This is a genomic window from Roseovarius lutimaris (assembly GCF_900115165.1).
In the GTDB taxonomy this organism is placed as follows: domain Bacteria; phylum Pseudomonadota; class Alphaproteobacteria; order Rhodobacterales; family Rhodobacteraceae; genus Roseovarius; species Roseovarius lutimaris.
This window is the reverse complement of sequence record NZ_FOVP01000006.1, coordinates 1-56137: the sequence shown is the minus strand read 5'-3', so window position 1 is coordinate 56137 and position 56137 is coordinate 1. Positions and strand designations below refer to the sequence as shown.

Genomic DNA, 56137 nt, shown 5'->3' with positions numbered 1-56137 from the left:
AATTTCTCCAGCAAGTCGGTAAACCGATCCGGCACCGGCTCTTGCGCCGTCTCGGAGTAGACACGGCGAAGGTTTTCGTCGATTTGCTGGGTCACTCTGGATGTCCTGCGTTGTTTTGTCATGGCGCTCGTGGTTTTGTTATATGACTGTACTAAGCGAAAATATCGCATCTATCAGGGAACCTAACACGCTTGCGCGGCGTTTGGTTCCATCATGTAGCGTTTTTTTTGAGGGAAACCATGACGGACAAGCAGGATCAAAGCGGGATTTCGGCGTCTATTGGCAATGAATTGCCTTATCTGCGGCGCTATGCACGGGCCCTTACGGGCAACCAGGACACCGGCGACAGATATGCCCTAGCAACCTTGGAGGCCATCCTTGCCGACCCAGACACAATGGACCCCAAGCTTTCGGTAAAACTGTCGCTTTTCAAGGCCTTTCACGCAATCTGGGCATCATCGGGCTCGCCTGTGGATCGGACCCCCAAGGATGGCTCGCCCGAGGCGCGCGCGCAATGGCGCCTTGCCGATCTGACCAGAAACAGCCGTGAGGCGCTGTTGCTGAACAGTATCGAACAGTTTCCGGCTGATCAGATCGGGCAAATCATGGGCATTCGCGCGACCGAAGCGGAGGATCTTCTGGCAATTGCCCGCACTGAAATGCAGCGCAACATCCAGGGCCGTATCATGGTGGTCGAGGATGAGGCGATTATCGCCATGGATATTTCTTCAATTGTCCAACACATGGGTCACGAGGTTACCGGAATCGCCAGAACCCGCGATGGCGCCGTCGATCTGGCCCACAGGCAACCACCGGATATGATCCTTGCAGATATTCAGCTGGCCGATAAATCATCGGGCATCGATGCGGTGAACCAAATCTTTTCCGAAATGGGTGAAATCCCTGTGGTCTTTATCACCGCATTCCCCGAGCGTTTGCTGACCGGCGAGCGGCCCGAGCCCGCATTCCTGATCACCAAACCTTATACCGAAGATCAGGTGCAATCCGCCGTCAGTCAGGCGATGTTCTTTGCCAGCACCGAAACACTGACAGGTTGATCACGCCATCCGCTACATGAGAAAAAGGGCTCCGCTCGATCAGAACGGAGCCCTTTTTACGGGCAGGGTCAATGGGTCACGACCCTTGTCCCGACTCAGGGCGCGCGCCCGTTGATCGCCCGCATGACAAGCGCCAATACGAACAGAACAATAAAGACAAAGAACAGAATTTGGGCAATCCCGGCCGAAGCCGAGGCAATTCCGCCAAATCCAAACACGCCCGCGATGATCGCGACGATGAAAAATACGACAGCCCAGTACAGCATGATTATGCTCCTTTTCTCCTGCGTTTGTGCTTGTCCAACGCCTTATCGGCTCAATGGTTCCCAAAACGTTTTTTGTTCGGAAATAGGCTTTTTAGAAAGACTGCGGAACATTTCAGGCAGGTGTGCGTTGCCTATGCGAACCATCACTCAAGGAGGACCGACATGGCACAATCGAAGTCAGCAGCAACACCCAGTGACGCAGAGACACGCGAACTGTCCGACCAGATTGCCGCGCTGAAGGCCGATCTTGCGCAGATTTCGCAAACACTGGTCGATATGGGCGAAACGCGGCGCGAGGCGGCGGTGAATTCTGCCACAAAGAAGGCCAGTGAACTGCGCGAGCAGGGCGAGCAACACTTGCAGCACGCTCAGGCCAAAGTCGAAGATCTGACCAGCCAGACGACCGATGCCGTGCGCAATCAGCCTGCCGCCGCCGTTGGCATCGCTGTCGGGATCGGCTTTCTGCTGGGCTTTCTCAGCGGGCGCAAATAAATGCTGACTGAGTTCGTTTCAGATGTGAAAGACAGCGCGCGCGCGACAGCGCGCGCTGCGGCTTGTTCGGCCCTGGGCACGACATTTGCGCTGACCGGTCTTGGTTTTCTGACCGCAGCGTTGTGGATGTTGCTTGCCAGCCATGAAAGCGCGCTTTTTGCGGCGACCGTGATCGGCGCGCTCTACTGTGCGTTCGGTTTCGGTTTTCTGGCCCTCGGGTCGCGAGGCACAGGTGACAAAAGGCATCGGTCCTCAGGGGCCAAAAGAGGTCTGTCGGACGCTGACGCGCCGCCATCCCGTGACCCGTTTCTTCAACTAGCCGAGGGCTTTGCCATCGGGCTTCAGGCCGGACGTTCGGCGCGGTCGGAAAAACCCTGATCTGCCCGTTTTTAACACTCCGAACAGTGTAGTGCCGGGCGCTGTCGCGCGTCAGGTAAACAACTGCGCAGCATCTGGTCGGTAAAGGGTCGGATCAACATGCCCCAGCCGGCGGACTGCGCGGCCTGATATCCATCTTCGCCCCGCGTCAGCACGATATGAGCCCCGCGCCGGTTTATCTCTGCGGCAAGGGTGCTCTGCCTCAATCCATCGACATCCAACTCAAGAAAGGCCACGTCCAGCCGTGTGACATCCCTCAACGCGCCTCTGACGTCATTGGGGCTGGTCTCGTGGATGATGTGACAGGGCCCTTCGGCTGTCAGCGTGCCAATCATATCGGCCGCCACCAGTGGGTTCTTTTCCAGCACCAGAAAAACCGGGCACACGATACCCCGGCGCGTTTCACTATTTGGTGTTTTCAAATCTGTTTCCATGATGTCATGCTCCAAAGCAAGGCAGAGCATGGAACAAATCGAGATGCCCGGCATTAAACTGTGACATGTCCAGGAGGGCAAATGATGCCGGTCAAATGTGAAATCTGCCCATTGCGCAAGAAACCGCTCTTTGCCGAGATGGATGATGACATTGTCCGCTTCATGCAAGAATTTAAAGTCGGCGAAATGAAGGTCAAGGCGGGCACCACGTTGATGATGGAAGGCTCGAACGCGCCGCAGCTTTATACCGCACTTGAAGGTATGGGCCTGAGATACAAGACCTTGATTGACGGTGACCGGCAGGTGATCAACTTTGTCCTGCCCGGTGATTTCATTGGCCTACAGGCCGGCGTCATGCGGGAAATGCAGCATTCGGTTGAGGCCAGCACAGACATGATTTTATGTGTTTTCGACCGCAAAACGCTATGGGATCTGTTTCAAAACCATCCCGAACGCGCCTTTGATCTTACATGGGTCGCCGCGGTGGAAGAGCATCTTTTGGGCGAAAGCCTTGCCATTCTGGGGCAGATGAGCGGAATAGAGCGGGTGGCGCGCGCATTTGTGCGGTTGCACGACAGGTGCGAGGCGCTGGATCTCAAACATGGAGCGGGCGTGCCATTGCCCTTTAAACAGCAGGATCTGGCAGATGCCCTGGGGCTGTCGCTTGTCCATACCAACAAGACGCTGAAAAAACTGCGCGACCAATCCATCGCCAAATGGGCCAATGGCAAGCTTGAGGTCATGTCGTACACGCGTCTGTGCGAGATCGCGCAGCTTGATCCGACGCGCGATCCGATCATTCGGCCATTGATATGACGGCCTCGTTCACCGCCCTGCGGCAGGGAACCAAACGCATCCTGCGGCGTTAGCACAGGATGTACCAGCCAAATCCTGCAATTGATCCGCCCTTGCGGTTTGCGATATTCCTGATCGCGACCATTTTGACATTCGGCGCCCTGAAACTGGGCGCGGATATTCTCTCACCACTTGTGCTTGCCCTGGTCACCGGCGTGATTCTGGCGCCGCTGACCGATTTTCTGCGGCGTCTTGGCATGCCGATCACCCTTGCGGCCCTTGCTATTCTCAGCTTTGGTTTGTTGCTCCTGATGGCGGTCGTCTTCCTTGCCGAACCCCTGATCTGGAAGGTGGTTGGCGAGTTGCCAAAGCTCAAATACGAAGTCCGCAATATCGTCGAGGAGTTCCGCACGATCATTCAGGGGATTGATGAGGTCAACAAAGGCGTCGAGGAGGTTCTTGGCACAGACGGCGCCGACAGCACGGCCAAGGCCGAGGGCGGTGATACCGCCGTCCCCTCGCTGACCGATGCGCTTTTCTTTGCGCCCGTCCTTGTTGCGCATTTCCTGATTTTTTCCGGATCTCTGTTTTTCTTCCTGCTGACCCGCAATGGCATATACAACTGGTTGTCGCATTTCATCGCCAGGGATAAACCGGACGTTATCCGCGAGCGGCTTCATACTGCCGAACATCTGGTGTCGCGGTATTTCGTGACCATCTCGATCATCAATGCCGGCTTGGGTCTGGTGCTGTCGATCGTGCTCATGCTGATCGGCCTGCCGTCGCCTTTCGTCTGGGGGGCGGTGGCGGCGGTGCTGAACTTCGTTCTCTATCTCGGGCCTCTGGCGGTGACGGTCGGCCTGTTTCTGGCGGGTCTCATTGCCTTTAGCGGGCCGATGGCGCTTTTGCCGCCAGTTGCCTTTCTGATGCTGAATGTGTTTGAGGCGCAATTTGTCACCCCCGGCTTGATTGGTCGCAATATCTCGGTCAATCCGTTGCTGATCTTCGTCTCGCTTCTGTTCTGGCTCTGGCTCTGGGGGCCGTTGGGCGGCATTATTGCAATTCCGGTTCTGGTAATCGCCATGGTGATGCTCGATCTGTTCGAACAAATTCCGGACACGACCGAACAGTGATCGCGCAGGGTCACGACAAACAAAAACCGCCCCTGCCAGATCGACAGGGGCGGCGCGCCCGAGGGACAAAACGGACGCTGAAGGATCGCCCCGGATATATAGGATGCCGGAAACCACGATCTTTCAGGATCACCCAACGAGGAACGCGTGATCCGTATAGACAACGCAAATACTGCGCGATGGTTCCCCCACGTCGGTTCCTAATTGCGAGGGGCGCTTTGCGTGCTCTGCCGTCACCTGTGACCTGGTACTCATCGCGCGGATTTTGGCCCGGCGATCAACCAGATGATGAACCCCAGAAGCGGCAACAGCAAGACAAGCAACACCCACAGCACCTTTTTACCAGTGCTGACTGAAGATCCGATAATCGAGACGATGGCCCAGATCGCGAGACCAAGAAGAATAAGGCCACCAAGGCCACTGATTTCCAACATGTGCTTTTCTTTTTCCTGTGTGCAATTGATACATTCCAATGTCTCAATGCCGCAAACAGGCAATTGGTTCCCTCGATTGGCCGCTTCGGGCCCGCATGCGGCACCCGACCGCAAAACCTTCTTTATCCGGTCGTCGGAACCAACCCGGCATCACGGCTGTTGAGATGTCAGGGCCGACTGGACCGGGCACCCCGGTTAGCGCAACGTAATCCGCGCCGAAATGGAGTATAACGCCGGATATGGTATGCATGTGCACCAGCGGCAAGGGATCAGGACATGCCAGGATGATCCGTGACAAAAGGACGGTGAGCGCAGAATGTCAAACGTCATGGATATATTGATATGGCTCGTCGCAGCGGCTGTTGTTGCGGCCACGGTCCTGCCTTTCACCAATAGTGTACGCTGGTGGGTGCGAATGTGGGAGTTTCCGCGCCTCCATATCGCCATCCTCGCCCTTGGCCTTGCAGGCGTGACGTTGGTTTGGGGCTCCTTCGCCTTCAAGATCCCGCTGGTGATATGCTTGCTGGCCTGCGGTCTCTTTCAACTTGCCAAGGTCTTTCCCTATACCAAATTCGCCACCAAAGAGATCACGCCGACGCAGAATGTACCCAAGGACCGCGAAATTACGCTTCTGGCGGCAAATGTCCTGATGGAAAATGACCGCCACGACGATCTGGCCGGGATCATAGATCGCGAAGACCCTGACGTGCTCTTGCTGATGGAAACAGATGCGGTTTGGCATGAGGCGCTGACCGATACCTTGGCGAAATACCCAACCGTTCTGGCACATCCGCTAGACAACTATTATGGCCTAATCTTCGCAACCCGCCTAACCGTCGTGTCAGCCGAGATTGTGTTTCTCGCCGATGACAACACGCCAGCGGTCTGCGCCGAATTGCGAGGCCCTGACGGGACCGGCTTCAACTATATCGGCCTGCATCCCAGACCGCCTGTTCCGGGAAACGATACCGAAACACGAGATAAACAGATCAAGCGAGCCGCCCTTGCGACAAAGGCCGCCGATTGGCCAACAATCGCCATCGGGGATTTCAACGATGTTGCGTGGTCCTGGACCAGCCAGAGGTTCAAGCATCACGGTAACTTTCTTGATCCGCGCGTCGGGCACGGCATGTTGTCGTCTTTTCACGCAAACTATTGGTTTCTGCGTGTTCCGATTGATCAGATGTATCTCACCCGAGGTATAGGTCTGGTGTCGTTCGAACGTCTGGAAAGCTTCGGGTCGGATCACTTCCCGATAAAATCAGTGATAACGCTCTGACGAAATCACGGCGTTAATGGCAATCCTCTTCCTGCGCCGTCGCCAGATCGGCCAGGATCGGGCAATCGGGGCGTTGATCGCCGGCGCAGGCGTCAACCAGATGCGCGAGCGTCGCCCGCATCTCGGTCAGTTCCGCGATTTTACGGTCGATCCGCTCAAGATGCTCTTCTGCAATCTGTTTTACCTCGGCACTGGCTCGGTCAGTGTCAGCGTAAAGCTTCAAAAGGCTCCGACAGTCCTCGATGGTAAAGCCGAGGGCGCGGGCCCGGCCCAAAAATGCGAGCCTGTGCACGTCGCTTTCCCGAAAGGTGCGGTATCCGTTGGCGCTGCGCAAGGGTTGCACAAGGCCAATCTCTTCGTAGTAGCGGATCGTCTTGGCAGGCAGGCCTGAACAGTTGGCCACATCTCCGATGTTCATAGTGTTCTCCTTTTTTATCCGACCGGCGACGCCGACAGGGTTGTCGCGGCTTGCACAGGTTTCGACTCGTCCATGGCAGGGCGAACACTGCGCAGTCGCAACGCATTGGTCAGCACAAAGACAGAGCTGAGCGCCATGGCGCCCGCCGCCAGCACAGGCGAGAGCATAAGGCCGACGGCCGGGTACAGGACACCTGCCGCAACAGGGATCAATGCAACGTTATAGCCAAAAGCCCAAAACAGGTTCTGACGAATGTTTCGCATGGTGCGGGTCGAAACCTCGAATGCATTCACGACGCCGCGCAAATCGCCCGACATCAGCACAACATCGGCGGATTCAATCGCCACATCGGTTCCGGTACCGATCGCGATACCCACGTCGGCATTTGCCAGAGCGGGCGCGTCATTGATGCCGTCACCGACAAAGGCGATCTGTCGCGACCCCTCGCGCAATTCGTCAAGCGCAGCGACCTTGCCGTCCGGAAGCACACCCGCAATCACATGGTCGATGCCGGTTTCACGCGCGATGGCAAGCGCCGTCTCGCGCTTGTCCCCGGTGATCATCGCGACCTTCAGTCCCAGATCATGCAGCGCCTGGATCGCTGCGGCGCTGGCGGGTTTCACCGGATCGGCCACGGCGATCACGGCGGCCACGCGTCCGTCAACAGCCGCAAAAAGCGCCGTTCGGCCCTGTTCGGCCAGACGGCGTTCAGAGTCAGCCAACGCGCCGATCTCCAGTCCTTCGCGAGTCATCAGACGATCAGCCCCGACCAGAATATCACGGCCTGCGATCCTGGCGCGGACGCCATGCCCTGTGATCGACTCGAAGCTTTCGACGTCATGCCGCGCCACGTTTTCCGTTCGCGCCGCCCGAACGATGGCTTCGGCAATGGGATGTTCCGACTGCGCCTCGACGGCCGCGATCAATGCCAGCACCTCACTCCGCTCAAACCCGTCGGACAAAATCAAATCGGTCAGCTCTGGACGGCCTTCAGTTACCGTTCCGGTCTTGTCGAGCGCCACGACATCGACGTCAGTCAGCTGTTGCAACGCGTCTCCCTTGCGAAACAGCACGCCCATCTCGGCGGCACGGCCTGTGCCGACCATGATCGAGGTCGGCGTGGCCAGCCCCATTGCGCAGGGGCAGGCGATGATCAGCACCGACACACCCGCCACCAGCGCAAAGGACAGAGCGGGCGATGGTCCGACAAGTAGCCAAACGATCACGGTCAACAAGGCCAGTGCCATGACGGTGGGCACGAACCACAGCGTAATCCGATCAACCATGCCCTGAATGGGCAGCTTGGTGCCCTGCGCCTCTTCGACCATGCGAATGATCTGTGCCAGGGTTGTGTCGGCGCCGACGCGGGTCGCCCGAAACTGAAAAGCCCCGGAGCCGTTGACCGTGCCGCCGGTGACCGGATCGCCGATCGTCTTGGCCACGGGCACCGGCTCGCCCGTGATCATGCTTTCGTCAACACGGGCACTGCCGTTGGTCACCTCACCATCCACGGCGATCCGCTCGCCGGGGCGCACAACAAGGATATCACCTGTGCGGATCCGCTCGATTGCCACGTCCTTTGTGTCGCCGTCTACGAGGACACGCGCGGTGCGCGCCTGAAGCCCCAGCAGTTTCTGAATCGCAGCCCCAGTGCGCCCCTTCGCGCGCGCTTCCATCCAGCGACCGAGAAGGATCAGAACCACGATCACCGCCGCCGCCTCGAAATAGACAGCGCGCGAGGCTTCGGGCAGCACTGCTGGCGCGAAAAGCGCCACGAGCGAATAGAGATAGGCGGCGGAGGTGCCGACCGCGACAAGGCTGTTCATGTCTGGCGCGCCCTTGACGAGTGCCGGAAAGCCCTTGGTATAAAAGGCACGGCCGGGCCAAATCAACACGACCGTGGTTAGCACGAATTGGACCAGCCAACTGGTCTCATGGCCGATCGTGCGACCGATCAGATCATGCATGCCGGGCACAAGATGTGCCCCCATTTCCAGCGTGAACACCGGCAGGGCAAGCCCCGCGGCCAGCCCTGTTTTTCGGGCCAGCACCCGCGCCTCGCTCTCTTTGCGGGCGCTGTGATCCTCAGGCGCGGCGTCCTGCGCGGGCTCTGCTGGATAGCCGGCATCTTGCGCCGCCTTCAGCAAATCCGCAAGCTCCACGGCACCTTCGGCATAGGTGACTGTCGCAGTTTCCGACGCGAGGTTGACGCTCACATCCAGCACACCCGGCACCGCGCCAAGGGCTTTGTCCACGCGCCCCACGCAGGAGGCGCAAGACATAGACGCCACGTTCAATCGCACGCTTTGTGTCCGGGCGGGATAGCCTGCCTGGTCAAGTGCCTCCATGACTTTGAAGATGCGTTCAGGCGCGTCGACCTGCGCCTGAACGGTTTCGCTGGCAAGATTCACGCGAATGTCAGTGACACCCGGTCGTGCAGATAGCGCCCGTTCAACGCGCCCCACGCAGGACGCGCAGGACATGTTTTGCACGGAAAGCCGAAGGGTTTGCGGGTCTGGCATGGTCGACTCCTGAGTTTGATTACCCCCTAGATAGGGGTTCCACCTGCTGGAAGGTCAATGGGGTCGAGATGATTTTTACCTGCCCTTGACCTTACCACGGTTGTGAACTCAGTTCCGCGATCAAAGGAGATCGACTGGCGTGCATCGGCGGGTAACGCCACTCGGCAATCTCGCGGCGTTCGTCCAAGCTCAGGTGAGGGTAACATCGGCCCATAGTTTTACTCCATGTAATTCAGTAGCTTGGTACAAAATCTGCACTTCGATTGTGAATCCACCCCGGCTACAAATGTTATGCTCATAATCTTGATTATGTTAATCTTCGGGATGCCATATCCAGCCCGCGCTTTGAGGCATAGGCAACGCGCCGGTTTTATATGGCAGCCAATCCTCTATTTCCGGGTGGAATTGCTTTCGCCAGCCCCTGACTTTCGGGCTGAACATCCACCTGATCACCTTTCGATCAGGTGATCGACGATCATCTGACAACCGACGCAAAGTTTTGCATCGAGTTTCCCGTTAAGCGGACGCGACCCTCTTGAGGGCATTTGCACGCGATAATCTGCGATAAGTCCCCGGCGTCACATCGGTCCATCTTTTGAAGGCACGATGAAAATTGGCGGCAGAGGCAAATCCGATATCCTGTGAAATCGCTTCGATACTTTTGCCGGTTTGCGTCAGATCACGAATGGCGATATCGCGCCGCAAACCATCCTTGATGCTTTGAAATGATGTGGCATCGGCATCCAGCCGCCGCATCAACGTGCGCGGGGTCAGGTTCAGCAGTCTTGCCGTTTCTTTCAGGCCGCTATCCAACTGATCCGAACGCAACAACAATTCCCGCACGCGCAATGGCAGCGTGTGTTCGCGCAAGCTGGTAAAAATCCAATCCCGTGGTGCGCGCAACAGAAATTCGTGCATTTCGGTTTCGCTGCGTGTTACGGGCAGATTGCTTTGATGAGAGTCAAAAGAAATTGATGAATGTGCCCGACCAAACCGAATTGGGGCTGGGAACAGAACGGGATAGTCTTCGGCAAAATCAGGCCTATCAAAGCCGAAACTGACGTCGCGCAATGGCAATTCGGAGCCGACAAGCCAGGATGCAACGCCATGTGTCAACTTGAGCAACAGCATATGCCCAAACCTGTTTGGTGCGGCTTTGCCGCGCGCGACCAGCGAAATACGCAAGACCTCTGCCTGATGGTCCAGGGTCAGGCTGAAATCATCCAGGATCAGGTTCCAGAATGAGGTAAAGCGGAACAACGCCGCTGACAAGGACGACGCCCCTCGCACCGAAGCGCACAGATGCTTCAATGCGCCGAGGCGGATCGGGCGGCTCCACAGCCCCATCATCTCGTCGCCGGTGTCGGCCACCGCCGCCTGATAGAGATGCACAATCTGATCGTGGGTCACCCGGGCCCTTGATTGGCTCTCTGCCGATAATCCGGCCTGTTCCAACAGGATTGCCAATTGTTGCGGCGGGCAGTTTGTGCGCAGCACTGCAAGCCAGTCCTCAAGAAAGGCGCGCGACACTGTCGGCAACATTTGAGAGGCGGTTGGCGTAATCATCCGTATACTTGTCTCGACATTTGTCACTTTTTGCAAGTTTTCCGTCCGTTGCAGAGATAGCACCAACGACGCAGCCTTGTATGTAGTGCATCAACGGCACCCGAGCGGAGACAGCAAGATGTTCATAGCCCCCAGCAAAGACATGCTCTTTAATATCGAACATATTTCAGGTTGGTCCGATATTGTTGCCCTACCGGCCTACAGCGCGTTTGATCTGGAAGATGCGACGGCCGTTCTGGAGGAATTTGGGCGGTTTTGCGCCGAAGTGATTGCCCCCCTGAACGTCAGCGGCGACATAACCGGAGCGCGTTACGACAAGGGCCGGGTCACCATGCCGGATGGCTTTGACGACGCTTACACCAGCTTTGTTGAAATGGGTTGGCAAAGCCTGCATCACCCAGAGGATTATGGCGGTCAGGGCTTGCCGCGTTCCGTTGGGGCAGCGGCCACCGAAATGTTGAATTCTGCCAATATGAGCTTTGCCCTGTGCCCATTGTTGACAGATGGCGCGATCGAGGCCCTGTCAAAAGCGGGCTCGGACACACAGAAAGACACCTATCTTGCCAAACTGGTTTCTGGCGAATGGTCCGGCACGATGAACCTTACAGAACCTCAGGCGGGCAGTGATCTGGCCCGCGTAAATTCCAAGGCAGTGCGTCAGAACGACGGGACTTATCAGATTACCGGCACGAAAATCTTCATCACCTATGGTGAACATGACATGTCGAAAAACACGATCCACCTTGTACTGGCACGCACCCCCGATGCGCCCGCCGGGGTCAAAGGGATCAGCTTGTTTCTTGTTCCCAAATTTATGGTGAACGGCGATGGCTCTCTGGGAAATCGCAACGCCGTGACCTGCGTCAGCATCGAACACAAACTTGGGGTCAAGGCGAGCCCGACTGCCGTTCTCGAATTTGAAGGCGCCACCGGCTTTCTCATTGGCGATGAAAATTCCGGCCTGAGCTATATGTTCGACATGATGAACGCCGCCCGTTTTGCGGTGGGGTTACAAGGGGTCGCCATCGCCGAACGTGCCTATCAACAGGCCCTGTCATTCGCAAAGGAGCGGGTGCAAAGCGCCCCTGTTGACGGGTCCACGCGTGATGCGGTTGCAATCGTGAACCACCCTGATGTGCGACGGTTGCTGGCGCGGATGCAAGTATTGACCGAAGGCGGCCGCGCCTTGGCGGCTTATGCGGCTGGCTGGCAGGATCTGGCGCGCTACGCCGCATCACCAGAACAACGGGATGAGGCTGCGGCAGCGTCAGAATTCCTGACCCCTCTGGTCAAAGGGTATTGCACGGAAAACGGGGTTGAAGTGGCCTCGCTCGGGGTGCAGGTGCATGGCGGCATGGGGTTTATCGAGGAAACCGGTGCAGCACAGCATTACCGCGACGCACGGATTTTACCGATCTACGAGGGTACGACCGCCATTCAGGCCAATGACCTTTTAGGCCGCAAGACCCTGCGCGACGGCGGTGTCACGGCGATGAAAATGGCCAACCGCATCAAGGAAACCGAACGACAGCTTGCGGCGGGTTCGCCCGTAGCACAGGCCGTAGGGATCCGGTTGAGCGTCGCGCGCAAAGCCTTCCAATCGGTGGTGAAACACTTTGTGAGTACGGCCAAGGACACACCAAATGCCGCTTATGGCGGGGCGGTGCCGTATCTGATGCTTGCTGGAAACCTGATGTCAGGCTGGCAATTGGCCAGGTCATTGCTTGCCGCCGAAACGGCGCTCGCGGCGGGCAAAGATGTAGAATTCATGACTGCCAAGATTGGCTCGGCGCGGTTCTATGCAGATCACGTCCTGTGTGATGTCGATGCTCAACGTTCGCGCATTCTTGAAGGCGCCGACAGCCTTTTGTCTGTGGCTCTATAGACCCCGCGCTTTGATACTCTGACCCTGCAATTGCCCTTGTTGGTCCTTTGCAATGCCTACCTGAAATTTCTTTGACTCCTCGTGAAAGGACCACTCATGGCCGCCCAAATCGACATCTCTCGTTTCAAAAACCTTGCCCTTGACACCCAGGATGATGGCGTCTGGGTTGTGACCATAGACCGGCCCAAAAAGCGCAACGCGCTCGACATCGACACCATCGAAGAACTGGTTGATTTCTTTTCGCTGGCCCCGCGCGCAGGCGTCAAAGCCGTTGTTCTGGCCGGATCGGGTGATCATTTTTGTGCCGGGCTTGACCTGATCGAGCACCATGACGCGGACCGCTCGCCGGCGGATTTCATGCATGTCTGCCTGCGTTGGCATGAAGCGTTTAACAAGATGGAATATGGCGGGGTGCCTATCTTCGCCGCGCTGCAAGGTGCCGTTGTTGGCGGAGGTCTTGAATTGGCCAGCTCGGCCCATGTTCGGGTGATGGACCAGACCTGTTATTTCGCCCTGCCCGAGGGCCAGCGCGGTTTGTTCACTGGCGGCGGCGCGACGATCCGGGTTGCGGATCTGGTTGGTAAATCGCGGATGATCGACATGATGCTGACCGGGCGAGTGTATCAGGGCCAGGAAGCTGTGGATCTGGGTCTGGCACAATATATTGTCGAAGGGTCCAGCTTTGACAAGGCGATGGAGCTGGCCCGCAAGGCCGCACAGAATCTGCCGCTGACCAATTTCGCCATCTGCTCCGCTATCAGTCACATGCAGAACATGTCGGCCTTCGATGCTGCCTATGCCGAGGCTGTGGTGGCCGGGGTGGTCAACACACAGCCGGATGCACGGGCTCGGCTCGCTGCCTTTGCGGACAAAAGTGCCGCACGGGTTCGCCCGAACAGCTAAGGATCTTTGTCGAGGTCGTTTGAAAGGCCCGTCAAACCCAACTCGAAGCGGTTGGACCGCCAATGAGGTCCAACCGCCGCTTGTGCACCTGCATGTCTGGCGGCAGAGGTCAGAACAAAACGACTGGTCCGCAGCCAGACTTGAGTGGCCAGATGGCGCATTGTCGACAACGAAGCGCGGCCATGACGATATGTCTCTCTAGAGGTCATTTCCCGTGACGTCTGGAGCAATTGCCGCATTTGTGGCGCGACCAACGCCACAGGGTTCATGCGCCTGCACCGCGATATGTCGCGGTGACGCGGCGATATCCGGCGGCTATTCTCGGTGTTGAAATGTGGCTGTGTAAAGAGGACAACATCATGAAAAACCTTGCTCTGGCTATCGCCCTGACCCTGGCCGCGGGGGCCGCGCTGGCCGAAACCGAGGTGAACATCACCAAGAACATGCCCACAGTCACCGTGGAAACCCGCAACGGCCCGGTCGAAATAAGCAGAATTCAGGATACGACGCACAAGATCGGCGGCGAATGGGCGCTGACCTCTCGGCCCTGCCCCGATTTCTGCATCCAGCCGAACACACCTGCGGCGGGGGTGACCACCATCGGCGAACTGGAACTGATCGAGATGCTACAAGACCCCGAGGCGGTCGTGGTGGACAGTCGCACCAGCGATTGGTTTCAGGGCGGCACGATCCCCGGTGCGACCAACATTCCCTACACCTATGTTCTGGACGAGTTGGGTCAGTTGGGCTGCGCACCCGATTTCGACGGCTGGGATTGCTCAGAGGCAAAGCCTGTTGCGCTCTTTTGCAATGGTATCTGGTGCGGCCAGTCGCCTACAGCGATACGCAACATGATCGAGGCCGGTTACCCTGCAGAACGCATCTCCTACTACCGCGGCGGCATGCAGGTCTGGCGCCTGCTGGGCCTGACCGTAACCGGCGGTGAATGACACGCCTTGCGATGCGACGAACATCCGACGAGGCGAGACCCGGGAGCAGAAAACACAGTCTGACAGGTATTGAAGATCAGGTTCGTCATGACCGAGGTGACGCGTGGCCTGATTACCCAACAAGACCACGACTCCATGCCCCTTGCTGTGAGACGCCATGCTGCGAATCCTGTTACATGCGGCGTTTGGTCTTGCGCTTGCCACGGCCGGAAACGCTCAAGGTGACGCTCCGGACAACGAGACCGCAAGCGAGAGTGCCGGGGCAGACGTATCGGCCACGGAAGCATCAGGAGCGACCGTCCCGAAATTGACGGCGGATCATGCAAAGTTTGATAGCCTGAAAGGCCCGTTCGCGACCGGATCGGATGTTACCAGGGTCTGTCTCGGCTGCCATACCGAGGCGGGCAAGCAGGTCTCGCACTCGATCCACTGGCCAAGGTTGCCGCCAACGTCGGCCGCCCTACCCTCGCCAATTGCGGCAATTGCCATTTCTACGGCGGTGGCGGCGACAACGTGAAACACGGCGATCTGTCCTCGGCGCTGCTTGATGCCAGCCGCCATGTCGATGTGCATATGTCACCCGAGGGCGCGGGCATGGTCTGCGTCGATTGCCACGTTGGCAACCGTCACGAATGGCCCGGCTCGCGCTATCACGGCACGATCAGCGACACCTCGCGGCAACGGCCCGGGATGCGCAACACTGATATCCTGGCCTGCAACTCGTGCCATACGTCGGCCCCGCACGAGGCGTTGTCGGTCAAGGGCAGCAAGCTCAACGATCATATCGACCGCGTTGCCTGTCAAACCTGCCACATCCCCGAATTTGCAAAGGGAGGCGTCGCGACCAAGACCTGGTGGGACTGGTCGACCGCCGGCAAGCTGAAGGACGGCAAGCCCTACTCGGAAGTGGATGAAAACGGGCGCGACATCTACCTGACCATCAAGGGCGATTTCCGATGGGGCGAAGATGTCGTGCCCGAGTATGAATTCTGGGATGGCATCGTCGAATACACCCTTTTGGGTGACAAGATCGACCCATCTGGCATTGTCGGCATCAACCGGATCGGCGGCGGCCCGGATCAGCCGGGATCGCTGATCTTTCCGTTCAAGCGGATGCTGGGCAAGCAGGCCTATGACGAGATCAACCAATACCTGATCCAGAGTAACGTCTACGGCCCCGAAGGCGACACCGCCCTGTGGAGCAATTACAATTGGGACAAGGCGTTGAGCGCCGGGATGGCAGGCAGCGACCTGCCTTATTCCGGCAAGTTCGGCTTTGTCGAGACCGAGATGTGGTGGCCGACCACCCATATGGTCGCCCCCGCGAATGAGGCGCTGAAATGCAGCGCCTGTCATGCCAGGGACGGCCGATTGGCGAAACTGGCGGGGTTCTACCTGCCGGGGCGCGACGGCTTTACGCTGACCGACCGGATCGGGCTGTGGCTTCTGGCAATGACGCTGGCGGGCGTGGCGCTTCACGCCGGTTTGCGTATCCTGTCGCGCCGCCGCGACAACAGGGAGGGCTAAGCCATGGCGGAGCGGCAATACGTCAAGATATTCACCCGGTTCGAGCGGTTCTGGCACTGGTCACAGGCCTTGCTGGTTCTGGCGCTTCTGTTCACCGGCGCGCGCCTGCACGGGTTGATCGGCGGCATGTATTGGGGCCAGGCCTTTCGGCTGCATCTGATTGCCGCCGGTCTGATCATCCTGCTGTGGATCTTTGCAATCTTCTGGCATTTCACGACCGGCGCCTGGCAGCATTATATCCCGACCCTGCGCAATCTGGTGCCGGTGATCCGTTACTATGCCTACGGTATTTTCCGCGGCGAGGCGCACCCGGCCAAGCCGACGATCCACCGCAAGCACAACCCTTTGCAACGGCTGAGCTATCTGTTCCTCAAGCTGGTGATCAACCCGGCGATCTGGGCAACCGGCATTCTCTACCTCACGGTCAACCTGACCGGGCTCGACCTCCAGACAGTCGCTTGGCTGCATGTGGTTTCGGCCTATGCGATGGCGATCTTCGTGGTGATCCATGTCTATATGGCAACCACCGGCGACACGCCCACTGCCTATGTCAAGGCAATGACGACCGGCTATGAATGGGTCGTCGTGGAGGAAGATGCGGCCGGGGGATAGTTGGACGGGTGGCCACCAGGTGAGCGTCACAATGTCGTCCTGAAACAGTTGGGCACCAGTGCGCTCGGGATTGCCCATTTCCAGACCCGGCAGCAGATCCTCTTGGGCGACATTGTACTGTTTCATGCACATCGGGCAGACGAGGATGGTCGCGCCCTCGTCAAGCAATTTTTGCAGCGTGGCTTGCTGATCGCCGAACTGTTCGGCATTGGCCTGGGCCGCTGCCTTGACGCCGCGATCATTCAGAAACACGGTCAGCGGGTGGCCGCGTTCCATCTGCTTGCCGCCAAATGCCAGCGCCATATTCACACGGTGGCCATCATCCGACGTCAGGTTGATGAACAGCGGATCGTCGTCACCGGCAAAGGCGGCGCCGACGCAAAAAAGGGCGATTGCGGCGGCTGCCGCGGCCGATTTAAACTTGAACATGCGTTATCTCGGGTTGGTTGGGGTTAAAGGCCAAAAACTCTCAGGTCTTGGGGCTTGCGCGATCCTCATCTGCGGTGGCATCGGCATCGTCCCAAAGCGCGCGGTCGCCCTGCATTTCTAGCCACATCGCGTTTATGACGGCAAATCCGGCGGCCAGAGGCAGGCCGAGTATCCAGGCGAAATACCACATTTTGCGTTCCTTTTTCTAATAGGCCGAGCCAGAGTCGGTAACGTCAGCCTCGGTGACCTTGCCCCAGAGCACCCGGTAGACCCAGGCAGTGTAGGCAAGGATGATCGGCATGAAGATCACCGTCGCGATCAGCATCACGAACAATGTCTGATGCGAGGACGAGGCATCCCACACCGTCAGCGAAGAACGCGGATCAAGCGACGAGGGCAAGATGAAGGGAAACATCGTCAGCCCGACCGAAGAGATCGCGCCGAAAATTCCCAGCTTGGACCAAAGCAATGTTGTGCCTTCACGCCCGGCGCGCAGGCCAAGCACTGCCATCACCATGCCGAGAAATCCCAACGCGGGTGCCAGCGTGATCCACGGGCGCACCGCATAGGCGGCAAGCCAGCTTTCAGTGCGCAGCACCTCGGAGTAAAGCGGGTTTGACGGACCGTTTACGGCGGCCTCGCCGACCAATGCATAGCCGTCGATCCCGACAGCGAGCCAAAGACCTGCCAGCGCATAGCCCGCGATTGTTGCAATGCCGCACCAGGTGCCGAAGACGCGCGCGCGCGCCGCCACCGGCCCTTCGGCCTTCAGAGAAAGCCACGCGGCCCCGTGGGTGGTGAGCATGGCCAGCGACACCAGCCCCGCCAACAGCGCAAAGGGGTTAAGAAGGCCTGCGAACTTGGCATGAAACGCGCCTTCATAGCGGCTGAACAGGTCATCCGTCAGCTCGAACGGGACACCTTGCAGAACATTGCCCACAGCGACACCAAAGATCAGCGCAGGCACCGCGCCACCAGCGAAAAGCGCCCAGTCCCATGTGTTTCGCCAGCGTGCGTCGTCGCGCTTGGAGCGGTATTTGAACGCCACCGGACGCACGATAAGCGCGGCGAGGATCACGAACATCGCCAGATAGAACCCCGAGAAGCTGACCGCATAAAGCGGCGGCCAAGCGGCAAAGATCGCTCCGCCGCCAAGGATGAACCAGACCTGATTGCCTTCCCAGACCGGACCAATCGTATTGATCGCGATGCGGCGTTCGATATCGGTCTTTGCCACAAAGGGCAGCAGCACGCCAACGCCCATATCAAACCCGTCAGTCAACGCAAAGCCGATCAGCAAAACGCCCAGCAACAGCCACCATATAACGCGCAGAACATCGTAAGAGATCAATTCATGCAGGATCATGGCATTTACTCCGTTGTCGTTGCAGCAAAGGGGTCTTTGCCATCGGTAGTGCGCAGCCGGTGCTCGTGCCGCGCGGTCCAGATTTCAGTCTCTTCGACATCCTCGACCGGCCCTCGGCGGATATACTTGAGCATCAAACTCATCTCGACGACGAACAGGATCGTGTAAAAGATCATGAAGCCCGCCAGTGTAAGCAACAGGTCGGCGACGGACAGATGGCTGACCGACAATGCCGTCGGCAACACCCCGTCCACCGTCCACGGCTGGCGGCCGTATTCCGCCACGATCCAGCCCAGCTCGGCGGCGATCCAGGGCGCGGGAATGATCGCCACCGCGCCCCAGAGCGCCCAACGCGGATAGACCTGTTTGCGAAAGCTGGAGCGCCAGAAGAAGTAGGCCATCACGGCAACAAAGCCAAAGCCGAGGCCGACCATGATGCGGAACGCCCAGAACAGCGGCCAGACATTCGGCACCGTATCATCGGCGGCCTGTTTGATCTGCTCCTCGGATGCTTCACGCGGATCGTCCAGATAACGCTTGAGTAGCAGTGCATAACCCAAGTTACCGCCGTGATCCTCGAACACCGCGCGCACTGCGGGCGGCGTTGCGTCGCGCGCCTCGCGGATCGCCATCAGGGCGTCATAGGCGATGATACCTGACCGGATGCGATCCTCGGATTCTGCAACAAGTTCGTTGATACCGGGGATTTCGGTGGTCAGGGATCTTGTCCCGATCAGCCCCATCAGCCACGGGATCTTGACCGCATAATGCGTCTCGCGCGCCTCCATGTCGGGAAAGCCGATCAGATTGAAGGGCGCAGGTGCGGGCTCGGTTTCCCACATGCCCTCAATCGCGGCCATCTTCATTTTCTGGTTATGTGAGACATCATAGCCGGATTCGTCACCCAACAGGACCACCGATAGCGCCGATGCCAAACCAAAGGATGCCGCCACCGTGATCGACCGGCGGGCCAGTTCGATATGACGGCCCTTGAGCATGTACCAAGCCGAAACGCCCAGCACGAAAACCGCCGCTGTGACATAGCCCGCCGAAACCGTATGGACAAATTTGGCCTGCGCGACCGAGTTGAACATTACCTCGTAAAAGCTGGTCAATTCCATCCGCATCGTATCAGGATTGAACTCCGCCCCCACCGGGTTCTGCATCCAGCCGTTGGCGATCAGGATCCAGAGAGCGGAAAAATTTGACCCGATTGCCACCAGCCACGCGACGGTCAGGTGGGCAACCTTGCTCAGCTTGTCCCACCCGAAGAAGAAGAGCCCGACAAATGTCGCCTCAAGGAAGAAGGCCATCAGACCTTCCAGCGCGAGGGGTGCCCCGAATATATCACCGACGTAGTGACTAAAATAGGACCAGTTCATGCCGAACTGAAATTCCATCGTGATGCCCGTCGCCACGCCAAGCGCAAAGTTGATACCAAAGAGCATGCCCCAGAATTTCGTCATCTGGCGCCAGATCGGGCGGCCAGTCATGACATAGACCGTTTCCATGATCGCGACGATTACCGACAGGCCCAAAGTCAACGGCACGAAAAGGAAGTGGTACATGACCGTCGCTGCAAATTGCAGGCGCGACAGTTCAACAATATCGAGGTCCATTAGTTAGATTCCCATATTTTCGGGGCGAGCAGTCACCGAGGCAATACCGACTCGCAATCATCTTAAGGGAGATATTTCAGATGTCGATTTCGATCAGTGACATTATCACAGAACAATCGACATTCGCATGTCGAACACCGAATGATCGGCACCGCGATGAAGAGCTGCAAGGATCGCGGTCTCTGGCAATGCCTCGCGGATGCCCGCCAGCACGCGATTGGCCGTATCGGCATCCAGCCCCTCTGTCGGCTCGTCCAGCAGCAAAAGCCGAGGTGATTTCAGAATTGCCCGCGCCAGGGTGAGGCGCCGCGCCTGCCCGCCCGAAAGGCCCGCCCCGGCCTCATTCAGCCGGGCATCCAGCCCGCCGCGCTGACGGATCACATCATCCAGCGCCACGGCATTCAGAGCGCGCCACATCGCGTCATCGCCGGCGTTTACCGCAAGAGAGAGATTTTCGCGGATGGTTCCGGCAATCAATGCACTGCGTTGCGGCACCATTGCGACGATCTCGCGGAGCGCCGCCTCCGGCCAATGATCGGGCGCGCGCCCAAGGATGCTTATCCCATCGCTATCGGCTAGCCCGGCAATTTGCATAAGCAAACTTGTTTTGCCGCTGCCGCTTGGGCCGGTCAGGGCAATGGCGTCGCCGGGTTTGAGTGTCAGGCCGGGTTTCTCAATTGCAAGGATCGGCGACGACATCAAATCCGCCTGAGGTCTATCAGAAATAGTGGCCCGTGGCTTTGCTTGCGCGCCGATCCGTCGGGCGGCACCAACCATTCTGCCATAGTCGGAAAACCCGCGCCTCAGTTGCAACAGGGTTTCGGCTAGCGCCAAAGCGACAAAGACACCGATGGCACCGACCGCCGGGCTTTCAAATCCACGCGCAACCAGCCAGCCGCCAGCCAAGAGCGCAAGCCCGGTGACCGCAGCCACCAGCACCGACAGCGCGGCCCCGGCATTCCGGTCGGCCAGATCCAGTTCCCGCGCGGCCTTGCGGGCGTCCGAGTTCAGCGCCATCAGTGCCGCCTCGCGCTTGCCAAGCGTCGCGCCAAGGATCAGAGACTGCCGGTTCCGGATCATGTCGATTACACCGCGTCGAAGCTTCTGGTCCTGCGCCTCGACCGCATCCGAGGGCCGAATGCTGCGCCGAGCCAGACGCCAGAAGATGAGTGTGGCCAAGGGGCCATAACCGCCAAGAATGGCCCATGCGATCGGCCAGCCTGCCAGCCAGCCAAGCGCAAGAAAAACCAGCCCGTGGGTGACGATCGCCGCCAGGCCCGGCAACAACAGCCGCAGAACAACACCGTCAAGCGCATCCACATCCGACACGATCCGCGTCAGCACCGCCTCGCTGCGCAGGTTTGTCAGGTCACGTGCACCCAGCCGGGCCTGTCGGCGCAGCAGGTTTACCCGAAGCGCCGCCAGCGCCCGCAGCGTCGCGTCATGGGTCAGGACACGCTCGCCGTATCGCGCGGCTGTGCGGCCAAGTGCCAGAAACCGCACCCCGGCGGACGGGCGGAACACATCAAAGGCGATCCCGATCCCGGCGAGTCCTGCAATCCCTGTCGCGGTGATGAACCAGCCCGACAGCCCCAACAGTGCCGCGCCCATCAGCAGGACAACGACCGACAATATGGCACCCCGCGCCATTGCCCAAGGCGCTGCCGTCAGAAGCAGGCGGATGATCGGCAAAAGCGCTCTCATGCCAGCACCTCTATGGAACGCTCCATCGCATCCACCAGCGCCGGATCATGGGTTGCGACGATCAGGCTGTGTCCGTCGTCTTTCAGCCGGATCAAGGCGCGGATAACCTGTGCCGCCGTGTCCGGGTCAAGATCCGCTGTTGGCTCGTCGGCGAGGATCAATTCGCGCCCGCTCAGGATCGCGCGCGCGATCATAAGCCGCCGTGCCTCACCGCCAGACACACCGCCGCCAGTCTCCCCAAGCCGCGTATCAAGCCCGCCCGGCAAACGCCTTACAATCCCCTCCGCTTCGGCCTGGTGCAAGGCCGGCCAAGGATTTGCGCCCCGTTCGTCGGGGTCAAGCCAGTCGCGCAATGTCTGATCGGGAAAATGCGGCATCTGCGGTATCAGCGCGATACGCGCGCGCCATGCATCGGCGGTGTCATCGTCCAGCGTTTGACCGCAAACCGAAATGCGCCCCGAGGCAAGCGGAACAAGCCCTGCAATTGCCCCAAGGGCGGTGCTTTTCCCCGCACCGCTGGGTCCGCTAAGCGCCAATGCCTCTCCGGCACAAAGGCGCAAATCTGGCAATGGCACATTTCGCCCCGCAAGTGCGGCCACAGCGCCCGCGAGCGTTAGGGCCAGGGGGCCAGCCAGGGGGGCCGTGGCATCGGCGCCGCCAAGAAACCCAACCCGCTCGGCCGCGTCCAGCGCGTCCAGATCGGTAACCACCGACAGCCCTGCGGCCCGGTCATGCCAGGCGGCGGCAAGATCGCGAAAGGGTTGAAAGAACTCTGGCGCAATCAGCAAAAGGAACACACCCTCGCCAAGCCCGAGCGGTGTGCCCCAACTTCCGAACTGGATCGCGCCCAAAAGCGTGAAGCCGACAAAGACCGCGACCATCGCGACGCCGATTGCGCTGAACAATTCCAGCACGGTCGAGGACAGAAACGCGACGCGCAGGACAGCCATCGTGCGGATGCGCAGCGTCTCGGCCCGGTCGGTAAAATCCGCCACTGTCCGGTCCGTCGCCCCCAGAAGCCGGATATCGAGCATCGCCGACAAGCGATCCATCAGCATCGCATTCATCGACCCGATTTCGTCCATCTGTCGGCGCGACGCCTCTTCGGCCGCCATGCCAACCAGCGCCATGAAGACCGGGATAAGTGGCCCGGCGATCAACAAGACCAACCCGGCCGCCCACGAATGCCAGAAGGTCAGCGCCAGCAGGACCAGCGGCAGCACCGCAACCCGTACCATTGCCACATAATACCGCGTGATCCACGGCTGAAGCAGCGGCAGTTTCTGCACGATCAGGGCGGCGATCTCGGCGGAACTGGCACCCGCGCGTGCGCGCGCCTCGCGCCCGATCAGGATGGCACGCTCACGCGTAATCGTCCGGTCAGCCGCATCGAACAGATAACCACCCGCCCAATGCTCAAGCCCCGCCCGCAATACCCCGCCGAGCACAAAAATCAGCACCGCCGCGCCGGTGCGGCTCGTGTCGCCAGACACCCAGCCCGAAATGGCCCATGCCAGCGCCGCGGCCTGAATGGGCCAGATCAACCCTGCAACGACTGCAAGCGCCCCCGCAACGCGCAAAGGTCGGGAAACGGGCGCAATAATGCGTGCGTTCGCGCGCCGCGAGGCCGTCGGGCTTTCCTGTCGTTTCGTACTGCTCATCGCCCCAATCACTTGCACTTCATCTGAAGCTAAGGGACCACTTGGCCCGCCCTCTTGCAACCCGTGACCGAATGATCCAGCCACCTACAGTCTGATCAATCGGTTCCGGCGGGCAAGGTCAGGGACGCGGATTGGATCAGCGGCCCTTGATGGTGACCCATAAGGCAAGTCCGCAATCATATGGGTTTCCCTTTTTGTGGCTGACCCGCAACATACGTCTGAACAATCGCACGGTCATCACCCATCATCTGCAACGCGAATAGTTCTTCTGCCAAGGTTTCTGCCCGGTCCATACGCAAGGCCATCGCGGGTGTGGCTCGGGGGTTGAGAACCACGATGTCAGCCTCGGTTCCCGCGTCAAGGGTGCCGATTTTGTCTACGAGTCCAAGAACCTCGGCATTTCCACGCGTGATCCAGTGAAAGGCGCGCAATGCGTGCAGTTTCTGATCCTGCAACTGGAGGATCTTGTAACCCTCGTTCAATGTCTGAAGCATGCAATAGCTGGTTCCTGCGCCAATATCCGTGGCGATCCCGTTGGTGATGCCGCAGGCGCGCAACCCGGCATCGTCAAACAGCCCACTGCCCAAAAACAGGTTCGAGGTGGGGCAAAAGACCGGGTGCGCACCGGTCTGTGAAATCGCGTCTATTTCACGCTTCTTCAGATGGATGGCATGACCCAATAGCGTGCGCGAACCGACAAGACCGTAACCTTCATAGATATCCAGATAATCCCGCGCGTCTGGATATAGCTCGGCAGTAAAAGCGATCTCGTCGTGGTTCTCGGACAGATGCGTTTGAATGTAGCAATCTGGATGCTCAGCGGCGAGCGCACCGGCCATCTCTAACTGTTCCGGGGTCGATGTGATCGCGAAACGCGGCGTGATGGCATAGGACGTGCGGCCCGTGCCATGCCACTTGCCGATCAGCGCCTTGCTGTCGTCATAGCTGGATTGCGCTGTGTCCAGAACGGTCTTTGGCGCGTTGCGGTCCATCATGGTCTGACCACCGATCATACGCATGTTTCGGTCTGCGGCCTCGGAAAAGAATGCCTCGGCGGACGCCTTGTGCGACGCACAGAACGCCGCGGCCGTTGTGGTGCCATGATCCGTCAGCAGGGTGCAGAATTGCCCCGCCATTGCGCGTGCATGCTGGGCATTGGCATATTCGGCCTCTGCTGGAAATGTGTAACCGTTCAGCCAATCAAGAAGCTGGCTGCCCCAACTTGCCACGATCTGGATCTGTGGAAAGTGAATGTGCGCGTCGATGAAACCGGCCATCAAAAGATGAGGTCGGTGATCGGTGACCTTGGCACCGTCAGACACCGCAGCCACATCCGTGTATTCACCAGAGGCCACAATCAACCCATCCCGCATCAGGATCGCACCGTCCGCAATATAGCTGTAGGCATCGGTATCCTCCCCGTCGGCAGGTTCGTGATGAAACGTAAAGAGACGTCCGCGCAGCAAGGTGCCGGTCATTGATGATTTCCTTTGAAGAATTGAGAGCAGAGAACTGCGAGGCGGATATGTGTCCGCCTCGCCGGTGTTTTATTCAACTGGCTTCAGGCGCGGTCGCGTGCGGGTGTGTCGTCATTCATAAAGTCGGGCTCATCCGGCACGATGATCCGGTGTTCCAGATCGTCACGAGGCGCGAGCATCGGATAAACGATCATGAAGAGGCCGACGATCAGATATCCGATGGTGATCCCATCAAATTGCGGCATTTGCAGCGTGTAGCTGTGAATGATGCCGACAGAGGACATGACCGCCGCCGCGATGGCGAAGCCGCCAGCGTACTTGAACCGACCGTCGATCACATCCGCCACGATCGCACCCCAGACAAGACCAGTGATAATGGCCCCTTGGGACAATGCCAGGTGGCCTTCGTAATGTGCGCCTTCCATCAGCAAGGCCGCTGTCAGTTCACTGTCACCCAATGCCGGCAATCCTTCGACGCCAACATTGCGCAAGCCGTTTATCATCGACCCCCATTTGGTCATCAGGAATGCCGAAATATGCGGCAGGATTGCAAAGGCAACGGCGGCCATATGGGCGGGTTTGACGGCAAAAGCCGTGTTTGTGATCAGACTGACCGAAACAAACACCAGCACGGGTGCCGCCGCGGCGATCGGGATCAGACCTGCGAGAAACGACAGAAAGCCAAGGAAGGCTGCTGCTGCAATGACAAGCGCCACACCGATGATATAGCCTGCGCGCGCATCAAGACGTTTATAGGCGGGATGGCCGATATAGACCGTCGTGGGAAAGGGCGAGCCGAAGAGCGCGCCGATCATCGTACCGGCCCCATCCGTGAGCTGACACACTGCCACCGGATAGCTGTCGCCTGCCGCTTCTGCCGATTCCACGTTGTTCATGGTTTCGATGAAGTTGTAGATTTGTACCGGGATGAGCACCAAGAACAGTTCGGGATTGACAAAGAGGTATTGAATGCCCGCGATCATGTCGCCGAAGTAAGGGACCGGCGGGTAAAAGCCGATGCCATCAGTGTTAAAAGAGGACTGTCCAAGAAAGATCGCGATGATCGTGCCCGCAGCGATGGCAACCAGACCTGCCGGCACATTCCCCGGCAGGCGAAAGCGACCGATCAACCCCCAAAGGATGAACAACAGCGATGTGAAGCCGATGATCGGATGCTCGAATATCTCTGCCAGCGGCACCGAGCCGATAAACACCAGCGCGATACCGCACAATGTGCCCAACATCCCCGCGCGCGGCGTGATACGCTTGAGAAACGGGCCGATGATGGCACCGAATGCGGCAACAATACCGCCCATAAAGCCCGCCCCGATACCGACTTGCCAAGCCAAAAGCGGATCACTGGTCGCCCAGTAGATCGGGCCGATCACACCAAAAAGATAAACAAACATCACAGGTGTCGAGATGCCATAAGGCAGCGCGGTGACGTCTTTGCCCTGCCTGTTCGCGGCCCATTTGGCAAGCAGCGTGTAAACCGCGACCCCGGCAAGGATTGCAACAGCAGCACCCGGTACAATACGGCCAAAGACGATTTCGGCCGGCATTTGAAATACAAACTGGCAGACGCCAGACAGGATCAGAAGATTGACAAGGTTGTCGGTAAAAAGCGCCCAGAAAGCGTTGAAATCATTCCTGCTGAATAACTTATAGTCATAGGTAGTTTCTGTCATTTCGGTGTCCCTCCCGTGGAATATCTGCCCCCGTGCCGCTGAGTTTCGGCTTTTTCGCGGGGCGCTTGCCGTCAACCGACGGATTCTGTGATTTGATGTGTGGTAACCGTCAGCGCGGTCATCACCTCGGCCACGATGAGGGCCGCAATAATTTCTGGCCGTTTATCGGTGCTGGCGGTTGCGCCCATCGGGCAAACCAGACCGGCGCTGTCTGACGGGCTCGGTTGTGTCTTGTGAAATCGCTTGAATTTTGCGCGCTTGGTGGCAGACCCGATCATGCCAACATAGGCCGCATCCCCCCGGTCCAGCGCTTCGGACGTCAAAAGAAAATCGAGTGCGTGGTCATGGGTGAGTACAATAAACGCACTGGCGGGCGGGGCGGCCCGAATGTCCGCCTCTGGCATCACCGAAAGGCGTTTTTCGACAGTCGCATCAACCAACGACAATTCTTCCGTGCGAATGTCGATCAACACACAGCGCACCGGGAGGAATTGAAAAAATCTGGCAAGCGCCCGTCCGACATGCCCCGCCCCCAGAATATAGACATGCGGCCGCGCCGCGTGGTCTTGCGCATCAGAAACCAATGCGGTCGCACGATCCGCATCCGTCATCCGGTCAAGGTCAAGCGTGACACGTCCACCGCAGCACTGTCCGATTTCCGGACCCAACGGCACATCCATACCCGCAAAATCAGCATCCGTCCGCAGCATTGCCCGCGCTTTGTCAATGGCCATGTATTCAAGCTGCCCGCCCCCAATGGTGCCGTGCAGTGCGGTTTCAGCAACAAACATCTCTGCCCCGACCTCTCGCGGGGATGATCCACGCACCTGCGTCAGACGGACCTGTATGACGTTCAGGTGGCTTTCAAAGAAGCTGGCAAGTTTCATCAGATCACCCACGCAACCGTTCGATCGCCATCAAGACACACTCCGGCGTCGCGGGCGCATCGAGACGCGGGCAGGTTTTGTAATCAGCGACACTTGCAACAGCATGCGACAACGCCTCAAACACGGAAATACCCAGCATGAACGGCGGCTCACCCACGGCCTTGGACCGCTTGATCGTGTTTTCGCGGTTCTCGGACCATTTGGCCAGTTCAACATTGAAAACGCGCGGGCGATCCGAGGCGAGAGGGATCTTGTAGGTCGATGGCGCGTGGGTGCGCAGTTGGCCTTGCTTGTCCCACCACAGCTCTTCGGTGGTCAGCCAGCCCATGCCCTGGATAAAGGCGCCCTCGATCTGACCCTTGTCAAGGATCGGGTTCAGCGACTTGCCGACATCGTGCAGAATATCCGTCCGCTCGACCCGGTACTCGCCGGTCAGAGTATCAACGGACACCTCGGAACACGCGGCACCGTAGGCGTAGTAATAGAAAGGCCGCCCCTTGCCCGTGTCGCGGTCCCAATGGATTTTCGGGGTTTTGTAAAACCCTGCCGCCGACAGATGGATACGCGCCAGATAAGCCTCGCGGATGAAGTCTGCAAAGGGGATGGTTTCACCGCCGACTTGCACTGCGTTGGCAACAAAACGGACATTCCCGGCGTCGGTCTGCCAGCGTTCAGCGGCAAAGGCGATCAGCCGCTCCTTGATCTGATCCGCCGCATTTTGCGCGGCCATTCCGTTGAGGTCAGACCCCGATGAGGCCGCCGTGGCCGAGGTGTTTGGCACTTTCTCAGTTGTCGTTTTGGTGATCTTGATCTTGTCAAAATCAACCTGAAGCGCATCCGCCACCACCTGTGCGACCTTGGTGTTGAGACCCTGCCCCATTTCGGTGCCACCGTGATTCAGATGGATCGAGCCATCCGAATAAATGTGCAGCAGCGCACCAGCCTGATTGTACCATGTTGCCGTAAACGAAATGCCGAATTTTACCGGCGTCAGCGCAATGCCCTTGCGGATCGTCCCGCCTTTGGCGTTCCAGTCCAGCACGGCCTGACGGCGGGCCTGATAGTCGGCGCTCTCTTCAAGCTCTTGCACAATGCGCGGCGCAATATTGTCCTCGACCGTTTGGTGGTACGGCGTGACATCGCGCCCGTTGTCGCCATAGAAATTACGCTTGCGTATTGCGAGGCTATCAACCCCGCGATGATAGGCAATTTCCTCCATGATGCGTTCGGCAACGATAACGCCCTGAGGCCCGCCAAACCCACGAAAGGCAGTGTTCGAGACGGTGTTCGTCTTTAACGGATGTGAATTCAGCAAAGCGTTGGGATAGTAATAGGCGTTATCGGCATGAAAGAGCGCGCGGTCGGTCACAGGGCCCGAAAGGTCCGAAGAAAAGCCGCAGCGCGCCGCGAACTCGCCGGTGACAGCCTCGATGACACCCTCATCATCAAAGCCCACTTCGTAGTCGATCACGAAATCATGCCGCTTGCCGGTCGCCGACATGTCGTCGTCGCGGTCAGGGCGGATTTTTACCGCGCGGTTCCACTTTTTTGCCGCCACTGCCGCCACCGCGCAGAACAGGTTCATCTGCGTTTCCTTGCCGCCGAAACCGCCCCCCATCCGGCGCACATTGATCGTCACAGCGTTTGAAGGCACGCCCAGCACATGGGCCACCATGTGTTGGGCCTCTGATGGGTGCTGGGTCGAGGAGTGCACCAGCACATCGTCGTCTTCACCGGGTATGGCAAAGGCAATATGCCCTTCCAGATAGAGATGATCCTGCCCCCCCACACGCAATTTGCCTTTGATGCGATGCGCGGCCTTGCTCATCGCATCGCCAGCATCGCCCCGCCTAAGCGTGAGCGGCGGCGTGACATACCCCATGTCGGCCTCTTGCGCCGTTTCGGGGTCAAGCGCATGTGGCAAATCTTCATAGGTCACCTGCGCCAACTTGGCGGCGCGGCGCGCGGCGTCGCGGGTTTCGGCCACGACGGCGAACATGGGCTGGCCCCAGAACTCGACCTTTTCGGTGGCAAAGATAGGTTCATCGTTGCGGCCGGTGGGCGAGACGTCGTTAGAACCGGGCAGGTCGTCGGCGGTCAGAACGCCGATGACACCGGGCGCGCTGCGCACGGCGCTCAGGTCAAGTTCGCGGATCAGGGCGTGCGCGCGGGTCGACAGGCCCAGATAGGCGTGCAATGTGCCCATGGGTTCAGGGATGTCATCGCAATATTCAGCGCTGCCTGTGACATGTTTGGCCGCACTGTCATGACGCAAATCCTTGCTGACCTCGCCTTTGATGGTGTCGCGGTTTTGGTCGGCCCGCATCATATGTTGTGCCACAGGCGGGTCTTTCCGCTTGTCCGTCTCAACGGGTGCTTCAACTGTTCTTCCGGTGCTCATAGTGTTATCCTCCCTCATGCGCTCAGTCGCACAGGTGCGTCCCCGCCCTGCTGTTCCAGCCAGAATCTGCGGAACAGGTTCTTTGATACTTGCAGGCGGTACTCCGACGATGCCCGCCAATCCGTGAGCGGGCTGAAATCTTCGCCGAGACACGCGGCGGCGTTCATCACGGTTTCCTCACTCCAATCCGCGCCAACAAGGGCGGCCTCAACGCTTGCCGCGCGCTTCGGGGTGGCCGCCATACCACCAAAGGCGATACGGGCGGCGGTGATTTTGCCATCTTGAACGGTTACATTGAACGCGGCACAGACCGACGAGATATCTTCGTCCCGGCGCTTGGAAATCTTGTAAGCCGCTTGCAATTCGCCGCTTTTGGGACGCGGCACGTCGATGCTTTCGAGAAACTCGCCCTCGCCAATGTCTTGCTTGCCATAATCGACGAAAAATTCCTCAATCGGCATGGTGCGGCGATTGCTACCCTTCCGCAGCGTGATGACGGCGCCAAGCGCGATCAGAACGGGCGGCGTATCCCCGATCGGCGAACCGTTGGCAACGTTGCCGCCGATGGTGCCCATGTTGCGGATTTGCCAACCCGCGATGCGATCCCAGAACGCACCGAGATGCGGATAATCCGCCGCCATGGCGGCGCGGCTGTCGGTATAGCTGACACCTGCACCAATCCGGATCACACCGTCAGTCACATCCAGTTGCCGCAACTCGTCCAGATGCCCCAGAAAGACCACTGGCGAAATGTCGCGCAGAAATTTGGTCACCCAGAGCCCGACATCCGTGGCCCCTGCAACCATTGTCGCGGTTGGTGTTTCCACCAAAACCTCGGCAAGGTCATCGACCGAGGCCGGCAGGATGCAGCGACTGCTTCCTTTGGACACCTCGACGCGCTGGCCGTCTTGCAGAGTGGAAAGCCTGGCCATTATCGCTTCGCGTTCACGGCTCAGCGCATCTTCTGCCGGGCTGCCGAAGGTTGTTGCGGCCTTGGCCGCCTTGATAATCGGCTCGTACCCGGTGCATCGGCAAAGATTGCCCTGTAACGCCGTCTCGATCTCGGTTTCTGTAGGATCAGGATTTTCCATCCACAGGGCATATAACGACATCACGAATCCGGGCGTGCAAAACCCGCACTGGCTACCGTGGTGTTCGACCATGGCCTGCTGAACCGGGTGCAATTTGCCGCCATTGCCTGAGAGGTATTCAATCGACACGACATGACAGGCATCAAGTGAGGCGGTCAGTCGGATGCAGGAGTTAACCGGCTCATAGCGCAACTTTCCATCCTGCAGACGACCGACAAGAACGGTGCAAGCCCCACAATCTCCCTCGGCGCAACCTTCTTTGCTGCCCGTCAGGCGGCGGTCTATGCGCAGAAAGTCCAGCAAAGTGTCGCCGGCACCTACTTTGTCCAATGTGATGTCGCGCTCGTTCAAAACAAAGCGGATTTCCGATCTGATCGTCATTTTACCTCCCATGCCGCAGTCAAGACTCTGCGGTCATTGCCAGTATGACACATTTAGATCGCTCGAATTACGATGCAGTCGCGTATGATCTTTCAACGAATCGTTGATAATCGGAGGCGCAAATGCCCTATCTTGAAAGTCTGAAGGTGTTTGTCAGGGTTGTGGAACTTGGCAGTATTACGGCCGGCGGACGTGACCTGCGATTGACGCCGGCGGTCGCGAGCAATCGCATCAAGGAGCTTGAGCGCCGGCTGGATGTGCGACTGTTCAATCGCACGACACGCAAATTGTCGCCGACTGAGGTCGGCCATGCCTTTTACGAACATGCCCTGACGGTCGTGCGATCACTGGAAGACGCCGAAGCCGTGATATCGGATTTTTCCCGAAATCCACACGGTACTGTTCAAGTGACAGCACCGCTTGGCGTGGGCAAACGGCTGGTCGCGCCCTTGATCCCCGAGTTTGTTGACCTTTATCCCGAAGTCTCGGTACGGTTAAGATTGTCGGATCGAAAGGTCGATCTGCTTGACGACGGCCTTGATGTGGCCCTTTTCATCGGACGGCCCCCGGATTCAAACCTGAAGCTGCGCAAGATCATGGACACACCGCGCATCCTGTGTGCCGCGCCCAAATATCTTGAACAGCATGGTGTACCGCAGACCCCGGGCGACCTTCGAAGGCATAACTGTCTGCTGCTGCGCTATCCCAGATCACCTGAATGGTTCTGGACACTGACGACCGCAGACGGACCGTTGAGAATGGATGTGTCCGGCAGCTACGATTCCGATGACGGCGATGTGCTGACAGGCTGGGCGCTTGCCGGACGTGGAATCGTGAATAAGCCACGCTTTGACGTCGCAGAGCATCTGAAGAGCGGCACACTTGTTGAAATTCTCCCTGAAACGCCTCCAGAGCCTGCACTTTTTGGGTGTCTGTATCCACACCGACGGCTACAGGATAGCAAGGTCAGGCTTTTCATAGATTTCTTGCTTGAGCGGTGCCGGGCAAGGTTAGCTCAGATGTGAAAACCAACAGACCAAAACATGATCCCCCGACCAAGTGGTGAGATAACGCCAGGGTCGTCCCCCCCCCCAATCAAATCGTCTGATCTAATTTTCGTCTTTTACGCCGACCTCTGCGCCGCAGAGGTTGGCGGCCTTTCCACGGCGTTTGGCTATATCATGCCGACGAACCGGTCGCGAACTGGTCTCGATTGAACGGCACGTTTAAGACCATTGCAACACTCCACGAAAGGATCAGGGATGCGACCTCTTCAACCGACCTTTTCACGCCCCGGCCGTCGGGCATTTCTTCTCGGGACGGTGGCGCTTGCGGTGTTGCCATTTTCTACCCACGCGGCCTCGGCGGACACGGGTCCCCTGGCGGAAAGTGACCCTGTTGCATTCGATTTCGACGTGCTGAGCGCGCGGGCAAAGCAGGCTGCGGGGAAGCCTTATGTTGCGCCGGACCCTGCGCCAGGCCTGCCCGAAAACCTCACTTATGATCTCTACCGTCAGATTGCTTTCAATCCCGAACACGCGCGCTGGCGCGACAATGGCGCACAATTTCAGATGCATGCATTTCACATGGGGTGGCTGTTCCCCACGCCCGTCGGCATGTTCGAAGTAACGGATGGCACCGCGCGACCATTCGCATTCGAGCCCAGTGACTTCGACTATCGCCATGACGCCAAGGGTATCATGGACGATGTCGAAACCTTTCCAGGGGTCGCGGGCTTTCGGTTGCATTATCGGCTGAACAGAGCCGATATTTTCGACGAATTGCTGGCGTTTCAGGGGGCCAGCTATTTCCGCGCTTTGGGACGGGGGAATGCTTACGGTCTTAGCGCGCGAGGACTTGCGATTGCCACAGCCGGCGAAAGCCCGGAAGAGTTTCCGACATTCACCGAGTTCTATTTGGAACGTCCCGGCGTGGACGATACCCGGATCACCCTGTTCGCCATGCTCGACAGCCCAAGCGTTTCGGGGGCTTACCGGTTTGTCATCACGCCCGGCCAAGATACCACGATTGACGTCACCGCACGTCTTTGGTTTCGCGAGGATACGCCACATTTCGGTGTCGCACCGCTTACGTCGATGTATCTGTATTCCGACGCGGATCGCGTCATGTTCGATGACTATCGCCCGCAGGTGCACGACAGCGACGGGTTGCTGATCCAGCAAAGCAGCGGCGACACGCTCTGGCGCGCGCTGACCAATCCGCCGCACATATCTACCTCACATTTTGCTGAAACCTCACCTCGCGGATTTGGGCTACATCAGCGCGACCGGGCATTTTCACACTATCAGGATCCAGAGGCACGCTATCAAGACCGCCCCTCCGTGCAGGTCGAAACGTCAGGAGACTGGGGCGCCGGCGACGTCCGGTTGGTGGAACTGCCGACAGATTTGGAAATTCACGACAATATCGTGGCCTATTGGTCGCCCGAAGGAGGGGCGTTAAAAGGCGAGGCAAGGGAGTATTCCTATCGTCTTCATTGGGGAATGCTGGCGCCCGACACCGAGAACAACGTGGCGGTTGTGGTCGGCACACGCGCCGGAAAGGGTGGTGTTTCAGGTGTTGAACAGACAACTGACACGCGCAAGTTCGTCGTGGATTTTGACGGCGCTCTGTTACGGAATCTGCCGCCGGAGGCCGCAATTGTTCCACAAGTATCCGTCGGCGGTGGCGAGATCGCGGGAATGGTTCTTTACAAGGTCGAGGAGACCGGACATTGGCGTCTCGCGCTTGATGTAAAGCCCACAGCGCCCGGCCCGATAGAGTTGATGGCCCATATCGAGGGCTACGATCAGCGGCTATCGGAGACCTGGCTTTACCAATGGATCGTCACTTAATGAGCCGTGTTGGGGCTGAGGGTGGTTCGTTCCCCCGCGACCAGCGGCTTGATGTTTTTCGCGGGCCTTTGGCAATTGAACTTTCCAGATCACCCAAATCCCGGTGGCAGGTTCTTCAGCCCGTTTTCATGGCAATTTGTTTTTGTTGTCGGCCTGCTGCTGGTACGCGTCGTGCTCCAAGACGCACTTCCAGATGCTTTCGACCGTACGATCACATTTACAAATGCTGTAAGGTCAACCAATAACGTGTGTATCGACGTTCGCCGGTGCGGGTGACAGCGCCCATCTCAACCAGGTTCTGAAGGTCTCGCGTCGCTGTCGCCCGCGATGTCCCTGTGATCGAAAGGTAATTCTCGGCACTCAAGCCGCCTTTGAACCCGTCCGGCCCCTCGCGAAACATCCGTTCGATTGCCTTGGCCTGCCGCGCGTTCAGCTGTGTTCGGTGCCGGTCATAGAAACGTGCCTTCGCGATGAAGAACCCAACCCGATCCAGAGTGACCTGCTGCGCCGTCAGGACGCTCTTTGCGAACCATTCCAGCCATGGCGTGACATCCAACGTCTTCTGGTGTCGCTCAAGCTGATCGTAGTAGGCCTTCCGCTCCCGCTCGATCGAGTAGGCCAGCGCGATCAGGCTCGGTTGGCCCGTGTTTTGCGCGAGTGATTTCTCGGCCAGGGCGCGACCCAATCGCCCATTCCCGTCTTCAAAAGGATGGATGCTTTCAAAGTATAGATGGCTGAGGCCTGCCCGCGTCAGCGGCGGCAGTGGCGTTTCGGCACCCGGCGCCGTCACGTTGAACCAGTCTACATACCGGTCCATTTCATCGGGAACTTGCGCGGAGGGCGGCGCTTCAAAATGTACGACCGGCCGGTCAATCCGGCCAGAGACGATCTGCATTGCGTCTTCATGCTGGCGATAAGCCCCGATCGTGCCCAACCGCCGATCATGGGACAACAGCATGCTATGCCATCGGAACAACGTCTCATGCGTGAGCGGCTCAGCGTATGTTGAATAGACATCGACCATCATCTCAGCCACGCCCTGCTCTCTCGGCTTGGTTGGATAGCTGTCGGGAGACAATCCAAGCTGACGACGCAGCGATGACTGCACACTTTGGCGATCCAGCATCTCGCCTTCGATGGCGCTGGTTTTCATCGCCTCTTCGCTCAGCAGATCAATGCGGAGTTGATCGCGCTCGGACGGGCTCACATGATGGACGGCACCTAGAATTTCGCCCGACGACAACAAGAATCGCTGCTCAAACGGTGCCAATACTGCCGCGTCATACCGAAAGTCCGGCCAGCCGGATATCTGCCAGTTCCATGCCATGAGCTATAGAGAACCCTCCTATAACTCATAAATATAACGTTCCTGAGTTATAGAAGTCAATTCTATAACTCAAAGACAAGCAAACACACGTAAACTCTGCTGTTCATTTGCACGTGAAGCCTGCTCACACCTCCGCTCATGCCGCATTGTGCAAACTTATCGCGGGTGACGTTGTTTACCATGCATCTTTTGCGAACCATTGCGAATGCGGGTAAATATCTTGAGGTCTCAATCGAAGGCGCCGATTAACGATGACCTCCTGGCGCGATACTATATGCTTGGGGCAGGGATGGCGCAGGTCGGGGCTTATCGTTTGAACCAGAGATCATTTGAATGGCAGGCATCCGCGACGGTGCTTCGTTCGGACGCGGCGATGACGCGCCTGCGCGCCCTGGTGCGCGCGCGCGCCTCGATTGCGGTTTCGGCCTCGGGTGTTGCGCCGCTTGGCAGCACCCCGACAAAGCCCGAGCGTTATCTGCACTGTGCAACCTCCGGCTCTGGCGGCGAGCCCAAGGTGATCCGTCGCGCGCACTCCTCCTGGATGAAAAGTTTCGCGGTCAACGGGCGAGTGCTTGGGCTCTCCTCGTTTGATTGCGTCGCGGTGTTTGGCACGCTGGCGCATTCGCTGGTGCTTTACGGCACGCTTGAGGCCGCCCATCACGGCGCGCGCATTCTTGGCCTGCATGGCCTGCGCCCCGACCGCCAGCTTGCCGCGCTTGCGCGGGAACAGGCGACGATCCTCTATATCACACCAACCCAGCTTGGCCTGCTCTGCGGCGGCCCCGCCCGCGCCACTGAATCAATGCGCCATATTCTTGTCGGCGGGGGCCAGCTCAGTGAACGGGTCGCAACCGCCGCCGCCCGAACCTTTCCCAACGCCAAGCTTATCCACTTTTATGGCGCCGCCGAGACCAGCTTTGTCGCCTGGTCAGACGAAACCACGCCGCCCGGTTCGGTCGGGGCCGCCTATCCCGGCGTCACGATTTCGATCCGTGGTGATCAGGGCGCCAGTACCACCGGGATCGGTGAAATCTGGGTCAAGAGCCCCTATCTCTTTGACGGCTACGCCAGCGGCCAGAGCGCCGATACCCGCTGGGATGGCGACTGTCTTTCGATCGGCGAATTGGGGCGGCTGGATGACCACGGCAACCTCTTTGTGGCGGGGCGCAAAAGCCGGATGGTGACGATATCCGACACCAATGTCTTTCCCGAAGAGGTCGAGAGGTTTCTGGCCACCACCCTTGGCACCGACACTGTCGCGGTGATCCCCCTGCCCGACGCAAAGCGCGGTCACCGCCTTGTTGCATTTGTCGCCGGGCCCTGTACCACGACAACAGAACACGACCTGCTGGTTCTCTGCCGTCAACGCCTTGGCCCGCTGTGCGCCCCGCGCCGGGTGCATTTTGTCCCCGCCCTTCCGATGCTGCCGGCGGGCAAGCCCGACTATTGCGCGATCACCCGATGGGCCGAGGGCAACACATGAGTCAAAGCTATATCATCGCGGCCAAGCGATCCGCCGTCGTGCCCCTGAACGGCGCCTTTGCGCATCTGGAGCTTCATGAAATCGCCGTCCCGGTGATCCGCGCCTGTCTTGCGGCCTGCGGTTTGGCCCCCGAAGAGGTCGGCGAGTTGATCACCGGCAATGCCCTTGGCGCGGGCGGCAATCCGGCGCGGCTGTGCGCCCTCGCGGCGGGCCTGCCCGAACATGTGGCGGGGCTTTCGATTGACCGGCAATGCGCCAGCGGGCTGGACGCGCTTGCCCTGGCCGATGCGATGGTCCGTTCCGGTCAGGCGGATATCGTCCTGGCCGGCGGCGCCGAGAGCTATTCGCGCCGCCCCGTTCGCGCCCGGACCTTTGCCGATGGTCGCCCTGCCCTGCCCTATGATCAGGCCCGGTTCACGCCCTGGCCGGACCGCGACCCAGATATGCATGTTGCCGCCGATGCCCTCGCCGTCACTCTTGGCATCACCCGCGCCGCGCAGGATGCCTGGGCGGTGCAAAGCCACGATCGCGCGCTCCGGGCACGTCACCGGCTGGCGCACGAATTGATCGGGGTCGAGGGCATAACGCAAGACCCGTTCACCCGCGCCCTCTCGGCCCGCCTTTGTGCCCGAAGCCGCGCGATTGCGGGCACCATCACCCCCGCCAATACCTCGGTCGCCGCCGATGGCGCGGCGTTCTGCACTGTGGTGTCGGAAAAGGTCGCGCGCCGCCTTGACGCGCCTGCCGTCGCGATCATCGGCGGCTGTACCCTCGGTGGGCGCCCCGACCTTCCCGGTCTTGCGCCTGTCGCGGCGATCCGCAAACTGCTCTGCAACGCCGGGATCGCCCCTGATCACCTTGCCGTCGCCGAAATAATGGAGGCCTACGCCGCACAGGCCATTGCCTGCGTCAGCGAAAGCGGCCTTGATCCCGAGATCGTCAATCCCGGCGGTGGATCGCTCGCGCGCGGCCATCCGATTGGCGCATCGGGCGCGATCAATGCCGTGCGGCTCTATCACGAGCTTACCGCGCGGGGCGGCACAGGGATTGCGGCCATTGCCGCCGCCGGCGGGATCGGTACAGCGCTTTTGCTGCGTTCTTAACCCTCAAAACCCTCAATCCGCGCGATCTATAGTCATGCCCGCGACAGAACACTCTCTGGCCGGGCCTTGGCAAGGGCGGCGGTGATCATGCCGGCAAGCACCGCCTTGACAATATCGCCGGGCACAAAGGCCGTCACCAACAGCGCGGCCTCCGCCCCTGACTTTTTCAGGGTGATGGCAAGACCAGCGACGCCAAACATATAAAGCACAAGAATGCCCCCGATCACCGAGGCCACCCCGGCCACAAACGCAAGCGGTGCGCGGCGCCATTTCTCGACCACAAGACCGGTGACAAAGGCCGCCACCGGCCAACCAACCAGAAAGCCCGCCGTGGGCGACACAAACACGCCAAGCCCACCACGCCCACCCGCCAAAAGCGGCAGGCCAAGCGCGACCAGCAGCAAGAACAACAACACCGCCAAGGCCCCGCGCCGCGCCCCAAGCACCGTCCCACAGAGCATGATCCCTAGGCTTTGCGCGGTGATCGGCACGCCAAATCCAAGGGTGAATTTCGGGATAAGACCAAGCGCCGCGATCAAGGCGGCAAAAAGCGCCACAAGGGCAAGGTTACGTTCCATGGGTCAGGGTCCTTTATTGGTTCAGGCCGCCGCGCGCCTTGAGCGCCTCGGCCACGTATTCTGCATCATCGAGCGCCAGCACGGTAAACGGCATGACAATCTTCCATCCGGGTTTCTTCCGTGATCTGGCCGACCATGACTGCGCCAGCTGCGCGCCCTTGTCGGCCAGCGTCGGGGTGAAGCGCACCACAAGCGCAATCCCGATTTCAAGCGCGCGGGTGTTCACCCCCACCCGCCGGAGCGGCGTGGCAAGCCAGCGAACCACCTCGATCATCGCCGAGAGTTTCGTGGTCATCGTCACCAGATTGGCAAGCGCCACGGCGGACAACAGCCGCAGCCCCACGACCAGCCCCGCCACCGGCGCGCCAATCACCAGATGCCAGACCAGCACCAGCGCGATGAACGGCCAGAGCACCATCAACCCCTTCATCCCGGCGCGAAAAAACCGCACCCCCGGCAGGCGATAGACACACACACAGGCGGCAAAGACCACCGCATGAAAGCCAAGGCTTTCCTGGGCAAACAACACAACCGTCGCGGCGCAAAGCGCCGCAAGCTTTGCCCCCGCCGGCCAATGATGCGCCCGCGTTTCAACCGGCGAGGTCAGAGATATCATCATGTCCTCCCAGATCGGTCATATGTTTGGTAAACTCCGCAAGCACCGGCGTCGCCGCGCCATCCTGTCTGATCCGCCCGTCTTCAAGCCAGATCACCCTTTCATACCCGCGCAGCGCCTCGGGATCATGCGAAATGTGGATCAGCGCCGCATTGATCCGGTCGAAATATCGCGTCAACTGGGCGCGGGTCGGAATATCGAGCCCCGAAAACGGCTCGTCCAGGATGACCACCTTTGGCGCCATCGCGATGATCGCCATCAGACAGACCAGCTGTTTTTGCCCCTGCGAGAGCTGATGCGTCGCCGCCTTCGCCCAATGGGATTTGTCAAAGTGCGCAAGAATACCGGCAACCTGTCGCGCGGCCTCGGGTTTTGAGGCGCCGGCCTGAAGCAAACCAAAGCCAAGCTCTTCTTCCACGGTGGGGAAAATGATCTGATGATCGGGGTTCTGAAACAGAATGCCGACGGTACGGATCGCCGCCTTGCGGTCCTCGGCGACATCCACGCCACAGACCCTAACACTGCCCCGGTCCGGCACCACAAGGCCGGACAGAACCCGCGCCAGGGTGGTCTTGCCCGACCCGTTGCGCCCGACGATGCCCACACGCCGTTCGGGCACACAAAGATCAAGCCCCGTCAAAAGCGCCCGACCCTCGCGTAAAAAGGACACCCCGGCCATTTCAAACGTCACGGACGGATCGACGGATTGTGAAATGACAGCCTCGCCTTGCATTCTCATCCCTCAGAGTCGTTCTTGATACCCGCACGCGCAGGTATCGCCACCGACACGGGCGAATGCAAGTGGGCACGAACATGCCCTTCGCGATCATCGCGGCTTATTTGGCGCGGGCCCGGCCATGAAAGCCACCGTTTTCTCGGGCCGATGGCCGGGCGCCTCTGCATTTTTATCGGTGAGCGGTGATCGCCCTCACCGATCAAAACAACACTATCGAAGGGCGGGCCAAGGCGCCGTCAACAGGCCTGAGACCCCTACTTTGGTCGTAGAAATCACCCCGATCAAGGCCTTGCTCTTTGCTAAATCTAGGCTAGGCTCGCGCCTTGTGAATGCAACGTAAGAGGTATTTGCACTGGCCTGCGAAGGGGAGAGCGCGCGCCGGTTCAACGTTTCGATTTCAAAACCTGATGGCCCGACTGTCGCCCTGACATGGCGGCCATACATGGAAGAATTTCAAATGGGAGGAACCACATGAAACATCTGCTATCATCCATTGCCGCGCTCGCCCTCACGGCCGGTCTGGGCCACGCGCAGGGCGCCAATGTGCCCGATAACCTCGACAAGCTGTCGAATTTCCAATCGACCGGCGTGACCGACTTTACCTTTATCGAACAAAGCGGCCCCTATGCCGATGGCATCAAAAAGACGCTTGAGGGCATCACCCTTCCGGCAGGCTTCAAGATCGGCCTTTACGCGGTCGTGCCCGATGCGCGCCACATGGCCGTCGGCCCGCAGGGTGTGGTGACCTTTGTCGGCACCCGCAAAGACAAGGTCTGGTCGGTGACCGACCGCAACAAGGATCGCATCGCCGATGAGGTCAAGGATTTCGCGCCCTCGCTCAAGTTCTCGATCCCGAACGGCCCGTGCTTTTCCAAGGATGGCTTTCTCTACATCGCCGAACAGAACCGCGTGTTGCTGTTCCCTGCGGCGGAATTCTTTTATGAAAGCCCCGATGTGGCGGCCTTCAACCTGGTCGCCCAGGGTGATCTGATCCCTGAAGAACAGGAAAGCTTCAACCACACCGCACGGGTTTGCGATATCGGCCCGGATGGCAAGATCTATATCTCGCTCGGTCAGCCGTTCAACGTCGCCCCGAAAGAGAACCTCGAAACCAACACCAAATGGGGCATCGGCGGCATCATCCGCATGAACACCGATGGCACCGGTCGCGAGGTTTATACCTACGGCGTGCGCAACTCGGTCGGGCAGGATTTCCACCCCGAAACCGGTGATCTGTGGTGGACCGACAATCAGGTTGACGGCATGGGCGATGACATCCCCCCCGGCGAACTCAACCATCAGACCGAGGCAGGCCAGCACTTTGGCCACCCGTGGTATGGCGGCGGTTCGGTGCGCACGAACGAGTACAAGGGCGAGGAAGTGCCCGTTGACGTGGTGATGCCTGCGGTCGAAACCGTGGCCCATGCCGCCGATCTTGGCATGACCTTCTACACCGGCAAGATGTTCCCGGCGAAATACAAGAACGCCATCTTCTCGGCGCAGCACGGATCGTGGAACCGCACAGAGCCAGTTGGCGCGCGTGTGATGGTCACCCATATCGCCGAAGACGGCACTGCCACGATGGAACCCTTTGCCGAGGGCTGGATCGACGAGAACGGCGAATATCTTGGCCGCCCGGTCGATGTGGCGCAATTGCGCGACGGCTCGCTTCTGGTCTCGGATGACCTTGCCGGCGCGATCTATCGCATCTGGTACGAGGGCAACTGATGTTCAAGGCATTTGTTTTGGGTCTGGGCGGGGTTTTCCTCGCCCAGACGGCGCTCGCCGAGGATATTAATGGCGATCCTGAGGCGGGGCGCAAGCTCGCCGGTCAGTGCCGCACCTGCCATGGCATCGACGGCTTTGCCAAAATCCCGATCGCGCCGCATATCGGCGGCGAGAACCCGGCCTATATCACCCATCAGCTGACCGCGTTCCGCGAGGGCACCCGCACGCATGAAATGATGAGTGTGGTGGCAAAAAATCTTGATGACGCGGCCATCGCCGATCTTGCCGCCTGGTACAGCAGCCAGACCCCGGTCGCCGCGCTATCCGCCGGTCAAACGCCCGAAAACGCGCCCGAAGGGTGCGTTGCCTGTCACGGCGCCGACGGCATTGCCCGGATTGAGGATGCGCCCAATCTTGCGGGCGAAACCACCATGTATATCGACACCCAGCTCAAGGCGTTCCGCACCGGCAAACGCACCCATGACATCATGACCAGCATCGCCGCCGAGATGACAAACGCCGAAATCCGCGCTGTAGCCGAATGGTATGCCAACGTCAATTTCAAGGTAAATCCGCAGAACTAACCCCGACGCGCAAAGCCATGGGCCATCCGGAATACCGCAAACAGCGGCCCCAAGCCATTACCCGCGAAAAGATAATGGCATCTTCCGCGCCGCGCTTGGCAATCTCAAGCTGCGCTGGATCTCGGGGGGGGGGGCCCGCTCTGAAACGCAGATTTGCATAAAACTTGCGACACAACTCACCCCAGCTCCCTTTTTTCGCGGAAGACCACATCCGGCGACTTAGTCCACCCAAAGCACAGCAAATACTGGAGTTACCCGTGAGGAGTGCGTAGCATCCCGCAAACATGAATGATCAAGGCCCCCGTATGACCAAACCCAAAAACATGCCCAAACCCAAAGACGCCGACGAAACACCCGTATTCGCCCAGGATCCGCACCGCGTGCGCGATCTCAATGAACGCAACCTCGAAGCCGCCATTGGCCGCGAAGTCCGCGCCTTACGCCATCAAAAAGGCATGACCGTGGCCGATCTTGCCAATGCGACGGGTCTGTCGCTCGGGATGCTGTCGAAGATCGAAAACGGCATCACATCGCCATCGCTGACCACATTGCAAATTCTGGCGCATACGCTCAGCACGCCGATCACCTCGTTCTTTCGCCGCTTTGAAGAACGCCGCGAGGCGATGCACGTCAAAGCCGGAGATGCGGTTGAAATCACCCGTGACGGCACCCGCGCGGGGCATCAATACAACCTGCTTGGCCATATCGGCAGCAACGCCTCGGGCGTCACGGTAGAGCCATACCTTATCACCCTGTCGGAAACCTCTGACGTATTCCCCACGTTTCAGCATGACGGCCTTGAACTGCTCTACATGCTCGAAGGGGTGCTCGATTACCGGCACGGCGATAATCATTACCGGCTGGAACCGGGCGATAGCCTGTTCTTTGATGCCGACGCCCCACATGGCCCGGATGGGCTTGTGCAGCTGCCCGCACGCTATCTGTCGATCATCTGCTACCCGCAGGGCAAGTAACCCCCTCACCTCAGCCGCCAGCATGACGTGGCTGCCCCAAGGGCGGCCGCCCCCGTCATTATGCTTTTAAAGCAAAAATATTTCCTGACAGTTGAATAACTTTTTTTTTGTGCTACACCTTTCATGATCATGAACCAAGGAGAACCGACTCATGTGTGGCATTGTGGGCTTATTCCTGAAGGACCGCGCGCTGGAACCGCAGCTTGGCGCCCTTCTGACTGACATGCTGGTCACCATGACCGACCGCGGCCCCGATAGTGCCGGCATTGCCATTTATGGCGGCGCAGAGGCCGGCAAATGGGTGATGACCGTGCAATCGGCCAATCCCGACGCGGATTTCGCAACTCTTGAGGCCGATCTTGCCGCCGCCCTTGGCGCGCCGGTCAAGATGACGGCCAAGGACACCCACGCCGTGCTTGAGCTTGATACAGACAAGGCCGCCGGGGCGCGCAGCGCCGTCAAATCCCTGCGCCCCGACCTGCGCATCATGAGCGCAGGCGAAAGCATCGAGATTTTCAAAGAAGTCGGCCTTCCCGCCGATGTCGCCGCCCGCTTCGAGGTCTCCAAGATGTCCGGCAGCCATGGCATCGGCCATACCCGCATGGCCACCGAATCCGCGATCACCACGATGGGCGCGCATCCGTTTTCCACCGGGCCCGATCAATGCCTTGTCCATAACGGCTCGCTCAGCAACCACAATAGCCTGCGCCGCCGCCTGATCCGCGAAGGAATGAGCTTCGAGACCGAAAACGACAGCGAAGTCGCCGCCGCCTACCTGAGCTGGAAAATGGCCGAAGGCGCGGATCTTGGCGACGCACTTGAGGCCTCGCTTGACGATCTCGACGGGTTTTACACCTTCGTTGTCGGCACCAAGGACGGCTTTGGCGTGCTGCGCGATCCGATTGCTTGCAAACCCGCCGTGATGGCCGAAACCGATCAATATGTCGCGTTCGGGTCGGAATATCGCGCGATGGTCAACCTGCCGGGCATCGAAACCGCCCGCGTCTGGGAACCCGAACCCTCAACCGTTTATTTCTGGAAGCACTGAACCCATGCAGACATTCGATCTAGAGGCCGACGGGCTGCGCGCGCTCAATTCCACGCTGCACGCCCAAAAGGAACACACCAACGCCACCGCCTGGGAAATCATCAACCCCAAAGGCAGCCACGCGCTTGCCGTGGGGGTCGATGCGCCGCTTGATATCACCGTGCGCGGCTCGACCGGCTATTACTGCGCGGGCATGAACAAGCTGGCCACGATCCGCATCAAGGGCAATGCCGGGCCGGGGGTTGCGGAAAACATGATGTCGGGCAGCGTCATCATCGACGGCGACGCAAGCCAATATGCCGGGGCCACGGGCCGGGGTGGCACCCTTGTGATCAAGGGCAATGCCGCCTCGCGCTGTGGTATCTCGATGAAGGGCATCGACATCATCGTGCATGGCAATATCGGTCATATGTCGGCCTTCATGGCGCAATCGGGCAATCTTGTGGTCTGCGGCGATGCCGGCGACGCGCTTGGCGACAGCCTCTATGAAGCGCGGCTTTTTGTGCGCGGTTCGGTCAAGAGCCTCGGCGCGGATTGCGTCGAAAAGGAAATGCGCCCCGAACATATCGAGATCCTGCGCGATCTTCTGGCGCGCGGCGAATGCGATGCCGATCCGTCAGAGTTTCGCCGCTACGGCTCGGCCCGCAATCTCTACAATTTCAACGTCGACAACGCGTCGGCCTACTGAGGCACATTCAGATGACTGATCAATCGCCGAAAATCCCGCAAACCGTGCCGCGCCAATCCGCCACTTTTACCAATGAAATCAACTCGGAAATCCGCCGCGCGGCGGCCACCGGCATCTATGATATCCGCGGTGCCGGCGCCAAACGCAAAGTGCCGCATTTCGATGACCTCTTGTTTCTTGGTGCCTCGATCAGCCGCTATCCCCTCGAAGGTTACCGCGAGAAATGCAGCACCAACGTCACCCTCGGCACCCGCTTTGCCAAAAAGCCGATCGAGCTTGATATCCCCGTCACCATCGCCGGGATGAGCTTTGGCGCGCTCTCGGGCAACGCCAAAGAGGCGCTTGGCCGTGGCGCATCCCTTGCGGGCACCTCGACCACCACCGGCGACGGCGGCATGACCGAAGAGGAACGCGGCCATTCCAAGACGCTGGTCTATCAGGTGCTGCCCTCGCGCTATGGCATGAACCCCGATGACCTGCGCCGCGCCGATGCCATCGAGGTGGTGATCGGCCAGGGCGCCAAACCCGGCGGCGGCGGCATGCTTCTGGGCCAGAAAATTACCGACCGGGTTGCAGAAATGCGCACCCTGCCCAAGGGCATCGACCAACGCAGCGCCTGTCGTCACCCCGATTGGACCGGTCCCGATGATCTTGAGATCAAAATTCTGGAACTGCGAGAAATCACCGGCTGGGAAAAGCCGATCTATGTGAAAATTGGCGGCACGCGGCCTTATTATGACACCACACTGGCGGTCAAGGCGGGCGCCGATGTGGTGGTCCTTGACGGCATGCAGGGCGGCACGGCGGCGACGCAGGATGTGTTCATCGAGCATGTCGGCCTGCCAACGCTGGCCTGTATCCGCCCCGCCGTTCAGGCGCTTCAGGACATGGGCCTGCACCGCGAGGTACAGCTTGTGGTCTCGGGGGGCATCCGCACCGGGGCCGATGTCGCCAAGGCGCTTGCGCTTGGCGCGGATGCGGTTGCCATCGGCACCGCCGCCATGGTCGCGCTTGGCGACAACGATCCGCGATGGGAATCCGAATATAACGCGCTTGGCACCACCTTTGGCGCTTATGACGACTGGCACGAGGGCCGCGACCCGGCCGGCATCACCACCCAGGACCCGGCCCTTGCGGCGCGGCTTGATCCGGTTGCGGCGGGGCGGCGTCTGCGCAATTATCTGGCGGTGCTCACGCTTGAGGCCCAGACCATCGCGCGCGCCTGTGGTCACAACAACCTGCACAACCTTGAACCCGAAGATCTCTGCGCACTGACAATGGAAGCCGCCGCAATGGCCCGCGTCCCGCTTGCCGGCACCACATGGATCCCCGGCCAAGGCGGGTTCTGAACACACCGGCCCCCGGCATCAATGACCGGGGGCCAATCAATTTACGACAACAGGGAACAGCAAATACATGGCCAAAGATCTTGCGCAATTCGCCGTCGAGAACGGTGTGAAATATTTCATGATATCCTATACCGATCTGTTCGGGGCGCAGCGTGCCAAGATGGTTCCCGCCCAGGCCATTGCCGACATGCAAAAGGACGGCGCCGGATTTGCCGGGTTTGCCACATGGCTTGACCTGACCCCGGCACATCCCGATATGCTTGGCCTACCCGACCCCGAGGCGGTTATCCAGCTCCCCTGGAAGCCCGAGGTCGCCTGGGTGCCCGCCAATTGCGTGATGAATGATGCCAAGCTGTCGCAAGCGCCGCGCAACGTGCTTTTGCGCCAGATCGAGGCCGCCGCCGAGAAGGGGCTGACCATCAAGACCGGCATTGAGGCCGAGTTTTTCCTGCTTGATCCCACCGGGGTCGAGGTGTCGGACAGGTTCGATAGCGCCGAAAAGCCCTGTTACGATCAACAGGCGATCATGCGCCGCTATGACGTGATTGCCGAGATCAGCGATTACATGCTCGATCTGGGCTGGGGCCCCTATCAGAGCGACCATGAAGACGCCAACGGCCAGTTCGAGATGAACTGGGAATTCGACGATGTGCTGGCCACCGCCGACAAGCATTCCTTTTTCAAGTTCATGGTCAAATCCGTCGCCGAAAAACACGGGTTGCGTGCCACCTTCATGCCCAAACCGATAGAGGGTCTGACCGGCAACGGCTGTCATGCGCATATCTCGATCTGGGACAAGACGGGCAAGACCAACCTCTTTACCGATGGCACCCATGATCTTGGCATGTCCGACACCGGCTGGCATTTTCTTGGCGGGATCATGAAACACGCCTCGGCGCTTGCCGCGATCACCAATCCGACGGTCAACAGCTATAAGCGCATCAATGCCCCGCGCACCATGTCGGGGGCCACATGGGCGCCCAACACCGTGACATGGACCGGCAACAACCGCACCCATATGGTGCGCGTGCCCGGCGCCGGGCGGTTCGAGCTTCGCCTGCCCGATGGCGCCGCCAACCCCTACCTGATGCAGGCGGTGATCATCGCCGCCGGCCTCTCGGGTATCAACACCAAGGCCGACCCCGGCAAGCGGCTTGATATCGACATGTACAAGGACGGCCATACCGTCAAGGACGCGCCCCCCCTGCCCCTCAACATGCTGGATGCCCTGCGCTTTTTCGATAAGGACAGCGCACTGAAATCCGCCCTCGGGGATGAGTTTTCGGCCGCCTTCATGAAGCTCAAACATCAGGAATGGAATGCCTTCGTCTCGCATTTCTCTCACTGGGAGCGCGAAAACACCCTCGATATCTAAGCCCCCCGCCACCTTTTCCCGAGGGCGGGACCCTTGCGCCGGTTTCGCATATGCGACCGGCGCAGTTTTTTATGCGCCGGTCGGAAATGCCGATTGTGCGTTGGTTCGCGATCATCATCATTGATATGTTTCGCTCGCTGCCTCTGGTCACCACCCTGTTCACTGCCGCCGTCGTACTGCTGCTGTTCCTGCCCTCGTGGCTGGAAGGCGACAAGTTCTGGTGGGTGATCTTTGGTTTCGCCCTGTTCTTCGCCTGTTATCAGGCCATCCCGAAAGGCCAGTTCGAAGCGGTCAAGGCGCATGAACCACAGACTTTCGAAGCTGAACCATAGCTGATACCAAGGGATAAAATGGACGGGTACAAGATGGATTCAGATGCGCCGAGCGAACCCAAGGTCGATTCCACCTTATCAAAGGGATTGACCATCCTGGAAAACCTTGCCGGATCGCTACAGGGCAAGGGTGTGACCGAGTTGTCAAAAGAGCTGGGCCTGACCAAGTCCAACACGTTCCGGCTTTTGCAGACATTGGTGACGCTGGGCTATGTGCAACACCTGCCCGACAAGACCTATGCCGCGACGCTGAAGACGTGGCGCGTCGGGCTGGCCTCGGTCGAAAACCTGAACCTGCGCGACATCGCCGCGCCCGAACTGACGTTCCTTTCGCAAGAGACCGGCGAGGTAATATATCTGGCGGTGCGGGAAAACCTTTCGGTGGTCTACATCGACAAGATCGACAGTCAGAAACCGATCCGGTCTTGGAATGCCATCGGCGGAACCGCACCTTTGCATTGTGTCGGGACCGGCAAGGCCATTCTGGCCGCGGATTTTGACAGGTTGCGCGATAAGATAAGCGGCGCGTTGACCCGCCATACCGACAAGACGCTTACAGACCTTGCAGCGCTTGAGACCGATCTCAAGGCGACGCTGGCGCGCGGCTATGCCTATGACGCTGGCGAGTTTCGCGAGCGCATTCTGAGTTTCGGCGCAGCGATCACCCTGCCAAGCGGTGAACCGGTCGCCGCCCTTGGAATTTCCTTGCCCGACATCAACCTGCCCGAGGGGGGCGTGGACCGATATGGCGGGCTTGTGTCGCACGCGGCCCGCTCCGTCTCGGCGAAGCTGGGCCGCGGCTGACCCGCTTACGCGTTTTTATCAGGAAATTCGATTGGGCCGCCGTGCTTTTCCCATGTGAAAAAGCCCTCTTTCAGGTGCGCGGCGTCAAACCCCATGTCCTGAAGCGTGGCGATGGTGATCGCCGACCGCCAGCCCGAGGCACAGTGAAAGGCGAATTTCTTGTCTTCCTGCGCGAAGATATCCTTGAAACAGGGGCTGTCGGGATCAACCCAGAATTCGATCTCTTCGATACGGGCACGCGCGGTCTCGACCATTTTGGAAGCGGAAGTTTTGAGCAGTTTCATAGGATCTTATGTGTTGGTATATGGAACACATATTTCGCATGTTGCCACACGCCCCTGAGTCGTGCAACCGTTCAGGTGAAGCTGTCGCAGCTATTCGTACTGGAGACACCCCAGATGACTGCATCCAAAGCCATTTCGTTATGGGACGCCTCGGCCCTGGAAACCGACTATACCGCGCCGCTCAATACGGAAGAGCAGGTTGACGTTGCCATTGTCGGGGCTGGGTTCACCGGCCTTTCGACGGCATTGCACTGTGCAGAGAAGGGTCTGTCGGCGCATGTCATCGAGGCAGAGCAGATTGGCTATGGTGGATCGGGCCGCAATGTCGGGTTGGTCAACGCAGCCCTCTGGTTACCGCCGCAGAAAGTGAGAGAGTCGCTCGGCCCGACCTATGGGCCACGATTCATCAAGAAATTCGGCAAAGGTCCGGAGTATGTCTTTTCGCTGATCGAAAAGCACCAGATCCGCTGTGAAGTGACGCGAACCGGTACGATCCACGCGGCCCACGGGCCAAGCGGTTACGCCGATCTTCAGGGGCGCCACAAGGAATGGCAGCGTCTTGGCGAACCGGTGGACCTGCTCGGCCGCGATGAAATCTCCGAGATGATCGGCACCAGGCATTTCCACGGTGGCTTGCTTGATCACCGCTGCGGCACGATCAACCCGATGGGCTATTGCCGGGGGCTGGCGCGCGCGGCACTGGGCGCCGGGGCGAAGATCAGCACAGGCGTCCGGGCCACACAGCTGCACCGTGACGGCAATTTATGGAAGGTGGAAACCGGCAACGGCACCCTGACGGCCAAGGCCGTGGTCTTGGGAACGAACGCCTATACCGACGCGCTTTGGCCTGGCCTCAACCGCACCTTTACGATGATTCACTACTTTCAGTTGGCCACGAAACCGCTCGGGCCAGAGGCGGATTACATCCTGCCAGGCAGGCAGGGGCTTTGGGATACCGGACAGATCATGTTCAACGTCCGCCGCGACGCCTTTGACCGCTTGCTGATCGGCTCGATGGGCAAGGTGGTCGGCACCAAGGACAACGGGTTGTCGCACCGCTGGGCAAAAAAGCAGATCGCGCGGCTTTTTCCAAAGCTTGGCCCGGTCGCGTTCGACGAAGCCTGGACCGGCCAGATCGCGATGACGCCCGATCACCTGCCGCGCATCCACCAGCTGGAGGCGAACCTCTTCACGCCGATTGGCTACAACGGCCGTGGTATCACCACCGGGACCATCTTTGGCGAGGCGATGGCGGGGCTCTTGACCGGCGCGGACCCTGCTGATCTGCCGTTGCCAATGACCGATCTTGCAACGGTTCCCTCGGCTCCCATAATGTCGCGGCTCTATCAATCCGCGTTTACCGCCAAACAAATATTAAAGGCGATCTGACCCATGAGCATTCCCACGAACCGCATCGGCGTTGATATCGGTGGCACGTTCACTGATGTAGCCCTTTCTCACGCAGGCGGATTGTCGACCTGCAAGGTCCTGACCAATTATTCGCAGCCCGAGCAGGCCATCCTTGACGGCATCGCAATTGCCGCAGAAAAGGCCGGGCTGCCGCTTTCGAAAATCGGCCAGGTGATTCATGGCACCACGCTGGTGACCAACGCGCTGATAGAGCGGCGCGGGGCCAGGTTGGCGTTCATCACCACCGAGGGCTTTCGCGATGTCATCGAGATGCGGTCGGAAAACCGGTTCGAACAATATGACCTGAACCTGACCCTGCCCAAGCCCCTGGTGCCGCGCGAGCATCGTTTTACGTTGAATGAGCGCATGGGCCCAAGCGGCGAAGTGCTGCTGCCGCTGGATCAGGCGGAAGTCGATCAGATGGTGCAGACCGTGCTGGCTGGTGATTTCGAGGCCGTCGCCATCGGTCTCATGCATTCCTATGCCAATGACGCGCACGAGAAACAAATGGCCGAGGCGCTGCGTGCCGCAGCACCCGATCTGTCAATCTCGATCTCGTCGGTGATTTCGCCGCAGATGCGCGAACTGCCGCGTTTCAACACGGTGATCGCCAACGCCTATGTTCAGCCGCAGGTGGCCGACTACCTTGGCCGTCTGGTGGATCGGCTGAGCGAGTCGGGCGTCGATGCGCCGGTGTTCATGCTGCATTCCGGCGGCGGTCTGATCTCGGTCGATGTGGCGGCGGAACAGCCCGTCCGGCTGCTGGAATCCGGCCCGGCGGGCGGCGCGATTTTTGCTGCCGACTTTGCGCGCGGGCACAGGCTGGGCTCTGTGCTGTCCTTCGACATGGGCGGCACCACGGCCAAGATCTGTTTGATCGAGGACGGCGAACCCAAGACTGCCAACACATTCGAGGTGGCGCGCACCTATCGGTTCAAGAAGGGTTCGGGCATGACAGTGTCTACCCCTGTGGTAGAAATGGTCGAGATCGGTGCGGGTGGTGGCTCGATCGCTTCGATTGACCAGTTGGGCCGCATTCAGGTTGGCCCACGCTCCGCCGGGTCAGAGCCTGGCCCGGCGTGCTATGGCAAAGGCGGCGAAGAGCCGACCGTGACCGATGCCAACCTGCTTCTGGGGCGGCTTGATCCCGACAATTTCGCGGGTGGTGCCATTCCCCTGTCGACAGAAGCGTCGGAAGCCGCCATCACCGCAAAACTGGCCTCGCACCTCGACATGAGCGCCTCCGATGCGGCCTTTGGCGTCACCGAGATGGTCGACGAAAACATGGCCAATGCCGCGCGGGTTCACACCGTCGAGAATGGGCGCGACATCGAGCATTTCACCATGATCGGCTTTGGTGGCGGCGCACCTCTGCATGCCTGTCGGCTGTGCGAAAAGCTGGGCATCAAGGAGTTGATCATCCCGCCGGGTGCCGGGGTTGGGTCGGCTATCGGCTTTCTGAAAGCTCCGTTCAGCTACGAGGCGACGCGAGGTCTGTTCCAGCGGCTCGATGGGTTTGACGCGGCGTCGGTGAACGCCGCACTGGTCGAGCTTGAAGAGGAGGCAACAGCCTTTGTCAGCGCCGGTGCCGGGGACGCCGAAACAACAACCCGTCTGACAGCTTTCATGCGCTATTCCGGGCAAGGCTGGGAAATCCCCGTCGTGCTGCCCTACAAGACGTTCGCAGACGACGACCGCACCGGGTTATTGGCCGCCTTCGAGGCTGCATACCGCGCCCTGTTTGGCCGGGTGATCGAAGGCCTCGGCATCGAAATCACCAACTGGTCACTGGTCGTGGCGTCGGTTCTTCCCGACACCGCCCCGGTCACACGCCATACCAGTGGTGCGGCGGTCACACCGAACCGCACCCGTCAATTCTTTGACGCCGCCCTGCGCAAATCGGTCGATGCGCAAGAGGTCGAGCGCAGCGCCATGACGCCGGGCCAGTCCGTGGACGGCCCCGCCATCATCGTCGAAAATGAAACCACAACCATCGTCACCTCCGGCTTCCGGGCCGTCGGCCAGGGCGACGGAAGCCTGCGCCTGATCCGCAAGGGAGACAGCCAATGACCCCGACAGCAATTGACTATCAGATCATGTGGAACCGCCTGATCGCGGTTGTGGAAGAACAGGCAACGACGCTGATCCGCACCGCTTTTTCCACCTCGGTGCGTGAGGCGGGCGACCTGTCCGCCGGGCTCTTCGACCGAAAGGGCCGGATGATGGCGCAGGCCGTCACTGGCACGCCCGGCCATGTGAACGCAATGGCCGAAAGTGTGACGCATTTCGTGCGCGAAATCGGTGCGCAGAACATCTTTGAAGGCGATGTTTTCATCACCAACGATCCATGGATGGGCACGGGCCACCTGCACGACATTACCGTCGTCTCGCCCGCCTTTCGCGACGACCGGCACATCGGCTTCTTCGCCTGCACGGCGCATGTGGTCGATATCGGCGGGCGCGGCTTTGGTCCTGACGCGAACGAGGTCTTTGAAGAAGGCCTGCTGATCCCGATCATGAAGTTCGCCGAGCGCGGTGAAGTTGCCCGCGACCTGATCCGTCTTGTGCGCGCCAATGTGCGCGAGCCCGATCAGGTGGTCGGCGACATGTATTCGCTGGCCGCCTGCAACGCGGCCGGCGACCGGCGCTTGCAGGTCATGATGGGCGAGTTCGGGATTACCGACCTTGACGGCCTGGCGGATTTCATCATCGAGACCAGCCGCAAGGCGACCCATGAAGCCATCGCAAAGGTTCCCGACGGCACCTTCCGCCACACCATGCAAGTCGATGGCTATGACGATCCGGTCACGATGATGGTCAGGCTCGATGTGGCTGGTGACAAGATCAAGGCAGATTTCGATGGCACCTCGGGCATGAGCCGGTTTGGTGTCAACTGCCCCGAGGTCTACACCCGCGCCTACGCCTGCTACGGTCTGAAATGCGCGGTGGCGCCTCAGGTGCCGAACAATACCGGCTCGCTGGAACCGTTCGAGATCACTGCGCCCGAGGGCTGTATTCTCGCGGCCAAACGCCCTGCGCCGGTCTCGGTGCGCCACGTTCTGGGGCACCTCGTGCCGGATGTCGTGCTGGGTGCTCTGCATCAGGCGCTGCCGAATACCGTTCCGGCGGAGGGCGCAAGTGCGCTGTGGAACATCCAGATTTCCGCCCGCGCCTGCGACCCCGACAGCGGCTTGCCGAACCGCGAGGTGCTGATGTTCAACTCGGGCGGCACCGGCGCGCGGCCTGAATTCGACGGTTTGTCGGCGACGGCGTTCCCCTCGGGCGTCTCTACCATGAGCGTCGAAGCCACCGAGCACGTCGGCCCGATCACCGTCTGGCGCAAGGACCTGCGGAGCGGCTCGGGCGGGGCCGGCGCCTTGCGCGGCGGTCTGGGCCAGACCATCGAGATCGAACCGCGCGACGGCTATGATTTCTACTTCAACGCCATGTTCGACCGGGTCGAAAACCCCGCACGAGGCCGCGACGGAGGCGCTTCGGGTGCAGCCGGTCGTGTGGAACTGGCCGACGGGACCAAGCTGCGCAGCAAGGGCCGCCAACTGGTCAAGAACGGCCAGCGACTGAAACTGAGCTTGCCCGGTGGGGGCGGTTATGGCGCGCCTGGCGACCGTGACCGCGCCCAGCTCGAAAATGACATACGTGCCGGGCTGATCACGCCCGAACAAGCGAAACAGGATTACGGATTTGAGGAATAACACCATGACACAAAAACCACTCGCACTTGTCACCGGCGCGGCCCAGGGCATCGGATATGCCTGCGCCGAGGCGCTGTCTGAAGATGGCTATGATGTGATTCTGTCCGACATCAACGACGAAGGTGTTACCGCCGCCGGCAAGGCGCTCGGTGCCAAAGCCGCGATTGCCTGCGACATGGGCGATATCGCCCAGATCGAGGCGATGTTCGCGCAGATCGCGGCCGATCACGGCCCTCTGCATGCGCTGATCAACAACGCGGGCGTCGCCATGCCCGGCGATTTTCTCACCTATGAGCTGGAAAGCTTTGAGCGGGTGATCGACATCAACCTGCGCGGTGTGTTCGTGGCCACGCAACTGGCGGCCCGGGTCATGGTCGAGCACAAGATCGCCGGCGCGATTGTCAACATGTCCTCGATCAATGCGCAGGTCGCGATCCCCGCGATCCCGGCCTATTGCGCCTCCAAGGGTGGCGTGATGCAGCTGACCAAGGTGGCGGCACTGGCGCTGGCCAAGAACAACATCCGCGTCAACGCGGTCGGCCCCGGTTCCATCGACACCGAGATGATGGCGGGCGTCAATGCCAATCCCGAGGCGTTCAAGGCCGCCATGTCGCGCACCCCATTGGGACGCGCCGGCGAGGCGCGTGAGATCGGCGACGTGGTGGCGTTCCTGTGCTCGAAAAAGGCCAGCTACATCACCGGCGAAACCATCTATGTCGACGGGGGCCGTCTGGGCCTCAATTATACCTGCTGAGGTTATACAAGATGCCTCGATACGCTGAAACTTACGCCGCCTGGCAAAACGACCCGGTTGGTTTCTGGCAGGAGCTCGCGACACGGATCGACGATGCCGCGCCCAAGGTGGTGATTTCAGCGTCCTGCGGCATTGAGCCGGGGCGGGTGATTGCTTACAAACCGCTCCTGGACGAGGCGATAGACCTGGCCGACAACAAGCCCGATCATTGCGTCTGTGAACGGCGGAGCAATACTCGGCCACGGTAGCGGCGGCATTGTGTTGTCGCGGGCGGCGTAAAAGTCGGCCACTTTTGCCCTTTCGATTTTTGGGAGGGCTTGGGGATATTCACCGTGGATTTGTATTTGAAGGTCCGTCACGCTCACTTTGAAGAAGGTTTGAGTGGGCGTCAGATTGCTCGGGATTTTGGGGTCAGCCGGGACAGTGTCGCGAAGATGTTGGCCTATTCCGAGCCGCCCGGATATCGCAGGACCGCACCGATCAGGCGACCGAAGCTAGATCCTTACACCGGCCAGATAGATCAGTGGCTGGCCGAGGATAATACCCGCCCGCGCAAGCAGCGGCATACAGCCAAGCGGATATTTGAACGGTTGCGCGATGAATGCTGGTATGATGGCGGATACACGATTGTAAAAGACTATGTGCGTGCCAAGAAGCGCGGCAGCAAGGAGATGTTTGTCCCGCTATCCCACCCACCCGGCCATGGCCAGGCGGATTTTGGCGAAGCGTTGGTTGTCATCGGTGGGATTGAACAGAAGGCGTACTTCTTTGCCTTTGACCTGCCACACAGCGATGCCTGCTATGTCCGCGCTTGAGCTATGCTTGAATATGGGTGATGCGCATCATCAGGCGGCGCGGTTTTCGGTGTCGTCGGTCACTTCGACACCGTCGTTGAATTTGCTTCCTTCGATGACTTTTGGCAACTGGTTTCTGCCCTTGAGCCGCAGCCATTTCTTTGATGCGGCCTGAATGAGGGTGAAAACCATCAGCTTTGCGGTTTTTTGTGACAGCGCGCCTTTGGTGCGCACCGTTCGGTGCC

At 59.6% G+C, this 56137-nt stretch carries 52 protein-coding genes and 4 pseudogenes (1 of these 56 cut by a window edge); 32 read left to right on the top strand and 24 right to left on the bottom strand.

Going from position 1 to position 56137, the window contains the following annotated elements; translation table 11 throughout:
• Positions 1-95 carry the 5' portion of a NepR family anti-sigma factor gene (locus tag BMZ91_RS06655; RefSeq protein ID WP_342741936.1) on the bottom strand. It extends 61 nt beyond the left edge of the window, so only the first 95 of its 156 coding nucleotides appear in the window; it begins with the start codon at positions 93-95; the stop codon falls past the left edge of the window.
• A gap of 144 nt (positions 96-239) precedes the next feature.
• On the opposite strand from BMZ91_RS06655, the gene BMZ91_RS06650 reads away from it, so the two are divergent.
• Positions 240-1058 (top strand): response regulator, encoded by an 819-nt coding sequence (locus BMZ91_RS06650; RefSeq protein WP_092836032.1) that lies wholly within the window; start codon positions 240-242, stop codon positions 1056-1058.
• A 95-nt stretch (positions 1059-1153) separates the two neighbouring features.
• Here BMZ91_RS06650 and BMZ91_RS06645 read toward each other — a convergent pair whose 3' ends face one another.
• Positions 1154-1324 carry a DUF1328 domain-containing protein gene (locus BMZ91_RS06645; protein WP_092836030.1) on the bottom strand — a complete coding sequence of 57 codons (171 nt, stop codon included), beginning with the start codon at positions 1322-1324 and terminating at the stop codon, positions 1154-1156.
• A 162-nt stretch (positions 1325-1486) separates the two neighbouring features.
• On the opposite strand from BMZ91_RS06645, the gene BMZ91_RS06640 reads away from it, so the two are divergent.
• Positions 1487-1816, top strand: coding sequence for an ElaB/YgaM/YqjD family protein (locus BMZ91_RS06640; protein WP_092836028.1), 330 nt, complete (start codon positions 1487-1489; stop codon positions 1814-1816).
• Positions 1817-2194, top strand: a complete 378-nt coding sequence (locus tag BMZ91_RS06635) for a phage holin family protein (RefSeq protein WP_245736231.1) — start codon at positions 1817-1819, stop codon at positions 2192-2194.
• A gap of 11 nt (positions 2195-2205) precedes the next feature.
• Here BMZ91_RS06635 and BMZ91_RS06630 read toward each other — a convergent pair whose 3' ends face one another.
• Positions 2206-2616 carry a hypothetical protein gene (locus BMZ91_RS06630; protein WP_143076306.1) on the bottom strand — a complete coding sequence of 137 codons (411 nt, stop codon included), beginning with the start codon at positions 2614-2616 and terminating at the stop codon, positions 2206-2208.
• Positions 2617-2712: 96 nt separating this feature from the next.
• Between BMZ91_RS06630 and BMZ91_RS06625 the strand changes: the two genes are divergently transcribed.
• Positions 2713-3444: a Crp/Fnr family transcriptional regulator gene (locus tag BMZ91_RS06625; RefSeq protein ID WP_092836293.1), complete on the top strand. Its 732-nt coding sequence runs from the start codon at positions 2713-2715 to the stop codon at positions 3442-3444.
• Between the two features lie 92 nt (positions 3445-3536).
• Positions 3537-4556: an AI-2E family transporter gene (locus tag BMZ91_RS06620; protein WP_245736230.1), complete on the top strand. Its 1020-nt coding sequence runs from the start codon at positions 3537-3539 to the stop codon at positions 4554-4556.
• A 251-nt stretch (positions 4557-4807) separates the two neighbouring features.
• Here the strand turns inward: BMZ91_RS06620 and BMZ91_RS06615 are convergent, their stop codons facing one another.
• On the bottom strand, positions 4808-4990 hold the full coding sequence (locus BMZ91_RS06615; RefSeq protein WP_092836022.1) for a PLDc N-terminal domain-containing protein: 183 nt from the start codon (positions 4988-4990) through the stop codon (positions 4808-4810).
• 328 nt (positions 4991-5318) lie between these two features.
• Between BMZ91_RS06615 and BMZ91_RS06610 the strand changes: the two genes are divergently transcribed.
• Entirely contained in the window at positions 5319-6269 is a 951-nt protein-coding gene (locus BMZ91_RS06610; protein ID WP_245736229.1) for an endonuclease/exonuclease/phosphatase family protein, read from the top strand.
• Positions 6270-6282: 13 nt separating this feature from the next.
• Here BMZ91_RS06610 and cueR read toward each other — a convergent pair whose 3' ends face one another.
• From cueR to BMZ91_RS06595, 3 genes are all read right to left on the bottom strand, one after another.
• Entirely contained in the window at positions 6283-6687 is a 405-nt protein-coding gene (gene cueR, locus BMZ91_RS06605; RefSeq protein ID WP_092836018.1) for a Cu(I)-responsive transcriptional regulator, read from the bottom strand.
• A gap of 14 nt (positions 6688-6701) precedes the next feature.
• Entirely contained in the window at positions 6702-9209 is a 2508-nt protein-coding gene (locus BMZ91_RS06600) for a heavy metal translocating P-type ATPase (RefSeq protein WP_092836016.1), read from the bottom strand.
• Between the two features lie 516 nt (positions 9210-9725).
• Positions 9726-10775 carry an AraC family transcriptional regulator gene (locus BMZ91_RS06595; protein WP_092836014.1) on the bottom strand — a complete coding sequence of 350 codons (1050 nt, stop codon included), beginning with the start codon at positions 10773-10775 and terminating at the stop codon, positions 9726-9728.
• A gap of 118 nt (positions 10776-10893) precedes the next feature.
• On the opposite strand from BMZ91_RS06595, the gene BMZ91_RS06590 reads away from it, so the two are divergent.
• From BMZ91_RS06590 to BMZ91_RS06570, 5 genes are all read left to right on the top strand, one after another.
• Complete coding sequence (locus BMZ91_RS06590) at positions 10894-12660, top strand: acyl-CoA dehydrogenase family protein (RefSeq protein WP_245736228.1); 1767 nt, start codon at positions 10894-10896, stop codon at positions 12658-12660.
• Between the two features lie 96 nt (positions 12661-12756).
• Complete coding sequence (gene dmdD, locus BMZ91_RS06585) at positions 12757-13563, top strand: methylthioacryloyl-CoA hydratase (protein ID WP_092836012.1); 807 nt, start codon at positions 12757-12759, stop codon at positions 13561-13563.
• A 359-nt stretch (positions 13564-13922) separates the two neighbouring features.
• Complete coding sequence (locus BMZ91_RS06580; protein ID WP_092836287.1) at positions 13923-14513, top strand: rhodanese-like domain-containing protein; 591 nt, start codon at positions 13923-13925, stop codon at positions 14511-14513.
• 360 nt (positions 14514-14873) lie between these two features.
• On the top strand, positions 14874-16040 hold the full coding sequence (locus BMZ91_RS06575; protein WP_092836010.1) for a tetrathionate reductase family octaheme c-type cytochrome: 1167 nt from the start codon (positions 14874-14876) through the stop codon (positions 16038-16040).
• A 3-nt stretch (positions 16041-16043) separates the two neighbouring features.
• Positions 16044-16652: a cytochrome b/b6 domain-containing protein gene (locus BMZ91_RS06570; RefSeq protein ID WP_092836008.1), complete on the top strand. Its 609-nt coding sequence runs from the start codon at positions 16044-16046 to the stop codon at positions 16650-16652.
• A 129-nt stretch (positions 16653-16781) separates the two neighbouring features.
• Here the strand turns inward: BMZ91_RS06570 and BMZ91_RS22055 are convergent.
• From BMZ91_RS22055 to xdhA, 11 genes and pseudogenes are all read right to left on the bottom strand, one after another.
• Positions 16782-16928: pseudogene (locus BMZ91_RS22055) on the bottom strand (hypothetical protein); the annotation flags it as partial.
• 193 nt (positions 16929-17121) lie between these two features.
• Positions 17122-17271 carry a cytochrome bd-I oxidase subunit CydX gene (gene cydX, locus BMZ91_RS06560; RefSeq protein WP_092836006.1) on the bottom strand — a complete coding sequence of 50 codons (150 nt, stop codon included), beginning with the start codon at positions 17269-17271 and terminating at the stop codon, positions 17122-17124.
• 15 nt (positions 17272-17286) lie between these two features.
• Positions 17287-18447 carry a cytochrome d ubiquinol oxidase subunit II gene (gene cydB / locus BMZ91_RS06555; protein WP_092836004.1) on the bottom strand — a complete coding sequence of 387 codons (1161 nt, stop codon included), beginning with the start codon at positions 18445-18447 and terminating at the stop codon, positions 17287-17289.
• A gap of 5 nt (positions 18448-18452) precedes the next feature.
• Entirely contained in the window at positions 18453-20066 is a 1614-nt protein-coding gene (locus BMZ91_RS06550; RefSeq protein ID WP_092836002.1) for a cytochrome ubiquinol oxidase subunit I, read from the bottom strand.
• A 105-nt stretch (positions 20067-20171) separates the two neighbouring features.
• Positions 20172-21770, bottom strand: a complete 1599-nt coding sequence (locus tag BMZ91_RS06545) for an amino acid ABC transporter ATP-binding/permease protein (protein WP_092835999.1) — start codon at positions 21768-21770, stop codon at positions 20172-20174.
• Complete coding sequence (locus BMZ91_RS06540; protein ID WP_092835997.1) at positions 21767-23431, bottom strand: ABC transporter ATP-binding protein/permease; 1665 nt, start codon at positions 23429-23431, stop codon at positions 21767-21769. The genes BMZ91_RS06545 and BMZ91_RS06540 overlap by 4 nt, the downstream gene beginning before the upstream one ends.
• A 176-nt stretch (positions 23432-23607) precedes the next feature.
• Positions 23608-24909, bottom strand: coding sequence for a guanine deaminase (gene guaD, locus BMZ91_RS06535; RefSeq protein ID WP_092835995.1), 1302 nt, complete (start codon positions 24907-24909; stop codon positions 23608-23610).
• Positions 24910-24992: 83 nt separating this feature from the next.
• The gene (locus tag BMZ91_RS06530; protein ID WP_092835993.1) at positions 24993-26597 is read right to left on the bottom strand and encodes a xanthine/uracil/vitamin C permease; all 1605 of its coding nucleotides are present in this window, start codon (positions 26595-26597) and stop codon (positions 24993-24995) included.
• A 71-nt stretch (positions 26598-26668) separates the two neighbouring features.
• Positions 26669-27484, bottom strand: a complete 816-nt coding sequence (xdhC, locus tag BMZ91_RS06525; protein WP_092836284.1) for a xanthine dehydrogenase accessory protein XdhC — start codon at positions 27482-27484, stop codon at positions 26669-26671.
• Positions 27485-27488: 4 nt separating this feature from the next.
• Positions 27489-29810, bottom strand: a complete 2322-nt coding sequence (gene xdhB, locus BMZ91_RS06520) for a xanthine dehydrogenase molybdopterin binding subunit (protein WP_218145651.1) — start codon at positions 29808-29810, stop codon at positions 27489-27491.
• An 89-nt stretch (positions 29811-29899) separates the two neighbouring features.
• On the bottom strand, positions 29900-31357 hold the full coding sequence (gene xdhA / locus BMZ91_RS06515) for a xanthine dehydrogenase small subunit (protein WP_092835989.1): 1458 nt from the start codon (positions 31355-31357) through the stop codon (positions 29900-29902).
• Positions 31358-31479: 122 nt separating this feature from the next.
• Between xdhA and BMZ91_RS06510 the strand changes: the two genes are divergently transcribed.
• The 3 genes from BMZ91_RS06510 (at position 31480) to opgC (ending at position 34488) form a co-directional block, all read left to right on the top strand.
• The gene (locus BMZ91_RS06510) at positions 31480-32382 is read left to right on the top strand and encodes a LysR family transcriptional regulator (protein ID WP_092835987.1); all 903 of its coding nucleotides are present in this window, start codon (positions 31480-31482) and stop codon (positions 32380-32382) included.
• Positions 32383-32679: 297 nt separating this feature from the next.
• Positions 32680-34212 carry an OpgD/OpgG family glucan biosynthesis protein gene (locus BMZ91_RS06505; protein ID WP_245736226.1) on the top strand — a complete coding sequence of 511 codons (1533 nt, stop codon included), beginning with the start codon at positions 32680-32682 and terminating at the stop codon, positions 34210-34212.
• 51 nt (positions 34213-34263) lie between these two features.
• The gene (opgC, locus tag BMZ91_RS21065) at positions 34264-34488 is read left to right on the top strand and encodes an OpgC domain-containing protein (protein WP_143076314.1); all 225 of its coding nucleotides are present in this window, start codon (positions 34264-34266) and stop codon (positions 34486-34488) included.
• Here the strand turns inward: opgC and BMZ91_RS06500 are convergent.
• Positions 34430-35539 carry a Fic family protein gene (locus BMZ91_RS06500; protein WP_092835983.1) on the bottom strand — a complete coding sequence of 370 codons (1110 nt, stop codon included), beginning with the start codon at positions 35537-35539 and terminating at the stop codon, positions 34430-34432. The genes opgC and BMZ91_RS06500 overlap by 59 nt on opposite strands.
• Before the next feature lie 132 nt (positions 35540-35671).
• Between BMZ91_RS06500 and BMZ91_RS21745 the strand changes: the two are divergent.
• The 3 genes and pseudogenes from BMZ91_RS21745 to BMZ91_RS06490 all read left to right on the top strand — a co-directional run.
• Positions 35672-35785 (top strand): annotated as a pseudogene (locus BMZ91_RS21745) (mandelate racemase/muconate lactonizing enzyme family protein); the annotation flags it as partial.
• Positions 35786-35852: 67 nt separating this feature from the next.
• A complete protein-coding gene (locus tag BMZ91_RS06495) occupies positions 35853-37022 on the top strand; it encodes an AMP-binding protein (RefSeq protein WP_177193803.1) in 1170 nt (389 codons plus the stop codon).
• Complete coding sequence (locus tag BMZ91_RS06490) at positions 37019-38125, top strand: thiolase family protein (RefSeq protein ID WP_092835979.1); 1107 nt, start codon at positions 37019-37021, stop codon at positions 38123-38125. The genes BMZ91_RS06495 and BMZ91_RS06490 overlap by 4 nt, the downstream gene beginning before the upstream one ends.
• Positions 38126-38157: 32 nt before the next feature.
• On the opposite strand, the gene BMZ91_RS06485 is transcribed toward BMZ91_RS06490, so the two are convergent.
• The 3 genes from BMZ91_RS06485 to BMZ91_RS06475 are packed head-to-tail and all read right to left on the bottom strand — an operon-like array spanning position 38158 to position 40052.
• Complete coding sequence (locus tag BMZ91_RS06485; protein ID WP_092835977.1) at positions 38158-38703, bottom strand: biotin transporter BioY; 546 nt, start codon at positions 38701-38703, stop codon at positions 38158-38160.
• A 13-nt stretch (positions 38704-38716) separates the two neighbouring features.
• Entirely contained in the window at positions 38717-39319 is a 603-nt protein-coding gene (locus tag BMZ91_RS06480; RefSeq protein WP_092836281.1) for an energy-coupling factor transporter transmembrane component T family protein, read from the bottom strand.
• Entirely contained in the window at positions 39294-40052 is a 759-nt protein-coding gene (locus tag BMZ91_RS06475) for an energy-coupling factor ABC transporter ATP-binding protein (RefSeq protein ID WP_092835975.1), read from the bottom strand. The genes BMZ91_RS06480 and BMZ91_RS06475 overlap by 26 nt, the downstream gene beginning before the upstream one ends.
• A 474-nt stretch (positions 40053-40526) precedes the next feature.
• Between BMZ91_RS06475 and BMZ91_RS06470 the strand changes: the two genes are divergently transcribed.
• The 9 genes from BMZ91_RS06470 (at position 40527) to BMZ91_RS06430 (ending at position 48937) form a co-directional block, all read left to right on the top strand.
• Positions 40527-41783, top strand: a complete 1257-nt coding sequence (locus tag BMZ91_RS06470) for a PQQ-dependent sugar dehydrogenase (protein ID WP_092835973.1) — start codon at positions 40527-40529, stop codon at positions 41781-41783.
• The gene (locus BMZ91_RS06465) at positions 41783-42367 is read left to right on the top strand and encodes a c-type cytochrome (protein ID WP_092835971.1); all 585 of its coding nucleotides are present in this window, start codon (positions 41783-41785) and stop codon (positions 42365-42367) included. Before BMZ91_RS06470 ends, BMZ91_RS06465 begins: the two co-directional genes overlap by 1 nt.
• A gap of 305 nt (positions 42368-42672) precedes the next feature.
• Positions 42673-43341 (top strand): helix-turn-helix domain-containing protein, encoded by a 669-nt coding sequence (locus tag BMZ91_RS06460; protein ID WP_245736225.1) that lies wholly within the window; start codon positions 42673-42675, stop codon positions 43339-43341.
• Positions 43342-43492: 151 nt separating this feature from the next.
• The gene (locus tag BMZ91_RS06455; protein WP_092835967.1) at positions 43493-44389 is read left to right on the top strand and encodes a class II glutamine amidotransferase; all 897 of its coding nucleotides are present in this window, start codon (positions 43493-43495) and stop codon (positions 44387-44389) included.
• 4 nt (positions 44390-44393) lie between these two features.
• A complete protein-coding gene (locus tag BMZ91_RS06450; protein ID WP_092835965.1) occupies positions 44394-45077 on the top strand; it encodes a GltB/FmdC/FwdC-like GXGXG domain-containing protein in 684 nt (227 codons plus the stop codon).
• Between the two features lie 11 nt (positions 45078-45088).
• Entirely contained in the window at positions 45089-46426 is a 1338-nt protein-coding gene (locus BMZ91_RS06445; protein ID WP_092835963.1) for an FMN-binding glutamate synthase family protein, read from the top strand.
• Positions 46427-46493: 67 nt separating this feature from the next.
• The gene (glnT, locus tag BMZ91_RS06440) at positions 46494-47801 is read left to right on the top strand and encodes a type III glutamate--ammonia ligase (protein ID WP_092835961.1); all 1308 of its coding nucleotides are present in this window, start codon (positions 46494-46496) and stop codon (positions 47799-47801) included.
• A gap of 50 nt (positions 47802-47851) precedes the next feature.
• Positions 47852-48133, top strand: coding sequence for a hypothetical protein (locus tag BMZ91_RS06435; protein ID WP_092835958.1), 282 nt, complete (start codon positions 47852-47854; stop codon positions 48131-48133).
• A gap of 18 nt (positions 48134-48151) precedes the next feature.
• Positions 48152-48937: an IclR family transcriptional regulator gene (locus tag BMZ91_RS06430; protein ID WP_218145646.1), complete on the top strand. Its 786-nt coding sequence runs from the start codon at positions 48152-48154 to the stop codon at positions 48935-48937.
• Between the two features lie 5 nt (positions 48938-48942).
• Here the strand turns inward: BMZ91_RS06430 and BMZ91_RS06425 are convergent, their stop codons facing one another.
• On the bottom strand, positions 48943-49221 hold the full coding sequence (locus tag BMZ91_RS06425; protein WP_092835956.1) for a rhodanese-like domain-containing protein: 279 nt from the start codon (positions 49219-49221) through the stop codon (positions 48943-48945).
• A gap of 114 nt (positions 49222-49335) precedes the next feature.
• Here BMZ91_RS06425 and BMZ91_RS06420 point away from each other — a divergent pair, with 114 nt between their 5' ends.
• From BMZ91_RS06420 to BMZ91_RS06395, 6 genes and pseudogenes are all read left to right on the top strand, one after another.
• A complete protein-coding gene (locus BMZ91_RS06420) occupies positions 49336-50610 on the top strand; it encodes an NAD(P)/FAD-dependent oxidoreductase (protein ID WP_092835954.1) in 1275 nt (424 codons plus the stop codon).
• Between the two features lie 3 nt (positions 50611-50613).
• Positions 50614-52701, top strand: coding sequence for a hydantoinase/oxoprolinase family protein (locus BMZ91_RS06415; RefSeq protein ID WP_092835952.1), 2088 nt, complete (start codon positions 50614-50616; stop codon positions 52699-52701).
• Positions 52698-54344, top strand: a complete 1647-nt coding sequence (locus BMZ91_RS06410; RefSeq protein WP_092835950.1) for a hydantoinase B/oxoprolinase family protein — start codon at positions 52698-52700, stop codon at positions 54342-54344. The genes BMZ91_RS06415 and BMZ91_RS06410 overlap by 4 nt, the downstream gene beginning before the upstream one ends.
• 4 nt (positions 54345-54348) lie before the next feature.
• Positions 54349-55098 carry an SDR family NAD(P)-dependent oxidoreductase gene (locus BMZ91_RS06405; protein WP_092835948.1) on the top strand — a complete coding sequence of 250 codons (750 nt, stop codon included), beginning with the start codon at positions 54349-54351 and terminating at the stop codon, positions 55096-55098.
• 11 nt (positions 55099-55109) lie between these two features.
• Positions 55110-55346 (top strand): hypothetical protein, encoded by a 237-nt coding sequence (locus tag BMZ91_RS21405; RefSeq protein WP_092835946.1) that lies wholly within the window; start codon positions 55110-55112, stop codon positions 55344-55346.
• 84 nt (positions 55347-55430) lie between these two features.
• Positions 55431-55910, top strand: a pseudogene (locus BMZ91_RS06395) (IS21 family transposase); the annotation flags it as partial.
• Positions 55911-55943: 33 nt separating this feature from the next.
• On the opposite strand, the pseudogene BMZ91_RS06390 reads toward BMZ91_RS06395, so the two are convergent.
• Positions 55944-56137: pseudogene (locus BMZ91_RS06390) on the bottom strand (IS256 family transposase); the annotation flags it as partial.

What these genes read in the sequence shown, in the direction of transcription:
- BMZ91_RS06650 (WP_092836032.1), top strand. Translation starts at nt 240, where the DNA reads ATGACGGACAAGCAGGATCAAAGCGGGATTTCGGCGTCTATTGGCAAT.
- BMZ91_RS06645 (WP_092836030.1), bottom strand. Translation starts at nt 1,324, where the DNA reads ATGCTGTACTGGGCTGTCGTATTTTTCATCGTCGCGATCATCGCGGGC.
- BMZ91_RS06640 (WP_092836028.1), top strand. Translation starts at nt 1,487, where the DNA reads ATGGCACAATCGAAGTCAGCAGCAACACCCAGTGACGCAGAGACACGC.
- BMZ91_RS06635 (WP_245736231.1), top strand. Translation starts at nt 1,817, where the DNA reads ATGCTGACTGAGTTCGTTTCAGATGTGAAAGACAGCGCGCGCGCGACA.
- BMZ91_RS06625 (WP_092836293.1), top strand. Translation starts at nt 2,713, where the DNA reads ATGCCGGTCAAATGTGAAATCTGCCCATTGCGCAAGAAACCGCTCTTT.
- BMZ91_RS06615 (WP_092836022.1), bottom strand. Translation starts at nt 4,990, where the DNA reads ATGTTGGAAATCAGTGGCCTTGGTGGCCTTATTCTTCTTGGTCTCGCG.
- BMZ91_RS06610 (WP_245736229.1), top strand. Translation starts at nt 5,319, where the DNA reads ATGGATATATTGATATGGCTCGTCGCAGCGGCTGTTGTTGCGGCCACG.
- cueR (WP_092836018.1), bottom strand. Translation starts at nt 6,687, where the DNA reads ATGAACATCGGAGATGTGGCCAACTGTTCAGGCCTGCCTGCCAAGACG.
- BMZ91_RS06600 (WP_092836016.1), bottom strand. Translation starts at nt 9,209, where the DNA reads ATGCCAGACCCGCAAACCCTTCGGCTTTCCGTGCAAAACATGTCCTGC.
- BMZ91_RS06595 (WP_092836014.1), bottom strand. Translation starts at nt 10,775, where the DNA reads ATGATTACGCCAACCGCCTCTCAAATGTTGCCGACAGTGTCGCGCGCC.
- BMZ91_RS06590 (WP_245736228.1), top strand. Translation starts at nt 10,894, where the DNA reads ATGTTCATAGCCCCCAGCAAAGACATGCTCTTTAATATCGAACATATT.
- dmdD (WP_092836012.1), top strand. Translation starts at nt 12,757, where the DNA reads ATGGCCGCCCAAATCGACATCTCTCGTTTCAAAAACCTTGCCCTTGAC.
- BMZ91_RS06580 (WP_092836287.1), top strand. Translation starts at nt 13,923, where the DNA reads ATGAAAAACCTTGCTCTGGCTATCGCCCTGACCCTGGCCGCGGGGGCC.
- BMZ91_RS06570 (WP_092836008.1), top strand. Translation starts at nt 16,044, where the DNA reads ATGGCGGAGCGGCAATACGTCAAGATATTCACCCGGTTCGAGCGGTTC.
- cydX (WP_092836006.1), bottom strand. Translation starts at nt 17,271, where the DNA reads ATGTGGTATTTCGCCTGGATACTCGGCCTGCCTCTGGCCGCCGGATTT.
- cydB (WP_092836004.1), bottom strand. Translation starts at nt 18,447, where the DNA reads ATGATCCTGCATGAATTGATCTCTTACGATGTTCTGCGCGTTATATGG.
- BMZ91_RS06550 (WP_092836002.1), bottom strand. Translation starts at nt 20,066, where the DNA reads ATGGACCTCGATATTGTTGAACTGTCGCGCCTGCAATTTGCAGCGACG.
- BMZ91_RS06545 (WP_092835999.1), bottom strand. Translation starts at nt 21,770, where the DNA reads ATGAGAGCGCTTTTGCCGATCATCCGCCTGCTTCTGACGGCAGCGCCT.
- BMZ91_RS06540 (WP_092835997.1), bottom strand. Translation starts at nt 23,431, where the DNA reads ATGAGCAGTACGAAACGACAGGAAAGCCCGACGGCCTCGCGGCGCGCG.
- guaD (WP_092835995.1), bottom strand. Translation starts at nt 24,909, where the DNA reads ATGACCGGCACCTTGCTGCGCGGACGTCTCTTTACGTTTCATCACGAA.
- BMZ91_RS06530 (WP_092835993.1), bottom strand. Translation starts at nt 26,597, where the DNA reads ATGACAGAAACTACCTATGACTATAAGTTATTCAGCAGGAATGATTTC.
- xdhC (WP_092836284.1), bottom strand. Translation starts at nt 27,484, where the DNA reads ATGAAACTTGCCAGCTTCTTTGAAAGCCACCTGAACGTCATACAGGTC.
- xdhB (WP_218145651.1), bottom strand. Translation starts at nt 29,810, where the DNA reads ATGCGGGCCGACCAAAACCGCGACACCATCAAAGGCGAGGTCAGCAAG.
- xdhA (WP_092835989.1), bottom strand. Translation starts at nt 31,357, where the DNA reads ATGACGATCAGATCGGAAATCCGCTTTGTTTTGAACGAGCGCGACATC.
- BMZ91_RS06510 (WP_092835987.1), top strand. Translation starts at nt 31,480, where the DNA reads ATGCCCTATCTTGAAAGTCTGAAGGTGTTTGTCAGGGTTGTGGAACTT.
- opgC (WP_143076314.1), top strand. Translation starts at nt 34,264, where the DNA reads ATGTTTTTCGCGGGCCTTTGGCAATTGAACTTTCCAGATCACCCAAAT.
- BMZ91_RS06500 (WP_092835983.1), bottom strand. Translation starts at nt 35,539, where the DNA reads ATGGCATGGAACTGGCAGATATCCGGCTGGCCGGACTTTCGGTATGAC.
- BMZ91_RS06490 (WP_092835979.1), top strand. Translation starts at nt 37,019, where the DNA reads ATGAGTCAAAGCTATATCATCGCGGCCAAGCGATCCGCCGTCGTGCCC.
- BMZ91_RS06485 (WP_092835977.1), bottom strand. Translation starts at nt 38,703, where the DNA reads ATGGAACGTAACCTTGCCCTTGTGGCGCTTTTTGCCGCCTTGATCGCG.
- BMZ91_RS06480 (WP_092836281.1), bottom strand. Translation starts at nt 39,319, where the DNA reads ATGATATCTCTGACCTCGCCGGTTGAAACGCGGGCGCATCATTGGCCG.
- BMZ91_RS06475 (WP_092835975.1), bottom strand. Translation starts at nt 40,052, where the DNA reads ATGCAAGGCGAGGCTGTCATTTCACAATCCGTCGATCCGTCCGTGACG.
- BMZ91_RS06470 (WP_092835973.1), top strand. Translation starts at nt 40,527, where the DNA reads ATGAAACATCTGCTATCATCCATTGCCGCGCTCGCCCTCACGGCCGGT.
- BMZ91_RS06465 (WP_092835971.1), top strand. Translation starts at nt 41,783, where the DNA reads ATGTTCAAGGCATTTGTTTTGGGTCTGGGCGGGGTTTTCCTCGCCCAG.
- BMZ91_RS06460 (WP_245736225.1), top strand. Translation starts at nt 42,673, where the DNA reads ATGACCAAACCCAAAAACATGCCCAAACCCAAAGACGCCGACGAAACA.
- BMZ91_RS06455 (WP_092835967.1), top strand. Translation starts at nt 43,493, where the DNA reads ATGTGTGGCATTGTGGGCTTATTCCTGAAGGACCGCGCGCTGGAACCG.
- BMZ91_RS06450 (WP_092835965.1), top strand. Translation starts at nt 44,394, where the DNA reads ATGCAGACATTCGATCTAGAGGCCGACGGGCTGCGCGCGCTCAATTCC.
- BMZ91_RS06445 (WP_092835963.1), top strand. Translation starts at nt 45,089, where the DNA reads ATGACTGATCAATCGCCGAAAATCCCGCAAACCGTGCCGCGCCAATCC.
- glnT (WP_092835961.1), top strand. Translation starts at nt 46,494, where the DNA reads ATGGCCAAAGATCTTGCGCAATTCGCCGTCGAGAACGGTGTGAAATAT.
- BMZ91_RS06435 (WP_092835958.1), top strand. Translation starts at nt 47,852, where the DNA reads ATGCGACCGGCGCAGTTTTTTATGCGCCGGTCGGAAATGCCGATTGTG.
- BMZ91_RS06430 (WP_218145646.1), top strand. Translation starts at nt 48,152, where the DNA reads ATGGACGGGTACAAGATGGATTCAGATGCGCCGAGCGAACCCAAGGTC.
- BMZ91_RS06425 (WP_092835956.1), bottom strand. Translation starts at nt 49,221, where the DNA reads ATGAAACTGCTCAAAACTTCCGCTTCCAAAATGGTCGAGACCGCGCGT.
- BMZ91_RS06420 (WP_092835954.1), top strand. Translation starts at nt 49,336, where the DNA reads ATGACTGCATCCAAAGCCATTTCGTTATGGGACGCCTCGGCCCTGGAA.
- BMZ91_RS06415 (WP_092835952.1), top strand. Translation starts at nt 50,614, where the DNA reads ATGAGCATTCCCACGAACCGCATCGGCGTTGATATCGGTGGCACGTTC.
- BMZ91_RS06410 (WP_092835950.1), top strand. Translation starts at nt 52,698, where the DNA reads ATGACCCCGACAGCAATTGACTATCAGATCATGTGGAACCGCCTGATC.
- BMZ91_RS06405 (WP_092835948.1), top strand. Translation starts at nt 54,349, where the DNA reads ATGACACAAAAACCACTCGCACTTGTCACCGGCGCGGCCCAGGGCATC.
- BMZ91_RS21405 (WP_092835946.1), top strand. Translation starts at nt 55,110, where the DNA reads ATGCCTCGATACGCTGAAACTTACGCCGCCTGGCAAAACGACCCGGTT.